This is a genomic window from Rhodoferax sp. OV413, from assembly GCF_900104385.1.
In the GTDB taxonomy this organism is placed as follows: domain Bacteria; phylum Pseudomonadota; class Gammaproteobacteria; order Burkholderiales; family Burkholderiaceae_C; genus Rhodoferax_B.
In genome coordinates, this window is the sequence record NZ_FNJA01000001.1 from 731091 (window position 1) to 788761 (window position 57671).

The 57671-nt window shown below is 65.1% G+C and carries 51 protein-coding genes (2 of these 51 cut by a window edge); 17 read left to right on the forward strand and 34 right to left on the reverse strand.

The window, feature by feature from the left end:
* Positions 1–180 carry the end of an LLM class flavin-dependent oxidoreductase gene (locus BLT66_RS03385; protein ID WP_092755720.1) on the forward strand. Its footprint begins 819 nt before the window's first position, so 180 of the gene's 999 nt are visible here — the last part of the coding sequence; the start codon falls outside the window, past its left edge; the stop codon is at positions 178–180.
* Here BLT66_RS03385 and BLT66_RS27370 read toward each other — a convergent pair whose 3' ends face one another.
* The 3 genes from BLT66_RS27370 to BLT66_RS03400 all read right to left on the reverse strand — a co-directional run bounded on the left by BLT66_RS27370 (position 181) and on the right by BLT66_RS03400 (position 3674).
* Entirely contained in the window at positions 181–1971 is a 1791-nt protein-coding gene (locus BLT66_RS27370) for a diguanylate cyclase (RefSeq protein ID WP_092755722.1), read from the reverse strand. It lies immediately after the preceding gene.
* 5 nt (positions 1972–1976) lie between these two features.
* Complete coding sequence (locus tag BLT66_RS03395) at positions 1977–3383, reverse strand: oxygenase MpaB family protein (protein ID WP_255406746.1); 1407 nt, start codon at positions 3381–3383, stop codon at positions 1977–1979.
* A gap of 81 nt (positions 3384–3464) precedes the next feature.
* Positions 3465–3674, reverse strand: coding sequence for a DUF3820 family protein (locus BLT66_RS03400; protein WP_092755726.1), 210 nt, complete (start codon positions 3672–3674; stop codon positions 3465–3467).
* Between the two features lie 24 nt (positions 3675–3698).
* Between BLT66_RS03400 and BLT66_RS03405 the strand changes: the two genes are divergently transcribed.
* Positions 3699–4679, forward strand: a complete 981-nt coding sequence (locus tag BLT66_RS03405) for a Gfo/Idh/MocA family protein (RefSeq protein ID WP_092755728.1) — start codon at positions 3699–3701, stop codon at positions 4677–4679.
* Here BLT66_RS03405 and BLT66_RS03410 read toward each other — a convergent pair.
* The 3 genes from BLT66_RS03410 to BLT66_RS03420 form a co-directional block, all read right to left on the reverse strand.
* Positions 4676–5035 carry a translation initiation factor Sui1 gene (locus BLT66_RS03410; protein ID WP_092755730.1) on the reverse strand — a complete coding sequence of 120 codons (360 nt, stop codon included), beginning with the start codon at positions 5033–5035 and terminating at the stop codon, positions 4676–4678. The genes BLT66_RS03405 and BLT66_RS03410 overlap by 4 nt on opposite strands.
* A gap of 71 nt (positions 5036–5106) precedes the next feature.
* Positions 5107–5643 carry an inorganic diphosphatase gene (gene ppa, locus BLT66_RS03415; protein WP_092755732.1) on the reverse strand — a complete coding sequence of 179 codons (537 nt, stop codon included), beginning with the start codon at positions 5641–5643 and terminating at the stop codon, positions 5107–5109.
* Positions 5644–5802: 159 nt separating this feature from the next.
* A complete protein-coding gene (locus BLT66_RS03420; RefSeq protein ID WP_143029137.1) occupies positions 5803–7386 on the reverse strand; it encodes a hypothetical protein in 1584 nt (527 codons plus the stop codon).
* A 323-nt stretch (positions 7387–7709) separates the two neighbouring features.
* Here BLT66_RS03420 and BLT66_RS03425 point away from each other — a divergent pair, with 323 nt between their 5' ends.
* Positions 7710–10166, forward strand: coding sequence for a sodium-translocating pyrophosphatase (locus BLT66_RS03425; RefSeq protein WP_092755735.1), 2457 nt, complete (start codon positions 7710–7712; stop codon positions 10164–10166).
* 68 nt (positions 10167–10234) lie between these two features.
* Positions 10235–11212, forward strand: a complete 978-nt coding sequence (locus tag BLT66_RS03430; protein ID WP_092756991.1) for an isoaspartyl peptidase/L-asparaginase family protein — start codon at positions 10235–10237, stop codon at positions 11210–11212.
* A gap of 13 nt (positions 11213–11225) precedes the next feature.
* Here BLT66_RS03430 and BLT66_RS03435 read toward each other — a convergent pair whose 3' ends face one another.
* The gene (locus BLT66_RS03435; RefSeq protein WP_092756992.1) at positions 11226–11720 is read right to left on the reverse strand and encodes an OmpA family protein; all 495 of its coding nucleotides are present in this window, start codon (positions 11718–11720) and stop codon (positions 11226–11228) included.
* Between the two features lie 116 nt (positions 11721–11836).
* On the reverse strand, positions 11837–12889 hold the full coding sequence (gene mnmH, locus BLT66_RS03440; protein WP_092755737.1) for a tRNA 2-selenouridine(34) synthase MnmH: 1053 nt from the start codon (positions 12887–12889) through the stop codon (positions 11837–11839).
* 33 nt (positions 12890–12922) lie between these two features.
* Here mnmH and selD point away from each other — a divergent pair, with 33 nt between their 5' ends.
* The 4 genes from selD to glp are packed head-to-tail and all read left to right on the forward strand — an operon-like array spanning position 12923 to position 17021.
* Positions 12923–13972 carry a selenide, water dikinase SelD gene (gene selD, locus BLT66_RS03445; protein ID WP_092755739.1) on the forward strand — a complete coding sequence of 350 codons (1050 nt, stop codon included), beginning with the start codon at positions 12923–12925 and terminating at the stop codon, positions 13970–13972.
* Position 13973: 1 nt separating this feature from the next.
* Entirely contained in the window at positions 13974–15092 is a 1119-nt protein-coding gene (gene moaA / locus BLT66_RS03450; RefSeq protein ID WP_092755741.1) for a GTP 3',8-cyclase MoaA, read from the forward strand.
* 1 nt (position 15093) lies between these two features.
* Positions 15094–15687 (forward strand): molybdenum cofactor guanylyltransferase MobA, encoded by a 594-nt coding sequence (gene mobA / locus BLT66_RS03455; protein ID WP_092755742.1) that lies wholly within the window; start codon positions 15094–15096, stop codon positions 15685–15687.
* Positions 15684–17021, forward strand: coding sequence for a molybdopterin molybdotransferase MoeA (glp, locus tag BLT66_RS03460; protein ID WP_092755744.1), 1338 nt, complete (start codon positions 15684–15686; stop codon positions 17019–17021). Before mobA ends, glp begins: the two co-directional genes overlap by 4 nt.
* Here the strand turns inward: glp and BLT66_RS03465 are convergent.
* Complete coding sequence (locus tag BLT66_RS03465; protein WP_176954950.1) at positions 17018–19324, reverse strand: putative bifunctional diguanylate cyclase/phosphodiesterase; 2307 nt, start codon at positions 19322–19324, stop codon at positions 17018–17020. The two genes, glp and BLT66_RS03465, sit on opposite strands and share 4 nt — an antisense overlap.
* Before the next feature lie 132 nt (positions 19325–19456).
* Between BLT66_RS03465 and BLT66_RS03470 the strand changes: the two genes are divergently transcribed.
* The 3 genes from BLT66_RS03470 to BLT66_RS03480 are packed head-to-tail and all read left to right on the forward strand — an operon-like array spanning position 19457 to position 23753.
* Positions 19457–21892, forward strand: coding sequence for a VanZ family protein (locus tag BLT66_RS03470; protein ID WP_176954951.1), 2436 nt, complete (start codon positions 19457–19459; stop codon positions 21890–21892).
* A 56-nt stretch (positions 21893–21948) separates the two neighbouring features.
* Entirely contained in the window at positions 21949–22641 is a 693-nt protein-coding gene (locus BLT66_RS03475) for a DUF1345 domain-containing protein (protein ID WP_092755750.1), read from the forward strand.
* The gene (locus BLT66_RS03480) at positions 22638–23753 is read left to right on the forward strand and encodes an enoyl-CoA hydratase/isomerase family protein (RefSeq protein WP_092755752.1); all 1116 of its coding nucleotides are present in this window, start codon (positions 22638–22640) and stop codon (positions 23751–23753) included. Before BLT66_RS03475 ends, BLT66_RS03480 begins: the two co-directional genes overlap by 4 nt.
* Here BLT66_RS03480 and ygiD read toward each other — a convergent pair.
* Positions 23750–24661 (reverse strand): 4,5-DOPA-extradiol-dioxygenase, encoded by a 912-nt coding sequence (ygiD, locus tag BLT66_RS03485; protein ID WP_092755754.1) that lies wholly within the window; start codon positions 24659–24661, stop codon positions 23750–23752. The two genes, BLT66_RS03480 and ygiD, sit on opposite strands and share 4 nt — an antisense overlap.
* A gap of 191 nt (positions 24662–24852) precedes the next feature.
* On the opposite strand from ygiD, the gene BLT66_RS03490 reads away from it, so the two are divergent.
* Positions 24853–26367, forward strand: coding sequence for a polyhydroxyalkanoate depolymerase (locus BLT66_RS03490; RefSeq protein WP_092755756.1), 1515 nt, complete (start codon positions 24853–24855; stop codon positions 26365–26367).
* 19 nt (positions 26368–26386) lie between these two features.
* Positions 26387–27037 carry an RnfABCDGE type electron transport complex subunit B gene (locus tag BLT66_RS03495; RefSeq protein ID WP_092755758.1) on the forward strand — a complete coding sequence of 217 codons (651 nt, stop codon included), beginning with the start codon at positions 26387–26389 and terminating at the stop codon, positions 27035–27037.
* A gap of 1 nt (position 27038) precedes the next feature.
* On the opposite strand, the gene BLT66_RS03500 is transcribed toward BLT66_RS03495, so the two are convergent.
* From BLT66_RS03500 to scpA, 8 genes are read right to left on the reverse strand one after another with little or no spacing between them, the layout of a single operon-like run.
* Positions 27039–27515, reverse strand: a complete 477-nt coding sequence (locus BLT66_RS03500) for a VOC family protein (protein ID WP_092755760.1) — start codon at positions 27513–27515, stop codon at positions 27039–27041.
* 5 nt (positions 27516–27520) lie between these two features.
* A complete protein-coding gene (bioB, locus tag BLT66_RS03505) occupies positions 27521–28543 on the reverse strand; it encodes a biotin synthase BioB (protein WP_092755762.1) in 1023 nt (340 codons plus the stop codon).
* Positions 28544–28552: 9 nt separating this feature from the next.
* Complete coding sequence (locus BLT66_RS03510; protein WP_092755764.1) at positions 28553–30601, reverse strand: acetyl-CoA carboxylase biotin carboxylase subunit; 2049 nt, start codon at positions 30599–30601, stop codon at positions 28553–28555.
* A gap of 8 nt (positions 30602–30609) precedes the next feature.
* Entirely contained in the window at positions 30610–30900 is a 291-nt protein-coding gene (locus BLT66_RS03515; protein WP_092755766.1) for a helix-hairpin-helix domain-containing protein, read from the reverse strand.
* Between the two features lie 2 nt (positions 30901–30902).
* Positions 30903–32435: an acyl-CoA carboxylase subunit beta gene (locus BLT66_RS03520; RefSeq protein WP_092755768.1), complete on the reverse strand. Its 1533-nt coding sequence runs from the start codon at positions 32433–32435 to the stop codon at positions 30903–30905.
* Positions 32436–32471: 36 nt separating this feature from the next.
* On the reverse strand, positions 32472–33455 hold the full coding sequence (gene meaB, locus BLT66_RS03525) for a methylmalonyl Co-A mutase-associated GTPase MeaB (protein WP_092755770.1): 984 nt from the start codon (positions 33453–33455) through the stop codon (positions 32472–32474).
* Positions 33452–33958 (reverse strand): GNAT family N-acetyltransferase, encoded by a 507-nt coding sequence (locus BLT66_RS03530; protein ID WP_369821570.1) that lies wholly within the window; start codon positions 33956–33958, stop codon positions 33452–33454. The genes meaB and BLT66_RS03530 overlap by 4 nt, the downstream gene beginning before the upstream one ends.
* On the reverse strand, positions 33955–36144 hold the full coding sequence (scpA, locus tag BLT66_RS03535; RefSeq protein ID WP_092755772.1) for a methylmalonyl-CoA mutase: 2190 nt from the start codon (positions 36142–36144) through the stop codon (positions 33955–33957). The genes BLT66_RS03530 and scpA overlap by 4 nt, the downstream gene beginning before the upstream one ends.
* Positions 36145–36244: 100 nt before the next feature.
* Here scpA and BLT66_RS03540 point away from each other — a divergent pair, with 100 nt between their 5' ends.
* Positions 36245–36880, forward strand: coding sequence for a GntR family transcriptional regulator (locus tag BLT66_RS03540; RefSeq protein WP_092755774.1), 636 nt, complete (start codon positions 36245–36247; stop codon positions 36878–36880).
* Positions 36881–36943: 63 nt separating this feature from the next.
* Here the strand turns inward: BLT66_RS03540 and BLT66_RS03545 are convergent, their stop codons facing one another.
* From BLT66_RS03545 to BLT66_RS03555, 3 genes are all read right to left on the reverse strand, one after another.
* Complete coding sequence (locus BLT66_RS03545; protein ID WP_092755776.1) at positions 36944–37633, reverse strand: VIT1/CCC1 transporter family protein; 690 nt, start codon at positions 37631–37633, stop codon at positions 36944–36946.
* A gap of 32 nt (positions 37634–37665) precedes the next feature.
* A complete protein-coding gene (locus tag BLT66_RS03550) occupies positions 37666–38211 on the reverse strand; it encodes a cytochrome b (protein ID WP_092755778.1) in 546 nt (181 codons plus the stop codon).
* A 253-nt stretch (positions 38212–38464) separates the two neighbouring features.
* Positions 38465–39214, reverse strand: coding sequence for an SDR family oxidoreductase (locus tag BLT66_RS03555; protein WP_092755780.1), 750 nt, complete (start codon positions 39212–39214; stop codon positions 38465–38467).
* 114 nt (positions 39215–39328) lie between these two features.
* On the opposite strand from BLT66_RS03555, the gene BLT66_RS03560 reads away from it, so the two are divergent.
* Positions 39329–40222: a LysR family transcriptional regulator gene (locus BLT66_RS03560; protein ID WP_092755782.1), complete on the forward strand. Its 894-nt coding sequence runs from the start codon at positions 39329–39331 to the stop codon at positions 40220–40222.
* On the opposite strand, the gene dusA is transcribed toward BLT66_RS03560, so the two are convergent.
* A complete protein-coding gene (dusA, locus tag BLT66_RS03565) occupies positions 40192–41196 on the reverse strand; it encodes a tRNA dihydrouridine(20/20a) synthase DusA (RefSeq protein WP_092755783.1) in 1005 nt (334 codons plus the stop codon). The two genes, BLT66_RS03560 and dusA, sit on opposite strands and share 31 nt — an antisense overlap.
* 141 nt (positions 41197–41337) lie before the next feature.
* Here dusA and BLT66_RS03570 point away from each other — a divergent pair, with 141 nt between their 5' ends.
* The gene (locus tag BLT66_RS03570; RefSeq protein ID WP_255406747.1) at positions 41338–43101 is read left to right on the forward strand and encodes a M14 family metallopeptidase; all 1764 of its coding nucleotides are present in this window, start codon (positions 41338–41340) and stop codon (positions 43099–43101) included.
* A gap of 37 nt (positions 43102–43138) precedes the next feature.
* Here the strand turns inward: BLT66_RS03570 and BLT66_RS03575 are convergent, their stop codons facing one another.
* The 12 genes from BLT66_RS03575 to BLT66_RS03630 all read right to left on the reverse strand — a co-directional run bounded on the left by BLT66_RS03575 (position 43139) and on the right by BLT66_RS03630 (position 56869).
* Positions 43139–43789, reverse strand: coding sequence for a hypothetical protein (locus tag BLT66_RS03575; protein ID WP_092755785.1), 651 nt, complete (start codon positions 43787–43789; stop codon positions 43139–43141).
* Complete coding sequence (zapE, locus tag BLT66_RS03580; RefSeq protein ID WP_092755787.1) at positions 43786–44883, reverse strand: cell division protein ZapE; 1098 nt, start codon at positions 44881–44883, stop codon at positions 43786–43788. Before zapE ends, BLT66_RS03575 begins: the two co-directional genes overlap by 4 nt.
* Before the next feature lie 85 nt (positions 44884–44968).
* A complete protein-coding gene (lpdA, locus tag BLT66_RS03585) occupies positions 44969–46387 on the reverse strand; it encodes a dihydrolipoyl dehydrogenase (protein ID WP_092755789.1) in 1419 nt (472 codons plus the stop codon).
* Between the two features lie 69 nt (positions 46388–46456).
* Positions 46457–47719, reverse strand: a complete 1263-nt coding sequence (odhB, locus tag BLT66_RS03590) for a 2-oxoglutarate dehydrogenase complex dihydrolipoyllysine-residue succinyltransferase (protein ID WP_092755791.1) — start codon at positions 47717–47719, stop codon at positions 46457–46459.
* Between the two features lie 72 nt (positions 47720–47791).
* Positions 47792–50662, reverse strand: a complete 2871-nt coding sequence (locus BLT66_RS03595) for a 2-oxoglutarate dehydrogenase E1 component (RefSeq protein WP_092755793.1) — start codon at positions 50660–50662, stop codon at positions 47792–47794.
* Between the two features lie 271 nt (positions 50663–50933).
* Positions 50934–51536, reverse strand: coding sequence for an isochorismatase family protein (locus BLT66_RS03600; protein ID WP_092755795.1), 603 nt, complete (start codon positions 51534–51536; stop codon positions 50934–50936).
* Between the two features lie 29 nt (positions 51537–51565).
* Positions 51566–52132 carry an RBBP9/YdeN family alpha/beta hydrolase gene (locus BLT66_RS03605; protein ID WP_092755797.1) on the reverse strand — a complete coding sequence of 189 codons (567 nt, stop codon included), beginning with the start codon at positions 52130–52132 and terminating at the stop codon, positions 51566–51568.
* A 166-nt stretch (positions 52133–52298) separates the two neighbouring features.
* The gene (locus BLT66_RS03610; RefSeq protein WP_176954952.1) at positions 52299–54188 is read right to left on the reverse strand and encodes a family 2A encapsulin nanocompartment cargo protein cysteine desulfurase; all 1890 of its coding nucleotides are present in this window, start codon (positions 54186–54188) and stop codon (positions 52299–52301) included.
* Between the two features lie 15 nt (positions 54189–54203).
* Positions 54204–55124 (reverse strand): family 2A encapsulin nanocompartment shell protein, encoded by a 921-nt coding sequence (locus BLT66_RS03615; RefSeq protein ID WP_092755799.1) that lies wholly within the window; start codon positions 55122–55124, stop codon positions 54204–54206.
* A gap of 79 nt (positions 55125–55203) precedes the next feature.
* Entirely contained in the window at positions 55204–55473 is a 270-nt protein-coding gene (locus BLT66_RS03620) for a helix-turn-helix domain-containing protein (protein ID WP_092755801.1), read from the reverse strand.
* Positions 55470–56396 carry a serine O-acetyltransferase EpsC gene (gene epsC, locus BLT66_RS03625; RefSeq protein WP_092755803.1) on the reverse strand — a complete coding sequence of 309 codons (927 nt, stop codon included), beginning with the start codon at positions 56394–56396 and terminating at the stop codon, positions 55470–55472. The genes BLT66_RS03620 and epsC overlap by 4 nt, the downstream gene beginning before the upstream one ends.
* Complete coding sequence (locus BLT66_RS03630; RefSeq protein ID WP_092755805.1) at positions 56396–56869, reverse strand: rhodanese-like domain-containing protein; 474 nt, start codon at positions 56867–56869, stop codon at positions 56396–56398. The genes epsC and BLT66_RS03630 overlap by 1 nt, the downstream gene beginning before the upstream one ends.
* Positions 56870–57064: 195 nt before the next feature.
* Between BLT66_RS03630 and BLT66_RS03635 the strand changes: the two genes are divergently transcribed.
* Positions 57065–57671 carry the 5' portion of a GlxA family transcriptional regulator gene (locus tag BLT66_RS03635; protein ID WP_092755807.1) on the forward strand. Its footprint extends 392 nt past the window's final position, so the window shows 607 of its 999 coding nt (coding positions 1–607); its start codon is at positions 57065–57067; its stop codon lies beyond the right edge, outside the window.

Sequence of the window (57671 nt, forward strand, 5' to 3'; positions counted from 1 at the left end):
CAGGCCTTGTCCTGCGCGGCCGTCGGCTCGCCCGACACCGTGCGCCGAGCGATGCAGACATTTCTGGACCAGACCGGGGCCGACGAGCTGATGCTGACCTCGCAAATCTACGACCACGCGGCCCGGCTGCGCTCCTACCAGATCACCGCGGAATTGCGCGCCGACCTGCAGCGCCGCTGATCAGGCCAGGGCTTCCAGCAGGCCGGGCGCGGTAGGCTCGGCATCGGTTCGGCGCAGGCAGTGCTTGCCCTCCTGCTTGCCCAGGTACATGGCGGCGTCGGCGCGTTTGATCAGGGTCAGCGCGTCGCTGCCGTCGTGTGGAGCCAGCGCGTAGCCTATGGTCATGCCGACCTGGCAGCGCTGCTCGCGCAGCTGGAACGGCTCGCGGAACGCATCCAGCAGCTCCTGCCCCAGCTCCTGCGCCTGCTCGTCACGGTGCAAGCCACCGGCCATGACCACAAACTCATCTCCGCCCAACCGCGCCACCACGTCGTTGTGCCGCATCAGCTGCTGCAGCCTATCGGCCACAGCAATCAACAGCTCGTCACCCACATCATGGCCATACCGGTCGTTGACGGGCTTGAAGCCGTCCAAGTCCAACACAAAGATGGCCACAAGATTGTCGATGGTGCAGTGTGGCAGGGCCGCGGTCAGCGCGGCGCTGAGGCCGCGGCGGTTCGGCAGGCCGGTCAGCGGGTCGGTGTGGGCCAGGGAGTGCATGGCGTCGCGCTCCTGGTTGGCCCGCTTGGCCGCGTGCTGTACCGCAGTGGAACGCAGGCTGAGCAAGCGCATCAGCAGCATGGTGTCAAGCAGCGTGGCCAGCTGCACCGAATGCTGGGTCCAGCCGTTCATCGGGATGTGGCCGAAGATCACGCCCGTCATGGTGGCGGCCGCCGAGAAGTACAGCAAGGCCCCAAGCAAGATGTAGATGCCCATCGAATCCCCCTGCCGCACCCGGCGGATCGCCCCCGGCAAGGCCAGCAAGGTGGGCGTCAAGCCCAGCACGCCGATGATGGCGCTGACGGCGCGGGTGGTCAGGCCGTCGGCCGCAAACACCAGCGCCACCACCACGGTCAGCAGGGCGCCGCTCTTCATCACGCGGCTGAAGAAGCGGTGGCTGTCCGGCCCCAGCAGCACATGCTCGAAGAACAGGAAGAAGCCGCAGCTGGACATCAACGCGGCCAGCGGCGCCATGTGCAGCTCCATCCAGCGGTTGCCAGGCCACAGATACTGCGCGCCAATGCCGAACTGCAGTAGCGAGAACAGCAGGCCTCCGCCCACGATCAAGGCGTACTTCATGAACACCAGGTCGCGCAGGCCTAGCCAGTGCGTCAGGCTGTAGGCCAGCAGGCACAGCGACAAGCCGATCATCAGTCCCTGCAGCATTTGTTCGCGCAGCGCCTGGACCAGAAACGCCGCCGGCGTGCTCAAGGTAATGGGCACCACCATGGCGCCGGTGGTCTCAATGCGCAACAGCAGGGTATAGCTCTGGCCGGGCTGCAGCTGCACGATCATGCTGTGCGAGCGCGAGGCGCGTGGATGGTCTGGGTCCATCTGCAGATTGCCCATCAGTGCCTGCTGTTCGATCTGGCCGCCGCGCACCAGGTAGGCGTCGATGCGGTTCAGCACCGGGTAGTCGATGTCCAGCACCCGCTGCAGGCCGGCGCTGGCGTCCACGCTGAACGGCACCCTCAGCCACACCGGCTCAGGCCGCAGGCCCAGGGTGGAATGGGCGCCGCGGGGCGGCTCAAACAGCGGGGTCTGCTGGAGTATTTGCGCAATGTCCAGCTGGCGACCCGGGTCGGGCAGGATGCTGACAGACTGCCACAGATCGATCTGCGGCGTGTCCTCGTGCACCACCAGGGGCGCGGCCAGGCCCAGCAGGGGCAAAGCCGCCAGCCAGCCCAGCGCCCACCGGCCGAAAAGACGGGTCAGCTGGCGGAACAGGAACATCGGGGCCAATCGCTGCATGGGAGTCAAGTGGCGCGCGACGATTGGCGCCAGCTGCCGCGGGTCGTCATGCGGTCTTCCAGGCGGTTCATCCAGCGTGGCGCCTTGGGGTCATCGCTCCACTGGTCCATCATGCCGCCCACCTGGTCGAGCAGGCGCTGCGGCAGCTTCAGCGGCCGGGTCTGGTCCATCAATAGCTGGGCCATGAACTGGTAGCCGAGGATGCGGGTGATGAAGCGCGATATCGAGAATTCGGGGAACACCCAGCGCACCACCGTGTCGATGCCGCGCACCAAGGCCATGCACAGCGTAAACGCCATGCGCGACAACCAGGCCACCGGCCCGGTCAGGCCCAGGGCCTGCATGGTGGCACCGCCGCACAGATAACCGGTGATCAGCACTGGGAACGGCCGCACCAGCCGCCAGGGAATCACCTGCTCCATCACGTTCATCAGCGCCAGGGCCAGCGGCGGCCGCGGGTCGGGCGTGACCGGGTGGGCCTGGCCGTCGGCCTGGAAGCGGGCGAACAGGGTTTCGGCCTGGGCCATGGTGTCGGCCATGAGGCTGCGCTCGATGCCGAGCACATGGCCGACCACGTTCCAGGCGTGCAGATAGGCTTCCTCGTCCGCCGCGGGCAAGGCCAGGCCCAGGCGGCGCAAGCTGCGTAGAAAAACATAGCCGAAGGTGAGCAAGGTATAGGCCAGTTCCTGCTGGTTGCAGGGCAGTCCGTCGTCGCGGGTGTTCCAGCCGCGCGCAAACAAGGCCTGGTACATGTCCTGGGAGCTATCGGCCAACGCGGGCACGGGGGCGGCATCGGCCTGCAAGGCTTCGGTCGGGCTGCCGCGCAGGATCAGATGCCGCACCATCGCATGGATCAGGCGCACCTTGAGCACCTGGGCCACGCCGGCGCCGCTGGCGTCGGTCAAGCCGCCGTGCAACATCACCGGGAACACCATGGCCGCGGTGGCACGGATGCGGTAGTCGGTGCGCTGCACCAGTTGGCCGGTGTCTTGCAGCACGGCCGCCAGGTCGGGCACCACATAACACTCGGGCAGGCTGGAGCAAAACAACAGCACGCAGGACAAGGCGCCAAAGTCCATGAACAGGACTTCGGCGCGCTGGATTTTTGCAGGGTCGGCCCAGTCGGGCAGCACCTGCGCGGCCTGCAGATAGGCTTGCAGGGCCGCAGCCATTTCGGGTGGTGTGTCGGGCGGCGCTTGCCAGCCGGGCAGCTGGGCATTGCTCTGCCACTGGCCAATAAGCCGGTTCACCTGGGCGATGCGCAGCCACTGGTCAGCCTGCGCCAGGGTGCGCGCGCTGGCGCTGGCGCTGGCGGTGTCGGGTACCGAAGGCCAGGGTCCTACGATGCCGGCAATCGTGCTGTCGGCCAAAGGATCGGCTTGGAAGGAAGGCGTGGCGGTATCAGGGTGCAAGTGCAGAGTCCTGTAAGGCGGTCGGGGTAACCCCGCATTCTAGGGGCTCCATACGACACTCCATACAAAGCCAGTACACAGCTACTTGCGCAAGGGCCTCAGCAGATCCGACAAGCCGTTGTGGTCGATCTCGTGCATCAAGGCCAGCAGCCGGCCGATGTCGCCGGGCGGAAAGCCTTCGCGCGCAAACCAGTTGAGGTAGTTGCCTGGCAGGTCGGCAATCAGGGTGCCCTGGTGCTTGCCAAAAGGCATTTGCACGGTGACCAGGCGTTGGAGTTGTTCGGAGTCCATGGGCGGCGACTTTACACTGGCCCCATGCACCAAACCACCACCCCACTGGCCTGGGGCATCATCGGCTGCGGCGCCGTCACCGAACGCAAAAGCGGCCCGGCTTTCAACAAGGTTGCGGGCTCGCGCCTGGTCGCGGTGATGCGCCGCAATGCCGCGTTGGCCCAGTCGTATGCCGAACGCCATGGCGTGCCGCGCTGGACGTCCGACGCCGACGCGCTGATCCACGACCCCGAGGTTAACGCCATCTACATCGCCACCCCGCCCGACAGCCACCATTTCTACGCACTGAAGGTCGCCGTCGCCGGCAAGATCTGCTGCGTGGAAAAGCCCATGGCACCCAGCCACCGCGAATGCCTGGAGATGGTGGCCGCCTTCGAGGCCGCCGGACTGCCCTTGTTCGTGTCCTACTACCGGCGCTCGCTGCCGCGCTTTGCGCAGGTCAAGCAGTGGCTGGACCAGGGCGCGATTGGCGCGGTGCGGCATGTCCATTGGTCATTCAGCCGCAAGCCGAATACGGCTGACTTGGCCCACACCGCCAATTGGCGCACCGACCCGAAAGTGGCCGGCGGTGGCTATTTTGAAGACCTGGCCAGCCACGGCCTGGACCTGATGGGGCATCTGCTAGGCGACATCTGCCAGGCCAAAGGCATCGCCAGCAACCAGCAAGGCCTGTACGCGGCGGCAGATGCGGTCAGCGGCGTCTGGCAGTTTGCCAGCGGGGCTACAGGTTCGGGCTATTGGAATTTTGGTGCGGCTGGTGCGCTGGACGAGATGCTGATCCACGGCAGCCAGGGGCAAATCAAGTTTTCAGTCTTCGGCGAACAGCCGGTGCAGCTGCAGACCGCGGATGGCACGCAAAGTCTGGAGATCGCCCACCCGGAAAACATCCAGTTCTTCCACATAGAGAACATGCAAAAGCACATCAATGGACAAGTTCTCCACCCATCGACAGGCCAGACCGCGCAGCGCGCGACCTGGGTGATGGAGCAGATACTGGCCGGCTAACCCCCTGCGCGCTTGACCGTATAGCCCTGCTTCTGCAGCAGCGCGATCACCGTGTCACAGTGGTCGCCCTGCACTTCGATCACGCCGTCTTTCACCGTGCCGCCGCTGCCGCAGGCGGCTTTCAACTGCTTGCCCAGCGTAGTCAGGCCCGCCAGGTCCAGCGGCACGCCTTTCACCAGGGTCACGCCCTTACCGGCCCGGCCCTTGGTTTCGCGCGACACGCGCACGATGCCGTCGGTCTTGGGCAGCGGCTTCTGGCCGCAGATGCAGTCGGCCACCGGTTTGCGGCAGACCGGGCACATGCGGCCGGTTTCGGTGGAATACACCAGGCCACCGCTGCTGGCTTTGCTTTTCATACAGTTACTATCAAAAAAATAGCACCTAGCGCTGGTATTACCTGCGCTAGGTGCCGATTTGGCTTATAAATTTAAGCTTTGGACTTGATGTAGTTGGCCATGCCGTCGGTAATTTCCTTCTTGGCCGCGTCAATGCCTTCCCAGCCAATGACCTTGACCCATTTGCCCTTTTCCAGGTCTTTATAGTGTTCGAAGAAATGGCTGATGGCCTTCAGGCGCATCTGGTTCACGTCTTCGATTTTTTGCCAGTGGGTGTAGATCGGCAGGATCTTGTCGGTGGGCACGGCCAGCACCTTGCCGTCCACGCCGGCTTCGTCTTCCATCATCAAGATGCCGATGGGGCGGCAGGTCACTACCACGCCGGGGAACAGCGGGTATGGGGTGATCACCAGCACATCCACAGGGTCGCCGTCGCCGCTCAGGGTCTGGGGCACGTAGCCGTAGTTGGTCGGGTAGTGCATGGCCGTGGTCATGAAGCGGTCCACAAAGATCGCGCCGGATTCTTTGTCCACTTCGTACTTGATCGGGTCGGCGTTCATCGGGATTTCGATCACGACGTTGAAGGCATCGGGGGCGTTCTTGCCTGGGGGTACGTTGTTCAGGGACATGGTTGTCTATGGAAGTTGAAGTTAAAAAAGCTTGCTTGCTGGGCCGTGATTTTGCCTCAGCCGGGTGACGCCGGCCTGACGGCCCAGGCTGAAACGGAAAAGGCGACACGGCACCTGCATGCCGTGTCGCCTGTTTACAGGGCCTGAGCCCCGTCCCGTTTAAGGTGCCGTGCAGTACTGCGGCGTGTTGCTTGCCGGGATCGTCGGCAAGTTGGCCGTGTAGGTACCCACAGAGCGCACCGTGATCACGCAGCTGGCGCTGACATCAAACTCGAACAGGTTCCAGTAATCGGTGCTGGCCGACTCGCCGCTGGTTGGCGGCGTGATCAGCTGCAGGCTGCGGCCGGGAATGTTGAGCTCAACCCGGGCGCCAGACTGGGCAATCGGGCCGGCTCCATAGCCGGAGTAGTTGTGCACCGAGTACTTGTAGGTACCGACCATCAGCTTGGTCAGGGTAACGACTTCAGGGCCGTAGCTGGTCGTGTCATCCACATCCAGATTGGCGAAAGGCTGTGCCAGCAAAAGGCCGTCATTGCTGAAATACACATGCTCTCCGCTAGGGGTGATGAGGTGCGAGTCCAGATCGCTCGGCAAAGCGCCCCAGGTCAGCTTCATGGTGACACCAGCTCCGGTCGAGCCCAGCGTCAGGCAGTCGGTCACATTGATGTCCACCGCGCTCGACGCGTTACGCACAGTGTTGGTCAAACGCCCGGCAGACAGGCCCACGATGGTGGCGATGCTGCTGCGGCGGATCGGCAAGCTAAAGTTGCCGTTGGCGTCGGTGTAGACCGAGCTGGTGCCGGTGTAGTCGATACCGTCGCTGGTGACCAGCGCATTCGCCACCACCGCGCCTGCCGCATTCTTCATGCAGCCGTGGTAGATGATGGTGTTGTAGACCTGGTCGGCATTCCAGACCGTGAAATGGCTGACCGTGCCCTCGTAGTAGGCGCTGGCGCCGGTGCCCACCAGTGTGGCCGTGCCCTCCTGCTGCCACAGGCCCGTCGTGGTGTTGAAGTAGAACAGCGGAATGCTGGCCGGCACGCTGCTGCTGCGCGATGACACCGGAATGCGGATGGTGGCGGTCTGGCCGCTCTTCAGATTCAGTGCCACGCCGGCGGAATCGGTCAGGGTCACACTGATGGCGCCAAAGCTTTCAATCGGATTGGTCCCGCCACCTGCCGCCGCAGCGGTGAAGTCGCCAGGCATCAGGGTCGTATCGACGGCCGGATTGATGTCGGTCAGCCGCACGGTGATGTTGCCGGTCGGGATGCTGCCATCGGCGCGCTGCACGCCATTGGCGGGCAGCGTGACGCTGGCCGTGCTGCCCGGTATCGTGACCGAGCCACCAGTAGCGACGGCTACATTGGTGCTGATGCCTACCGGGATCAAGCGGGCCTGGACATCGGTGGTGGCATCGGCCACTACGTTGGCCACGCGCGCGCCTTCGGCGTATGCGGTGGACTCGAACACCACGGTCACGCGACTACCCGCCGTGACACCAGACAAAGTGAAGCTGCCGTCGGCCGCGGTGGTAGTGCTCAGCGAGCCCACGCGTACCGTCACACCGGCGATCCCCAGGCCGGTGCTTTGGTCCAGCGCCTTGCCCGACACTGCTGTCATCGAAGTCGTCGGCGTAGGCGTACTGGCACTACCGCCGCTACCGCCACCACAGGCCAGCAAGCTGACCGCCGTGAGCAAACCCAGTCCCCACATGCGACAGGATCGCAGTGCATTTTTAGCCATAAGAAAAGTCCCTTGAAAGAAGCCATACGGCCCCCGGATGGACTCCATCCAGGGGATCAATCTGCACCTACGCCGTGCTCCAGGGCGAGCCCTCGAAAAGCAATCTGGGGTGCGCTGCGGAATGTAGGGTGATCCCCTAGGGTTTACGTACGCTACACAAAGTGTTACCGCAGTTTCTGCCCGGTTTATCCTTTATATTGAGGACGTTGGCCAATCGTCTCCGCCCTTTCAAATGTCGGATCCGCGAGGAAGCAACGCAGCGGGAGCCTCGCTAGCGTTGCGCTCCCATCTCGCGAAACAACGACTAAAAAGGAGACATCCCTATGGCAAGCAACTCAGCGCTGATTCTGGCGCTCGTGTGTGGATTCATCGCGGTGGCTTACGGGTTCTGGGCCCGCAGCTGGATACTGTCCCAAGACGCAGGCAATGCGCGGATGCAGGAAATTGCCGGCGCCATCCAGACGGGCGCTGCCGCCTATCTGGCCCGCCAATACCGCACCATCGCCATCGTCGGCCTGGTACTGGCCATTCTGATTCTGTTTTTTCTGGACGCTCTGTCGGCCATCGGCTTCGTAATCGGCGCAGCCTTATCGGGCGCCTGTGGTTTCATCGGCATGAATGTGTCGGTACGCGCAAATGTGCGCACCGCACAGGCAGCCACCAAGGGCATAGGCCCGGCGCTGACCGTGGCGTTCCGCGGCGGTGCCATCACCGGCATGCTGGTGGTCGGCCTGGGCCTGCTGGGCGTGACCGGCTTCTACTGGTTTCTGGTGCCGGACGGCGCCCCCACCGCAGCCCGGTTGAACCCGCTGATCGGCTTTGCGTTTGGCTCGTCGCTGATCTCCATCTTTGCGCGGCTCGGCGGCGGCATCTTCACCAAGGGCGCCGACGTGGGCGCCGACCTGGTGGGCAAGGTCGAGGCTGGCATCCCCGAGGACGACCCCCGCAACCCGGCGGTGATTGCCGACAACGTGGGCGACAACGTAGGCGACTGCGCAGGCATGGCCGCCGACCTGTTCGAGACCTATGCGGTCACGCTGATCGCCACCATGGTGCTGGGCGCTTTGCTGGCCACCGGCGGCGGCAGCAGCACCGTGGTCTACCCGCTGGCGCTGGGCGCGGTGTCCATCGTCGCATCCATCATCGGCTGCTTCTTCGTGGTCGCCTCGCCGGGCATGAAGAACGTGATGCCCGCGCTGTACAAGGGCCTGGCGGTGGCCGGCGTGCTGTCGCTGATCGCCTTCTATTTCGTCACCACCGCCCTGGTGCCCGACAACGCGCTCGGCGGTACCGGCGCGGCCATGAAGCTGTACGGCGCCTGCGCCGTCGGCCTGGTGCTGACCGCCGCACTGGTGTGGATCACCGAGTACTACACCGGCACGCAGTACGCACCGGTGCAGCACATCGCCCAGGCATCGACCACCGGCCACGGCACCAACATCATCGCCGGCCTGGGTGTGTCCATGCGCTCCACAGCCTGGCCGGTGATTTTTGTCTGCGTCGCCATCTGGACCGCCTTCCATCTGGCCGGCCTGTACGGCATTGCGATCGCCGCCACGTCGATGCTGAGCATGGCCGGCATCGTGGTGGCTTTGGACGCCTACGGCCCGATCACCGACAACGCCGGCGGCATTGCCGAAATGGCCGAGATGCCGAAAAGCGTGCGCGACGTGACCGACCCGCTAGACGCGGTGGGCAACACCACCAAGGCCGTCACCAAGGGCTATGCCATCGGCTCCGCCGGCCTGGCGGCGCTGGTGCTGTTCGCCGACTACACCCACAAGCTCGATGCCTATGGCAGCAAGATCACCTTCGACCTGAGCAATCCGATGGTCATCATCGGCCTGTTCATCGGCGGGCTGATCCCCTACCTGTTCGGCGCGATGGCGATGGAGGCCGTGGGCCGTGCCGCCGGCAGCGTGGTGGTGGAGGTACGGCGCCAGTTCCGCGAGATCAAGGGCATCATGGAAGGCACGGCCAAGCCCGAATACGGCAAGGCGGTCGACATGCTGACCACCGCGGCCATCAAGGAAATGATGATCCCCTCGCTGCTGCCGGTGGTGGTACCGATTCTGGTCGGCCTGCTACTCGGTCCCGCGGCGCTGGGTGGCCTGCTGATGGGCACCATCGTTACTGGCCTGTTCGTGGCGATCTCCATGTGCACCGGCGGCGGCGCCTGGGACAACGCCAAGAAATACATCGAAGACGGCCACCACGGCGGCAAGGGCAGCGAGACACACAAAGCCGCCGTCACCGGCGACACCGTGGGCGACCCGTACAAGGACACGGCCGGCCCGGCGGTGAACCCGCTGATCAAGATCATCAACATCGTGGCTTTGCTGATCGTACCGCTGGTGATGCAAATCCATGGCGGCAGCATGCCGATGGCCGGAGCCCACGCCAGCGCCGGCGCGCCAGCGTCGGCCAAAATACAAGGCATGGCGCCGGAGGATGGCGCGTCCATCAGGGTAGACAACGGCGTCGTCAAGCTCTACTTTGCCAGCGGCCAGGCCGATCTGGCCGCCGGTGCTGCTGCGGCACTGACCGATGTAGCCAAGGCCATGGCTGACGGTAAGAAGGCCGTGGTCAGCGGCTTCCACGACGCCACCGGCGACCCGGCGAAAAACCAGGAGCTGGCCAAGCAGCGCGCACTGGCCGTGCGCGATGCGCTGAAGGCCGCCGGCGTAGCCGAAGACAAGATCGAGCTGAAGAAGCCCGAACAAACCCAGGCCGATGGCCCGCCTGCCGAGGCGCGGCGGGTCGAGGTGGCGGTGCAGTAAGCATCTACCCACGCCCCAAGCCCGCCGGGGCTGGTAGCATGCCCAGCGCACGCTACCAGCCCTTTTTCATGACGCAACACACCACACCTTCCCCCATCGGTTTCACCCTCGCCGTCCATGGCGGCGCGGGCACGATTCTGCGCAGCAGCATGAGCCCCGAGCGCGCAGCCGCCTACCACGCCGGCCTGCGCCGGGCCCTGGAAGCCGGCAGGCTGGTACTGGCGGCTGGCGGCGCGGCGCTCGACGCCGTCACTGCCGCGGTGATGGAACTGGAAGACGAGCCGCTGTTCAACGCCGGCCGCGGTGCGGTCTACACCAGCGCTGGTAAGCAGGAGATGGACGCCGCCATCATGGACGGCCGCAACCACGCTGCCGGCGCGGTGGCCGGCATCTGCGGCCCGCGCAACCCCATCCTGGCTGCACGGGCGGTAATGGAGCAGTCCGAACATGTATTGCTGATCGGCGACAGCGCCCTCGCCTTCTGCCAGGCCCAGGGCATCGCCATGGAGGATGCCGCCTATTTCTTCACCGAAGCGCGCTGGCAGGCCTTGCAAGAGACGCTAGCCATGCGCCGCAGCGGCACGCAAGACCAGGACGAATCCCGCAAGCACGGCACGGTGGGCGCGGTAGCGCGCGACATGCACGGCCACCTGGCGGCCGCCACCTCCACCGGCGGCATGACGGCCAAGGCGCCGGGGCGTGTGGGCGACAGCCCGGTCATCGGCGCCGGCACCTGGGCCAGCGACGCCAGCTGCGCCGTATCGGCCACCGGCCATGGAGAAATCTTCATCCGCTATGCGGCGGCCCACGAAATCGATGCGCGCCTGCGTTTTGCTGGCCTGGGGCTGGAAGCAGCCGCGCGGGTGGTGGTGGTGGACCTGCTGGGCCCGGCCGGCGGCTCGGGCGGGGTGATTGCGGTGGACAAGGACGGCAGCTTTGCACTGCCGTTCAACTGCGCGGGCATGTACCGCGGCGTGGTGACTGCAGACGGGGTGCTGCGCACCGCGATTTACGACGAGCCGCTGGTGGACTTCTCGGCTGCCTGATGCAGCCGGAGTGTTACTGAATCACGACAACTTCAACGCGACGGGCTTCGGCATTGCTGCCGCTGCCGGTCAGCATCTCGGGCTTGACCAGCTCGATCTTGTCGGCCACCACGCCCAGGCCGACCAGGGTGTCGCGCACTACCAGGGCGCGCTGCTTGGCCAGTTCTTCATTTTTTGCCTGGTCGCCGGTGGCGTCATGGAAGCCGCTGATGCGCAGCGACTTGCCTTCAGAACCCAGCTTCACCACATCGGCCAAAGCTTCTTTGGCGCCGGCGGCGATGTCGGCCTTGGCGGTGGCAAAGTAGAACTTGACCACGCCGTTTTCCACCTTCACGCTGGCGCCATCGATCTCGACCACTTCTACCGCCGCGGGTGCGGCTTGCTTGGGCATATGGGTTTTGTAGATGCCCAGGCCGATCACCAGGCCGATGACGGCCGCAACCACGCCAAACAAAATCGCCAGTACTACGCCAGGGCCGGTATCGTCGTCAGAAGAAAACATGTTCAGGTCTCCAAGAAAAGAATCGGCCGATTGTAGAGGGCCACGGTGACAGGCCAAAGCCCGCCAGAATTTAGAAGAATAATGGCTCTGGCGCAGGTAGTACCTGCGCCAGCAGCTAGCAATTATGTAGCATTTTGTAATGCCGCCACCGCCAGCGCCAGGGCGTCCATGCCGGCCGGCGTCAGATCCTGCGTCTCCAGGCTCTGGCGCGCTGGCCAGGCGCTGAAGTTATTGCTCTGCGAGCGGCCATAGTGCGGGTCGTAGTGCAGCGCCATTAGCTCGGCAAACAACGCACGCAGATTCCCCTCCTGCGCCCAGGCCTGCCAGCGGCCAATCACCTGCTTGCCGTGCAAGTCCTTCAAATAGCCCAGTTTGTCGGCCAGCAGTTGCGGGTCGTCGCCCAGGTAGGCGTAGTCGCGCAGCAGGTAATCGAGCCGGGCGGCCGGCGTGGCGCGGATTTCCATGCAGGGGCTGGCGCGCATGCGTAGCAGCAGCGGCGTGGGCAGGGTCAGGCGGCCGATCTTGCGGCTTTCGCCCTCCACGTACAGCGGGCGTGCCGGGTCCAGGTTTTCCAGCACATGGGCGATGCCGGTCTCGAAAGCGGTTTGCGAGGGCTGGGCCTGGCCGGGCACCGCTCCCAGGATCGAACCCTTGTGCACCGCCAGGCCTTCCAGGTCCAGCACCTGGTGGCCTTGCGCGGCCAGCGCCTGCAGCACCCGGGTCTTGGCGCTGCCGGTGGCACCCACCAGCACCCGCAGCGGCAGGATCGGGCATTGCGCTTCCAGTGTGTCGATGACAAAGCGGCGCCAGGACTTGTAGCCGCCGGCCAGCTGCTGCGCATCCCAGCCAACCAGGCGCAGCCAGGTCACCATCGAGCCGCTGCGCATACCGCCACGCCAGCAGTAGACCAGCGGCTTCCAGTTGGCCGGTTGCTCGGCAAACTGCCCGCGCAAATGCTTGGCCAGGTTCTCCGCCACCATGGCGCCGCCGACCCGCCGGGCCTCGAAAGCGCCCTGCTGCTTGTACAGCGAGCCGACGATCACGCGCTGGGCGTCGTCCAGCACCGGGCAGTTGATCGCGCCGGGGATGTGGTCGATGGCGAACTCGGCCGGCGAACGCGCGTCTATCAGCGTGTGAAAGCCGTGCCGGTCCACGACCCGGGTAGGGCCTCTCACGCTATCCCCCCCGCTGGCACAATCGGAGTCTCGATGAACCCAACTTCAGAACCCATTGCATTGACCCAGTTTTCGCACGGCGGCGGCTGCGGATGCAAGATTGCGCCCGGCTTGCTGGCGGAGATTTTGGCACGCGCCCCCCAGGGCCTGGTGCCGCCCGAGCTGCTGGTCGGCATGGAAACCAGCGATGACGCGGCCGTCTACCGCCTCAACGACACCCAGGCCCTGGTGGCCACCACCGACTTCTTCACCCCCATCGTCGACGACGCCTATGACTTCGGCCGCATTGCCGCGACCAACGCACTGAGCGACATCTACGCCATGGGCGGCACGCCCATCATGGCCCTGGCCCTGGTCGGCATGCCGATCGCCAAGCTGCCGCCCGAGGTGATCGGCCGGGTGCTGGCCGGCGGCGCGGCGGTCTGCCGCGAAGCCGGTATTCCGATTGCTGGCGGCCATTCGATCGACGTGCTGGAGCCCATCTACGGCCTGGTCGGCCTGGGCCTGGTCCACCCCGACAAGGTACGCCGCAACGCCGACGCCCAGGCCGGCGACGTGCTGGTGCTGGGCAAGCCGCTGGGTGTGGGCATTCTGTCGGCAGCGCTGAAAAAAGGCCTGCTGGATGCCGATGGCTATGCGCAGATGCTCCACCACACCACCCAGCTGAACAAGGTCGGCATCGCCTTGGCACAAATCGATGGCGTGCATGCCATGACCGATGTAACCGGCTTCGGCCTGGCCGGCCATCTGCTGGAAATCTGCCGCGGCTCGGGCCTGTCGGCCCAGGTGGATGCGCAGGCGCTGCCGCTGATCGCCAGCGCGGTCGCGTTCGCCCAGCAAGGCATCGCCACCGGAGCCTCGGCGCGCAACTGGGACGGCTACGGCGGCCAGGTGCAATGGACCGGCAGCGACTGGCTGAAAGCCCTGGTTACCGACCCCCAAACCAGCGGCGGCCTGCTGGTCAGCTGCCGCCCCGACGCGGCACCGGCCGTACTGGCCGCCTTCCACCAGGCCGGCTTCGCCCAGGCCGCGCAGATTGGCCGGATGCAAACCACCACCCAGGGGCAGCTGCTGTCGTTTTAACGTGAACCACCGCGTCATCCCCCTGTTCGACCAGCGCCTGCAAGCGCTGCACACCGCCATGCCTGCGACTATGGGCGATGGCCCGCTGGCCGACCAGCTGGGCCGGCCGCTGCACGACCTGCGCATCAGCGTCACCGACCGCTGCAACTTCCGCTGCAGCTACTGCATGCCGAAAGCGGTGTTCGACAAGGACTATCCGTATCTGCCACACAGCGCGCTGCTGAGCTTCGAGGAAATCACCCGTGTCGCCAGCGTTTTTGCCGCCCAGGGCGTGCGCAAGATCCGCCTGACCGGCGGCGAGCCGCTGCTGCGCAAGAACATCGAGGTGTTGATCGCCCAGCTGGCCGCGCTGCGCACCCCTGACGGCCAGCCGCTGGACCTGACCCTGACCACCAACGGCGCACTGCTGGCGCGCAAGGCCCAGGCACTGAAAGACGCCGGCCTGCAGCGCCTGACCGTCAGCCTGGACGGGCTCGACGACACGGTGTTCCGCCGCATGAACGACGTGGACTTCCCGGTGCGCGACGTGCTCGACGGCCTGGAAGCCGCCCACAAGGTCGGCTTGGGGCAGAACGGCGGACTGAAGGTGAACATGGTGGTGCAGCGCGGCACCAACGAGCATGAAATCCTGCCCATGGCCGAACGCTTCAAGGGCACGGGCATGGTGCTGCGCTTCATCGAATACATGGACGTGGGCGCCACCAATGGCTGGCGCATGGACCAGGTCGTGCCCTCGGCCGAAGTCATCCAGACACTGCAAGACCGCTGGCCGCTGCGCGCGCTGGAAGCCAACGCTCCTGGCGAAACCGCCCAGCGCTGGGCCTATGCCGACGGCAGCGGCGAGGTCGGCGTGATCAGCAGCGTGACCCAGGCGTTTTGCGCCGACTGCAGCCGCGCCCGCCTGTCCACCGACGGCAAGCTCTTTCTGTGCCTGTTCGCCAGCCAGGGCCACGACCTGCGCGGCCTGCTGCGCGGTGGCGCCGACAACGCGGCGCTGGCCAACGCCATCCGTGCCATCTGGCAGGGCCGCAGCGACCGCTACTCGGCCCTGCGCGCCGCCATGGCGCCCGACACCGGCGGCGGCGCCCGGCGGGTGGAGATGAGCTACATCGGTGGTTGAAATGGACCTGCACAGCATCACCGGCCTGGTGCTCGCAGGGGGCCAGGGCACCCGCATGGGCGGGCTGGACAAGGGTTTGCAAAGCTACCGCGGCCAGCCGCTGGCACAGCACGCGCTGCAGCGGCTGCAGCCGCAGGTCGGCAGCCTGCTGCTCAGCGCCAACCGCCATCTGGACGCCTACGCGGCCTTTGGCGTGCCGGTCTGGCCCGATGCGGATAGCGACTTTGCCGGCCCCCTGGCCGGCCTGCTGGCCGGGCTCAACCACTGCACCACACCCTACCTGGCCAGCGTGCCCTGCGATGCGCCGCTGTTCCCCACCGACCTGGTGGCGCGGCTGGCCGCAGCCCGCAGCGCAGCCGATGCCGATATCGCCATGGCCAGCGCGCCCGACACCCATGGCGTGCAGCGCACCCAACCGGTGTTCTGCCTGCTGCGTACCAGTCTGCAGACCAACCTGGCACAGTTTCTGGCAGCTGGCGGCCGCAAGGTCGGGCTCTGGACGGCGCTGCACCACACCGTACTGGTGCCGTTTGCTGACAGTGCTGCTTTTTTCAATGCGAATACGCTGGCCGAACTGCACAGCCTTGATCAATGAACACCCTAGACCAGATCGCCGCCAGCCTGCCCGGCTACCAGCCGCAGAACCTGTCCGTCGGCACCGCCAGCGCCTTTCTGGCGGCACTGGCCACACCGGTCAGCGACGTAGAAACGGTGGGCATTTTTGACGCCCTGGACCGGGTGCTGGCGCAGGACATCATCTCGCCCATCAGCGTGCCGCCGCACGACAACTCGGCCATGGACGGCTATGCGTTCAACAGCAGCGGCCTGCCCGACAGCGCCCCCGTGGTGCTGCAGGTGGTCGGCAGCGTGCTGGCCGGCCAGGCCTGGCAAGGGGCGCTGCAGGCCGGGCAGTGCCTGAAGATCATGACCGGCGCCGCCCTACCCGCCGGGCTGGACACGGTGGTGCCGTTCGAAGCCGTCACGCTGCAGGGCGAGCACATCAGCTTCACCCCGCTGCGCCCCGGTGCCAACCGGCGCCGCGCGGGCGAAGACTTGCTGCAAGGCCAGGCTGCGCTGCGCCAGGGCGACCGATTGACTCCTGCCGCGCTCGGCCTGCTGGCCAGCCTGGGCCTGGCTACGGTGCCGGTGCTGCGCCGGCTGCGCGTCGCCTACTTCTCCACCGGCGACGAAATCTTGAGCCTGGGCGATGCGCCGCGCGCCGGCGCGGTATTCGACAGCAACCGCTATACGGTGACCGGGTTGCTACGGCAGCTGGGCGTGGAGGTGCTGGACCTGGGCGTGGTGCGTGACGACCCGGCCGAGCTGCAGGCCGCGCTGCGCAGCGCCGCCCAGCAGGCCGACGCCATCCTGACCAGCGGCGGCATGAGCGCCGGCGACGCCGACCACACCCGCAGCATGCTGGGCGCGCTGGGCGAGGTGGTGTTCTGGCAGCTGGCGATCAAGCCCGGACGGCCGATGGCGGTAGCCCGCATGGCTGCCGATTTACAAGCCAAAACCGGCTCTGGCGCAGATTCCACCATCGCAAGCAGCTACACAAACAATAGCAAACCGCCAGCCGTGCTGTTCGGCATGCCGGGCAACCCGGTGGCGGTAATGGTGGTGTTTCTGGCCCTGGTGCGCCCGGCCCTGCTGCAGATGATGGGCTGCAACGCTGCCAGCAGCGCCGCTGCGCCGCTGCTGCAGGCGCGCAGCGTACAGGCGATACGCAAGCGGCCGGGCCGCACCGAATACCTGCGCGGCATCGTCGAGCCTGCGGCCGATGGCAGCCTGTGGGTGCGGCTGACCGGGCACCAGGGCTCAGGCATGCTGAGTTCCATGGTGCAGGCGAATGGCCTGCTGGTACTGGCCGAGGCCCAGGGCGATGTGGCCGAGGGCGACACAGTCAATGTGATGGGCTTAGGCGCCTAAGCACGCAGTGCTTGCTCGGCCCGCTGCTCCAGCCAGGCCAGCACCTGGGCCAGCGGCATCGGCCGGGCCAGCCAGTAGCCCTGCATCAGATAGCAGCCCAGCGCCCGCAGCTGCTCGAACTCCTGCTCGGTTTCTATACCTTCGGCAATCACCTCAAGACCGAGTTCGGCACCCAGCGCGATGATGACCTTGGCAATGCGGGCGTCGCCGTGGCCGAGCTGGATGACGAAGGAACGGTCGAGCTTGAGGGTGGAAAACGGCAGGCTTTGCAGCCGGTGCAGCGACGAATAGCCGGTGCCGAAGTCGTCCAGATGCAAGTGGAAACCGGCCCGCGCCAGCGCCTGCAGCTGCAGCTGGGCCAGCTCCGAGTCTTTGGCCACCGCGGTTTCGGTCAGCTCAAAATGCACGCAGGACCGCGGCAGGTCGGCCTGGTCGACCAGGGCGCACATTTCCTCGACCAGAGTGGTGCTCATCAGCTGCTTGGCCGACAGGTTGATGTTGACCACCTGGCGCGGCTCTATCTCCAGCAGCGCGGGCAAGGCTGCCACCACCTTGCGGGCGATGGCCATGCCCAGCGCCATGATCAGGCCCGACTCTTCGGCAATCGGGATGAACTTGTCGGGTGGGCAAAAGCCGCCGTCCAGCGGCCAGCGCGCCAGGGCCTCGAGCATCGGCGTGGCGCCGTTGCGCACGTCGACGATGGGCTGGAACCACACCTCCAGCTGGTCGTTCAGCAGGCATTCGCGCAGGCGCTGCTCGAGCAGCATGCGCTCTTGCACATTGCCCAGCATGGCGTCCGTGTAGTAGCTGCAGCGGCCTTTGCCGGCGCGCTTGGCGTCGTACATGGCCAGGTCGGCATTGCGCATCAGGCTGTCCTTGTCGGCCTGGCCGCCGGCAAAACTGACGCCGATGGAGCAGCTGACGGTGAGGTTCGAGCCCTGGTACTGGCGCGTCCGGGCAATCGTCTCCTGCACCCGCTCGGCAAAATGCCGCACCCCCAGCGCGTCCGAATGGCCGACGTACAGCAGCGCGAATTCGTCGCCGCCCAGTCGCACCACCAGGTCGCTGCCACGGATCAGCTGCTCCAGCGAACGGGCAATCGCCACCAGCAGATAGTCACCGGCCTCGTGTCCCAGCGAGTCGTTGATGAGCTTGAAGTCGTCCAGGTCGACCAGCAGCACGGCCAGGGTCAGCTCGGGCTGGCGGGTCTGCTGGGCCAGCAGGCGGTCGATTTGCTCGTACAGCAGGCGGCGGTTGCCCAGCTCGGTGAGCGCATCGGTGCGCACGTCGCGCTCCAGCCCTTTGCGCGCGACCCCCAAGGCCGAGACCATGGTGTTCAGCGAGACCGCCAGCGCATCCAGCTCGTCTTCGCCGCGCACCGGCCACTGCCGGGTGGCCGCCAGGTCGCTGCTGCGCTGGCTGCGGGCCAGCCGGGCAAACAGGCCCAGGCGCTTGAGGATCAGCCGGTCCAGCAGCACCACCACCGCTACCGCGCCCAGCAGCGCCATCACCAGGGCGTTGGCCAGCAGCAGCAGTTTGCTGGTGGTCTTGTGCTCGCTCAGCACATGCGCCGCCTCAACCAGCAGGCGCACCGCGCTGGGGCCGCGGACATCCGTCAATGTGACGGGCGCGGGCTGGGGCAGCGCGCCTGCAATCGCCGGGCCCACCGCCCCCGGGCCGAGCAGGTGGAAGCGGCTGCCGGTGAGCTGCATCATCCGCGACAGCCGGGCCGACTGCCATTCGCGGCCCATCAGCATCCAGCCCACGATGGGCGCACCCGGCTGGCGCATGCGCACCGGGCTGAACACCACCAGCACCGGCTGGCCGTCCAGCCAAAGCTTGAAGTCGCCGCCGCTCTCGCGCTGCGCCACCGGTATGGCCATCAGCGCGGGGATGGCCTCGACCAGCATGGGATCGCTGGCCCGCAGCGGCTCGACCAGGCCGCGCCGCACGTCCACGCTGGAATGCAGCCGCCCCTCGGGGGTTAGGAAGGCGATGTAGTCGACGTCGAGGTTGTGCAGCGCGTCGACGGTGAAGGTTTGCCACAGATACTGGGCCAGAAAGCTCTGCAGATGGGCTGCGGTGTCGTCCCAGATGCCGTAGTCGAGCACCGTGCGTTGCAGCGACGCGACTTCTTCGCGCAGGCCCAGATCCACCCGCAGGAACTGGTCGTGGGCCGCGCGCTCCTCGTAGGCTGCCAGGCTGCGGTCCATCAGTGCCGCGCTCACCATGAAGCTGGCCGCCCCTACTACAAACAGCAGCAGAGCCAGTAGCCCCAGGATCCGGGCACGCAGGCTGTTCATGGGTTCATGCGGTGATCGCCGTAGAGGAAAACGAGTTGCGCCTATCGTAAGGGCAAACCCCGAAGCATGCCGCACAATTGTCGACATTGGCAGAGCCCCCGATGCGGGCCATTTTTAAAGAGGATTCAGCGCATGGCAGCACGGCATAGCACCCAGGGTCAGTCGGCCATCACCCTGCAGCGGTGGTTGTTCCTGGGGTACCTGGTGTTTGTTATCTACGGCAGCCTGGTGCCACTGGACTTCGTGACCCACCCTGTGGATGCCGCCCTGGCCGACCTGCTGGCGCTGCGCGACCTGCCGCTGGAATTTTCTTCGCGCTCCGACTGGGCGACCAACCTGGTGCTGTTCATCCCGCTGACTTTTCTGGCCATGCAAAGCCTGGGGCTGCGCGGCCTGGGCCGCCTGCCGGCCGGGGTGCTGGTGGCGCTGGCAGCCAGCGCGCTGGCGGTGGCGATCGAGTTCACCCAGATGTTCTTTCCGCCGCGCACGCCGTCGCAGAACGACATCGTGGCCCTGAGCATCAGCGGCGCCATCGGCGTGCTGGCGCAGTGGGTGGCGGGCGGGCGGGTCCAAGCCTGGCTGACCGGCTACTGGCACTATGAGAAGCAAAGCGACAAGGTATCGCGCCTGCTCAAAGCCTATTTGTTCGTGCTGTTTGCCTTCAATGTGATGCCGCTGGACCTGGCGATCAGCCCGGTGGAGATTTTCCACAAGTGGCGCGACGGCCACCTGATTATGGTGCCGTTTGGCGGGCTCAAGGGCTCACCGGCCGAGATGCTGTACCAGGTGCTGAGCGACATCCTGATCTGGGTGCCGGCCGGCGCGCTATGGGCCTTGCGGCCCGGCCACAGCATCTGGCGGGTGGCGCGCAAGGGCTTGCTGGCAGCAGCCACGGTAGAGTTTCTGCAGCTGTTCGTGATGTCGCGCACCACCGACATCACCTCGGTCGGCCTGGCCGCGCTGGGCTGCGCACTGGGCGCCGTCGGCGTACTTCGCATGGCACACAAGACCACGGGGCTGTCGCATGTGGCGTCGAATACCTGGCTGGCCTGGTGGGGCGGCTGGCTGCTGGTTACGCTGGCGGTGTTCTGGCTGCCCTTTGACTTCGACACTGCGCGCCTGAGCTGGGCCGCGGTGGTCGAGGCGTTTACCCGCACGCCGCTGAACAACTACTACTTCGAGTCCGAGTTCATGGCGCTCAACGAGGTGCTGCGCAAGATCGGCTTCTTCATCCCCGGCGGGCTGCTGCTGGCGCTGTCGGGCCTGGCGTCGCATACCGGCGGGCGCAAGCCCTCAGCGCGGCCGGTATGGGTGTTGTTTCTGTGCGCCTTGCTGGTCGAATCCGGCCAGTTGCTGCTGCCAGAACGGGTGGCCGACCTGACGGACTTCTTATTGGAGTCGCTCGGCGGCCTGCTAGGGTACAAAATAGCCTACTGGATCGGTCAACCTCGCATACACCCAACGCCCATGACCTCTACACCACCCTCCCATACCGCGCCCGCCGCGCTGGCGCCGCACAGTGCATCCACCCCGCTGGACAGCGGGCACATGGCGCTGTACGCCGTGCCCAAGCCGCCCATAGGCTACAAGACGCATCTGCTGTGGTGGGCCTTGACCGCGGTGCTGCTGGGCGTGCTGCTGAACCTGCCGTTCATCCCCTACAACCTGCGCGAACTGGTGGAGCCCGGCGCCTGGGGCCTGGTGTCGGTGGCCGGTCTGGCGCTGATCCTGCACTGGATCGCCAATGCCCCGTTCCTGCTGCTGCCAGCCCAGCGCCGCCCCTACCTGCTGGCGCTGCCGCTGACCCTGCTGGGCCACGGCCTGGTCACCTGGGTGCTGCTGCGCATTTCTGTGCCGCTGGAGAGTATTTATGACATCGCCGGCTCGCCGGTACTTGGCTGGCCCTGGGAATGGGAGCTGATGGGCCGCTACCTGGGCCTGCACATGGCGGTGATGCTGCAGGTGCTGGGCGCGGTGCTGCTGGTGCGCACGCTGCAGCGCACCAACACCTTGTCCGACGTGGTGTACTGGCTGATGGTCAGCCTGATACTGGCCTGGCCGCTGTACACGCTGAACGTCACCTGGGCCGATACCGACAACCTGGTCGAACTGATGGGCGACCACGCCAGCTTCAGCGCGGCCTCGGCCATGGCCGCCGGCCTGCTGATGGCCTGCCTGGCGGGCACGGCGCTGTCGGCCGCGGCAGTGCGCGGCTGCCCCAAGCGCTGGCGCCTGCTGGGCGTATCAGTGTTTGCGGCCGGTACGGCCACCCTGCTGTTCTGGGCCGGTGCTGAGCACCTGATCGTCAAGTACGGGCAGGCGTTCTCGGCCTTCCAGTTCTTGCTGAGCAGCGACCGCGGCAACTACGCCCATGGCCTGAACCTGGCGCTGCGCTATGCGCTGGCCTTCGCCGGCGTGACCGGCGGGCTGGCCCTGCTGCAGTGGATGGGCTGGCGCGACTGGCTGCGCCAGGAGCTGGCCCGCGCCATGGCCCGGCGGGCCAAGCACAGCAGTGCCACCCGGCCGATGCCGCTGCAAGCCAGGGATTCAAGCCAAATCGGCCTCTAGCGCATATAAAACTTGCGCGAGCAGCTATTTAAAACATAGCGCTCGCGGCCTATTGCATGCCCCACACACCGACCACGCACACCGTGCAGCCATCCTTTTTAGTCCGCCATATCCGCACCCGGCCCCGGCTGTTTGCGTCGGCGCTGTTCGGGGCCGTGGTGGCGCTGCTGCTCTGCGGCTGGTCCGAAGTACAGACCGTGACCCGCCTGGTCATAGGCTGGAACAGCTTTGCCTGCCTGTACCTGGTGCTGGCCGTCCACATGGTGCTGCAGTCCGACCACGACCGCATGCGCAGCCGGGCCCCGCAGCAAGACGAAGGCCGCCGCACCGTGCTGGCCCTGGTGGTGCTGGCGGCGCTGGCCACGCTGGGCGCCATCCTGGCCGAGCTGTCGGTGGTCAAAGACCTGCAGGGCGCCGAGCGCTATGCCCACATCGGCCTGGCCGGGCTGACCATCGTCACCTCCTGGGCGTTCACCCAGGTGATGTTCGCCCTGCACTACGCCCATGACTACTATTCGGCCGAAGCCCGCGGCCAGAACGCCGGCCTGCAGTTCCCCGGCACCGACAAGCCCGACTACGGTGACTTCCTGTACTTTGCCTGCATCATCGGCACCTCAGCGCAGACGGCGGATGTGAGCTTCAGCTCGTCGGCCATGCGGCGCACCGGCTTGCTGCACTGCGTGCTGGCTTTCTTCTTCAACACCACCCTGGTGGCGCTGACCATCAATATCGCGTCGGGGCTGCTGTGAACCCGCCCGTGCTGCTGGACAGCCTGGCTACCCGCAGCGGCCTGCGCTGGGGTGTGGCCACCCTGCATGCGCCCGCCCGGCTGAACGCGCTGTCCCTGCCCATGCTGCAGGCGCTGGCGCCGCAGCTGGCCGCCTGGGCTGCCGACCCGGCCATCGCCGGGGTGCTGCTGCAGGCCAGCGGCGACAAGGCCTTTTGCGCCGGTGGCGATATCCGCGGCATGTACCACAGCATGCAGGCCAGCGGCACTGGGCCGAACCTGGAGGCACAGGCCTTCTTCGCCACCCAGTACCGGCTGGACCACGCTATCCACAGCTACCCCAAGCCCGTGCTCTGCTGGGGCCACGGCATCGCCATGGGCGGCGGCCTGGGGCTGATGGCTGGCGCATCGCATCGGGTCGTCACCCCGGCCAGCCGCCTGGCCATGCCGGAGATCAGTATCGGCCTGTACCCGGACGTAGGCGGCAGCTGGTTTCTGCGCCGCATGCCGGGCCGGGTCGGCCTGTTCCTGGCGCTGACGGGCGCCACACTGAACCCGGCCGACGCGCTGTTCTGCGGCCTGGCGGACTACGGCATAGAGCACGCGCACAAACCCACCGTGCTGGCACAGCTGGTGGATACCGATTGGACCAGCGATGCCCAGCAGAACCGCGCCACGCTGTCGCACCTGCTGGCCACGCACAGCTGCAGCCTGCCGGCGTCGCCAGTACGCGCGCATTTCGACCAGATCCAGCAGCTGATGGCCGGCGACGAACTCATGGACATGGATGCCAGGCTGCGTGCACTGCTCACACTGAATAGCGGCGATGCCTGGCTGTACAGCGCCGCCGCCAGCTACGCCCAGGGCTCGCCCACCAGCGCCGCGCTGGCGTTTGCGCTCTGGCAGCGCGTGCCGCGCATGTCGCTGGCCGAGGTGCTGCGGCTGGAATACCAGGTTTCGCTGGGCTGCTGCGCACACCCCGACTTTGCCGAAGGCGTGCGCGCACTGCTGATCGACAAGGACCGCCAGCCGCGCTGGTCGCCGGGCCGGCTCGCCGATGTCAGCCCGGAGTGGATAGCAGAGCACTTCCAGCCCCGCCACACCGGCCCACACCCGCTGGCCGACCTGGCCTAGCCCCAGACCACCGAACGCATCGAGATGGATGCCGACTGGAAGTTGGTGTTGAAGAAGCGCGGCGCCTCGCTGGCGTCCACCGCACCCGCCGCATACAGCAGCGGCAGGTAATGGTCGTGGGTGGGATGGGCCATCTGGGCGACACGGCCCAGCGACTGGAAGCCGGCCAAGGCGGCCAGATCGCCCTTTTGCAGGTAGCCCCCAATGGTTTGGTCGAACTCCAGCGCCCAGTCGTAGGCCTGGTCGGCCGCCGCCTGGCGCTGGGTGGCACGCAGGTTGTGCACGATATTGCCGCTGCCGACGATCAGCACGCCGCGTTGGCGCAAGGCTTTGAGCTGCTGGCCCAGCTGGTAGTGCTCTAGCGGCGGCCGGCCGTAGTCCATGCTGAGCTGCAGCACCGGGATCTCGGCCTGCGGGAACATCGGCTTGAGCACCGACCAGGTACCGTGGTCAAAACCCCATTCCTCCTTGTCCAAGCCAACCGCCATGGGCGCAGGCGGGCGCAAGCCGGCGGCGATCTGCTGGGCCAATTGGGGCGCGCCGGGCGCTGGGTACTGCTGGTCAAACAGTGCCTGGGGGAAGCCGCCAAAGTCGTGGATGGTCTTGGGCTGGGCCATGCCGGTGAGCCACCAGCCGCGCGTCAGCCAGTGGGCAGAGATGCACAGGATGAGCTGAGGCCGCGGCAAAGTCTTGCCGAATTCCTGGCCCAGCGCCTGCCAGCTGCGGCGGTAGGTGTTGTCGTCGATGGCGTTCATCGGGCTGCCGTGGCCCAGAAACAGTACCGGCATGCGCGGCGACGGCTGCAGTGCCGCCAGCAGGCTGCGGGCGTCGGCTTCGGGCGACAAATTCACCAGGGTTCCCACTGCGGCGGCTGTTCCGCCCAGGGTTAAAAGGGTTCTACGTTGCATGCCGTGGCAGATTCCATAAAAACGCCAAAAGTTTCTACATTGGTGCGGATTTCGAACAATATGCCAAAATTCTGTGCGAAGGGGCACAGACTGAGCGCCCTATTACGGCGCATATTGGTGTTTCCTCTCCATTTAATTGCCGTCTACAACTGCTATATTGCACTGCAACATTTCCCCACGTTTAGGTCGCCATGCTTTACCAAATCTACGAAACCCAACGCTCGCTGATGGAGCCTTTTGCGGATTTTGCGCAAGCTGCCGCCAAGCTCTACGGCAGTTCCCAGTCTCCGTTCGGCAAGAACACCTTGTCGCAGCGCCTATCGGCTGGCTACGACCTGCTGTACCGCCTGGGCAAAGACTACGAAAAGCCGACCTTTGGCCTGCAAACCATCAACGCCGACGGCGTCGATATTGCGATCCAGGAACGTGTGGAGATTGACAAGCCCTTCTGCGAGCTGCGCCGCTTCAAGCGCTTCACCGACGACGTGAACACGCTGACCAAGCTCAAAGGCCAGCCCGCGGTGTTGATCGTTGCGCCCTTGTCTGGCCACTACGCCACGCTGCTGCGCGACACGGTGAAAACCATGCTGAAAGACCACAAGGTTTACATCACCGACTGGAAGAATGCCCGCCTGGTCCCATTGAGCGAAGGCGAATTCCACCTCGACGACTATGTGAACTACGTGCAGGAATTCATCCGCCACCTGCAAGGCATCTATGGCAACTGCCATGTGATGAGCGTTTGCCAGCCTACGGTGCCGGTGCTGGCCGCCGTCTCGCTGATGGCCTCGCGCGGCGACCTCACGCCCCTGAGCATGACCATGATGGGCGGCCCTATCGATGCGCGCAAATCGCCCACCGCGGTGAACAACCTGGCGATGAACAAGAGCTACGAGTGGTTCGAGAACAATGTGATCTACAAGGTGCCAGCCAGCTTCCCCGGCGCCGGCCGCAAGGTGTACCCCGGCTTTCTGCAGCACACCGGCTTCGTGGCCATGAACCCGAACCACCACGCCAAGAGCCACTTTGACTACTTCAAGGATCTGGTCAAGGGCGACGACGTGAGCGCCGAAGTGCACCGCAAGTTCTACGACGAGTACAACGCCGTGCTCGACATGGACGCGCACTACTACCTGGAAACCATCGCCACCGTGTTCCAGGACTTCAAGCTGGTCAACGGCACCTGGAATGTGCGCGGCACCAACGGCAAGATCGAGCTGGTCAAGCCTCAGGACATCACCACCACCGCACTGCTGACGGTGGAAGGCGAGCTGGACGACATCTCCGGTTCGGGCCAGACCCGCGCGGCGCACGACCTGTGCAGCGGCATCGTGGCCAAGGAACAGCACCACATGGAAGTGCCGGGCGCAGGCCATTACGGCATCTTCAGCGGCCGGCGCTGGCGCGATCTGGTGTACCCGCACGTCAAGGCCTTCATCCACGCGCACAACACCGTGGCGGCAGCACCCAAGGCCGAGGCGACCACTCCCGCCCCCGTGGCAACCGCCCCGGTAGCGGCCAAACCCAAAGAAGCGCCTGTAGCGGCCGCCAAACCCAAAGCCGTGCGCGCCAAGCCCAAGGCTGTGGCGGTTAAACCGGCTGTGGTGGCGGTTGCTGCGCCCACCGCCCCGGCAGTCAAGCTGACGGCAGTTGCCAGCCCCGCGCCCAAAGCCGTGGCCGCAAAGCCCGTCGTACGCAAGGCCTGATACCGGGCTAGAGCGCAACTTGCTGTCCGTTCAAAGCCTGGCCGAGCGCATCAACGCGGCACTGCCGCAAACCCAGTGCACGCGCTGCGGCTACCCGGATTGCGCGGCCTATGCCGAAGCCATCGCCAGCGCTGCGGCACCGATCAACCAGTGCCCGCCCGGCGGCGCCGAGGGCATACAGCGGCTGGCGCAGATCACCGGCCGGCCCGCGCTGCCGCTGAGCGCCGAGCACGGTGTTGAAGCCCCGCGCATGCTGGCGATGATCGACGAAGCCTGGTGCATAGGCTGCACGCTGTGCATCGCCGCCTGCCCGACCGATGCCATCCTGGGCAGCAACAAGCGCATGCACACCGTCATCAGCGCGCACTGCACCGGCTGCGAGTTGTGCATTCCGGTGTGTCCGGTGGATTGCATCCAGCTGGAAAACGCCAGCGGTCCATTGACCGGCTGGAGCGCCTGGTCAGATGCGCAAGCCGACAAAGCCCGCGAACGCTATGAATTTCATAGCTTGCGGCGCAATGCGGACGAGCGCCAGGGGCTTAAAAAGCTGGAAGAATTGGATGACGCCGAAAACGGCGTCGCGGACAACCCGGCACCCGACGCCAAGAAAGCCTTGATCGCCGCCGCCCTGGCCCGCTCGCGCGCGCAGCGTGCCGCCAAGCCGTCCTGAGCTAGCCTGCAGCCAGACGGCTGAACGCATCCACCACCGCGGGCGGCGCCTGCACCAACTCCACCAGCACGCCCTCGCCGGCAATCGGAAACTCTTCGTTGGCCTTGGGGTGCAGGAAACAGATGTCAAAACCCGCCGCGCCCGGGCGGATACCGCCAGGCGCAAAGCGCACGCCCTGGGCCGTCAGCCATGCCACGGCGGCCGGTAGATCGTCGATCCAGAGTCCCACATGGTTCAGCGGCGTGGCGTGCACAGCCGGCTTCTTTTCGGCATCCAGCGGCTGCATCAGATCGACCTCGACCTTGAACGGGCCGCTGCCGATGGCGCAGATGTCTTCGTCGACGTTTTCGCGCTCACTCACATAGTTGCCGGTGACCTCCAGACCCAGCATGTCGACCCACAGCCTGCGCAGACGCTGCTTGTCCAGCCCACCGATGGCAATCTGCTGGACACCCAGCACCTTGAACGGGCGTGCCATGCGGCTCAGGCCTTGGCCAGCATGCCGCTGGTCGGCAGGCCCAGCTTGTCCAGCAGCTGGCGGTCGGCGTCCACATCCGGGTTGCCGGTGACCAGCAGCTTATCGCCGTAGAAGATCGAATTCGCGCCAGCCAGGAAGCACATGGCCTGCACGGCTTCGCCCATCTGCTGGCGGCCGGCGGACAGGCGCACGCGGGCGGTGGGCATGGTGATGCGGGCCACGGCGATCACGCGCACGAACTCCAGCGGGTCCAGCGGCGGCGCATCGGCCAGCGGCGTGCCGGCCACGCGCACCAGGTTGTTCACCGGCACGGATTCAGGGTAGCTGGGCTCCAGATTCGCCAGTTGGGCCACCAGGCCGGCGCGCTGGGCCCGGGTCTCGCCCATGCCGACGATGCCGCCGCTGCAGACCTTGACGCCGGCGCCGCGCACGCGGTCCAGCGTGTCCAGGCGGTCCTGGTAGACGCGGGTGTCGATGATGTCGCCGTAGAAGTCGGGCGCGGTGTCCAGATTGTGGTTGTAGTAGTCCAAGCCGGCGTCGCGCAGCTGGGCGGCGTGGCCGTCTTCCAGCATGCCCAGGGTGGCGCAGGTTTCCATGCCCAGCGCCTTCACGGCTTTCACCAGCTCGGCCACGTTGTCCACGTCGCGGTCCTTCGGGCTGCGCCAGGCGGCGCCCATGCAGAAACGGGTGGCACCGGCTTCCTGGGCCGCCTTGGCCGCGGCTACCACCACGTCGACGCCGAGCATCTTGGTGGCGGTGACGCCGGTGTCGTAGTGCACCGACTGCGGACAGTAGCCGCAGTCTTCCGGGCAGCCGCCGGTCTTGATCGACAGCAGGGTCGACAGCTGCACGTCGCCCGCGGGGAAGTTCTCGCGGTGCACGGTTTGCGCGCGGTGCATCAGCTCCAGGAAGGGCAGCTCGAACAAGGCCTCGACTTCGGCCAGCGGCCAGCGTTCATCGGGGTTCGCAACCGGTTTGGGGGTTGCGCGGTGCAGGGTGATCGGCTGTTCAAGGGTCGCAGTATTCATGGATATTTCTTATGCAAAACGGACAATGGGCTGGTCAACGGAGAGGGATTCACCCTGCTTGGCCAGCACCTCGGCAACGACGCCATCGTTGGTGGCGAACAGCGCATTTTCCATCTTCATGGCCTCGATCACGGCAACCCGCTCGCCAGCCTGCACTTTTTGCCCGGCGACCACCCCCACATGGACCAGCAAACCCGGCATCGGCGACAGCACAAAACGGCTCATATCGGGCGCCGCCTTGTGCGGCATCAGCGCGTGCAATTCGGCCGCGCGCGGCGACAGCACCAGCGCATCCAGCTGTCGGCCGTTGTGGGCGATGCGCAGCGCCAGCGGGTTCTTGTGCGCGGCCCGCTCCACCTGGGCGGTGAACGGCAGGCCGTTGCAGGTGCCGTGGATGCGGACCGACCCCAAGCGCGAACCGCTACACAATTGATAGCTCTTGGCGCCCACTGATACTGCACTGGAGCCGGTTTTTTCTTGAAAATCGACCACGCTGACCGCCGTCTGCGCATGCTCGCCGTCCGCGCCCAGCGCCACCACGGTAAAGGCCTCGCCGACCTCCATCTCATGGCCGGCGACCTGGCCGCTGATGCCACTGGCCCGGCTCAGGTAGCGGCGGTGCACAAAGGCCGCCAGCGCGACCAGTAAGTCGGGGTCATCGTGCGGCACGTCCTCGGCGTGGAAGCCCTGGCCGTAGTTTTCGGCGATGAAACCGGTATTGAAGTCGCCCGCCACAAATTTCGGGTGCGCGAGCAGCGCCGCCTGGAACGGGATATTGCTGCTGACGCCGCGGATCACAAAGCCATTCAACGCCTCGCGCATCTTGGCAATCGCGTCCAGCCGGTCCGTGCCATGCACAACCAGCTTGGCGATCATCGAGTCGTAGTACATCGGGATCTCGCCGCCGTCCTGCACGCCGGTATCGACCCGCACGCCGTATAAATCCTGCGTGTTCGCCTGGAACATGGTTTCCTTCGGCGGCTGGAAGCGCACCAGGCGGCCAGTGCTGGGCAGAAAGTTGCGGAACGGGTCTTCGGCGTTGATGCGGCACTCTATCGCCCAGCCATTGCGTTTGACCTCGGCCTGCGTCAGTGGCAGCTTCTCGCCAGCCGCCACGCGGATCATCAGCTCCACCAGGTCCAGGCCGGTGATGGCCTCGGTCACCGGGTGCTCCACCTGCAGGCGCGTGTTCATTTCCAAGAAGTAAAAGCTCTGGTCCTTGCCGACCACAAACTCCACCGTGCCCGCGCTCTGGTAATTCACCGCCTTGGCCAGCGCCACCGCCTGCTCGCCCATGGCGCGGCGTGTGGCATCGCTGATGAAGGGACTGGGCGCTTCTTCGATCACCTTCTGGTGCCGGCGCTGGATCGAACATTCGCGCTCGTTCAGATAGATCACATTGCCGTGGCTGTCGCCCAGTAACTGGATTTCGATATGCCGCGGCTCTTCGACAAACTTCTCGATGAAGACCCGGTCGTCGCCAAAGCTGTTGCGCGCCTCGTTGCGGCAGCTGGTGAAGCCCTCGAACGCCTCCTTGTCGTTGAAGGCTACGCGCAAGCCCTTGCCGCCACCGCCAGCGCTGGCTTTGATCATTACCGGGTAGCCGATGCTGTTGGCGATGTCAACCGCGCGCTCTGCGGTTTCGATCGCGTCGTTCACGCCGGGGATGCAGTTGACACCGGCCGCACCGGCCAGCTTCTTGGATTCGATCTTGTCGCCCATGGCCGCAATCGAATAGTGCTTGGGGCCGATGAAGACGATGCCCTCCTCTTCCACCCGCTTGGCAAAGCCGGCGTTCTCGCTGAGGAAGCCGTAGCCCGGATGCACGGCCTGCGCGCCCGTGGCCTTGCAAGCAGCAATGATCTTGTCGGCCATTAGGTAGCTGTCGCGGCTGGGTGCTGCGCCGATGTGCACGACCTCGTCGGCCAGACCGACATGGCGGGCTTCCTTGTCGGCGTCGGAGTAGACGGCGACGGTGAGGATGCCCATTTTCTTGGCGCTGGCGATGACGCGGCAAGCGATTTCACCGCGGTTGGCGATGAGGATTTTGGTAAACATAGTGCGTCCTAATTTTTTGTATTCAGCAAGGCTTTGCGCTGGGCGGTGAAGTCCCACCAGGGCTGGCGTGGGCCGCCTTGCATGAAGGCGTGGGCCGCCAGAAAAGTGTCCAGCACGCAGGGGTCATGGCGTTGGCCCATCGGACCGCGCAGCGCCTCGTACACCTGCAGCGGGTCCATCTTCGCCACGTCGGCAGGGGTCTGGATGCCCAACCCACGCAGGTCTTTGGCGATGGAGATGCCGATATTCGGAATGTCGGTCAGCACGCGGGCCTGGGCGGCGGTGTCGGCTTTGGGCATGGCTAGAGCGGAATGTTGCCGTGCTTGCGCCACGGGTTCTCGACCTTCTTGCTGGCCAGCATCACCAGGCTGCGGCAGATGCGCTTGCGGGTTTCGTGCGGCAGGATCACGTCATCGATGTAGCCGCGCGCGCCGGCCACGAAGGGGTTGGCGAAGCGCGCCTTGTACTCGGCCTCCTTGGCGGCCAGCTTGGCCGGGTCGCCTTTGTCCTCTCGGAAGATGATTTCCACCGCGCCCTTGGCGCCCATCACGGCGATCTCGGCGTTCGGCCAGGCGAAGTTGACGTCGCCGCGCAAATGCTTGGAGGCCATCACGTCATACGCGCCGCCGTAGGCCTTGCGGGTGATGATGGTGACCTTGGGGACGGTGCATTCCGCGTAGGCAAACAGCAGCTTGGCGCCGTGCTTGATGATGCCGCCGTACTCCTGGCTGGTGCCGGGCATGAAGCCGGGCACGTCGACAAAGGTGATCACCGGAATATTGAAGGCATCGCAGAAGCGGATGAAGCGCGCGGCCTTGATGCTGGACTTGATGTCCAGGCAGCCGGCCAGCACCAGCGGCTGGTTGGCCACGATGCCCACCGTCTGGCCTTCCATGCGGGCGAAGCAGATGACGATGTTTTTCGCATATTCGGGCTGTATCTCGAAGAAGTCGCCATCGTCCACGGTCTTGGCGATCAGCTCCTTCATGTCGTAGGGCTTGTTCGGGTTGTCGGGCACCAGGGTATCCAGGCTGTAGTCCATGCGGTCGGCGCGGTCGCCGCTGGGACGCACCGGGGCTTTTTCGCGGTTGTTCAACGGCAGGTAGTTGAATAGCCGGCGCAGCATCAGCAGCGCCTCCACATCGTTGTCAAACGCCAGGTCCGCGACGCCGCTCTGGGTGGTGTGGGTGATGGCGCCGCCGAGTTGCTCGGCCGTCACCTCTTCGTGCGTCACGGTCTTCACCACCTCGGGGCCGGTGACAAACATATAGCTGCTGTCCTTGACCATGAAGATGAAGTCGGTCATTGCCGGGCTGTACACCGCGCCGCCGGCGCACGGCCCCATCACCATGCTGATCTGCGGCACCACGCCGCTGGCCATGGCATTCTTCAGGAACACGTCGGCATAGCCGCCCAGGCTGGCCACCCCCTCCTGGATGCGCGCGCCGCCCGAGTCGTTCAGGCCGATGATGGGCGCGCCGACCTTCATCGCCTGGTCCATGATCTTGCAGATCTTCTCGGCATGGGCTTCGCTCAAAGCACCGCCGAACACGGTGAAGTCCTGGCTGAATACGAACACCAACCGGCCGTTGACCATGCCGTAGCCGGTGACCACACCGTCGCCGGGAATCTTGTTGTCGGCCATGCCAAAGTCGGTACAGCGGTGTTCGACGAACATGTCCCATTCTTCGAACGTGCCCTCGTCCAGCAGCAGTTCGATGCGCTCGCGGGCGGTCAGCTTGCCCTTGCTGTGCTGCGCATCGATGCGCTTTTGCCCGCCGCCCATACGGGCCTGTTCGCGCTTGGCTTCCAGCTGTTCCAGAATATCTTGCATAGGTGATAACGCTCCGTTATTGATAGCTGCTTGTGCTTATAAATACTGTGCTGACAGCAGATTGCGTGCTGCAGTCGAAGCCGGGATGCGGCCGGCCGCCACGTCCTGTAACAGCTGCGGCAGCAAGGCCTGCACCTGCGGATGCTGGCGAAACGCCTGCTTGAGTCCGGCATCGACCCGCTCCCACATCCAGGCCAGCGACTGCTGCTGGCGCCGTGCCTGCCAGTGGCCGTTGGCCGTCTGTAATTTTTGAAACTGCAGGGCCGCAGCCCAGAAGCCGTCTATGCCCTGCCCGCCCAGTGCGCTGAGCAGCAGTGCCTGTGGCCGCCAATGCGCGTCGTCATGCACATTGAACAAGCCCAGCAGCTGCATCGCCGAGGTGATCTGCAGCTGGGCGCGCTGCGCCGCCAGCGCATCGATATCGGCCTTGTTGATCGCCACCAGATCGGCCAGCTCCATCACGCCCTTCTTGATCGCCTGCAGGTCGTCGCCAGCATTCGGCAGCTGCATCAGCACGAACATATCGGTCATGCCGGCCACTGCGGTCTCGCTCTGGCCGACCCCCACAGTTTCCACGATCACCACGTCATAGCCCGCGGCCTCGCAGACCAGCATGGCCTCGCGCGTCTTCTCTGCCACGCCGCCCAAGGTGCCGCTGCTGGGGCTGGGGCGGATATAGGCCTGCGAATGCACGGACAGCTGCTCCATGCGCGTCTTGTCGCCAAGTATCGAGCCGCCGGATACCGTGCTCGACGGATCGATGGTCAGCACCGCCACGCGGTGCCCCAGGGCTATCAGATGCAAGCCCAGCACCTCGATGAAAGTGGACTTGCCCACGCCGGGTACGCCGCTGATGCCGAGGCGGAACGACTGGCCGGTATGCGGCAGCAGCGCGGTCAGCAGTTCGTCCGCCTGCGCTCGGTGCTCGGCGCGGGTGGATTCGAGCAAGGTGATGGCTTTGGCGATGGCGCGGCGCTGGCTGGCGCCTGGTGGCCCGGTCACATCTGGGTAGAGGTTCATGCCGCAGCCTCCACCGGAGCGCGGTCGAAAGACGGGCTCCAGCGGTATTCCAGATCGAACTCCTGCTCTTCCACCAATTGGAAGCCGTGGCGCAGGTAAAACCGGTTGGCGGCACTGCCACGCAAGGCTCCCAGCGTGATGTCGCAAGCCTGCGCACTGGCCTGGGCTTTCGCCCATTGCAACGCCCAGGCCCCTGCGCCGCGCCCTTGCCGGCCGGGCCGGATGTAGAGGTGGTGCAAGCGCATGGCTTGTGCCTCGGTCTGGGGAGCCAGGGTCATGTAGCCAATGCGTTGGCCAATCCACACGATGTGGCGCATGCACGCGGGTACAAAAGCGCTGCGCAGGCGCTCGCGGACGCGCACCGGGTCGAAGCGGCCCAGCTGCTCCAGGCTTTCCCGCAGGGCCTCGGCACGCAAGTCGGCCATGGCCTCGAAGTCCGTTTCCTTCACGGCTTCCAGCCGCAGCACAGGGCACGAGCTGCGCGGAAATCCCGCCAACTTCATGCAGCAACCACCTTCTTGATCTGCTCCAGCACGTCCCTGGCACTCACCGGAATCGGCGTGCCGGGGCCGTAGATGCCCTTCACGCCCGCGTCGTACAGCATGTCGTAGTCCTGCCGCGGAATCACGCCGCCGACGAAGACGATGATGTCGTCCGCGCCCTGCTTCTTGAGCTCTTCGATGATCGCCGGCACCAGGGTTTTGTGGCCGGCCGCCAGGGTCGACACGCCGACGGCATGCACATCATTTTCAATCGCCTGGCGCGCGCATTCCTCGGGGGTCTGGAACAGCGGACCCATGTCCACGTCGAAGCCCAGGTCGGCGAAGGCGGTAGCCACCACCTTGGCGCCGCGGTCGTGGCCGTCCTGGCCCAGCTTGCTGACCATCACGCGCGGGCGCCGACCGTATGCGTCGGCGAAGGCGGCGATATCGGCCTTCAAGGCGTTCCAATATTCCATGGTGTCTCCCTCGTTGGCCGCTCCGTTCGCAGAGCCATAAGCCGCGGCGTAGATGCCGGTGACCTTCTGCGTGTCGGCACGGTGCCGGCCGAAGACTTTTTCCAGCGCGTCGCTGACTTCGCCCACGGTGGCACGCGCGCGGATGGCTTCCACGCTCAGCGCCAGCAGGTTGCCAGAATCATGGCCTGCTGCAAAAGTGATAGCTGCCAGCGCACGCTCTACCTGCGCAGAGTCACGGTTTTTCTTGATAACTTGCAGCCGGGCAATCTGGCCATCGCGTACCGCCACGTTGTCGATGTCGCGGCTCTCGATCGCGTCCTCGGTCTGCAGCTTGTATTTGTTGACGCCGACGATCACGTCCTGACCGCTGTCGATGCGCGCCTGCTTCTCCGCCGCGGCGGCCTCGATCTTCAGCTTGGCCCAACCCGAATCCACGGCCTTGACCATACCGCCCATGGCGTCGACTTCCTCGATGATCTTCCAGGCGGCGTCGGCCATGTCCTGGGTCAGCTTTTCCATCATGTAGCTGCCGGCCCAGGGGTCGATCACGCTGGTGATGTGGGTTTCTTCCTGGATGATGAGCTGGGTATTGCGGGCAATGCGCGCGCTGAACTCGGTGGGCAGCGCAATGGCTTCGTCGAAGCTGTTGGTGTGCAGGCTTTGCGTGCCGCCAAACACTGCCGCCATGGCCTCGATGGTGGTGCGCACCACGTTGTTGTACGGGTCTTGCTCGGTCAGGCTCCAGCCGCTGGTCTGGCAGTGGGTGCGCAGCATCAGGCTCTTCGGGCTCTTGGCATCGAAGCCCTGCATGATGCGGCACCACAGCAGGCGCGCAGCGCGCATCTTGGCGACTTCCAGGTAGAAGTTCATGCCCACGGCCCAGAAGAAGCTGAGGCGCCCGGCAAACGCGTCCACGTCCAGGCCCTTGGCCAGCGCGGTCTTCACGTATTCCTTGCCATCGGCCAAGGTGAAGGCGAGCTCGAGTGCCTGGTTGGCGCCGGCCTCCTGCATGTGGTAGCCGCTGATGCTGATCGAGTTGAACTTCGGCATGTGCTCTGCCGTGTACGCAATGATGTCGCCGATGATGCGCATGCTGGGCGCTGGCGGGTAGATGTAGGTGTTGCGCACCATGAATTCTTTGAGCACATCGTTCTGTATCGTGCCGCTGAGCTGGGCCTGGGCCACGCCCTGCTCTTCGGCGGCCACGATGTAGCCCGCCAGCACCGGCAGCACCGCGCCATTCATGGTCATGGACACACTGACCTTGTCCAGCGGAATCTGGTCGAACAGGATCTTCATGTCCTCCACCGAGTCAATCGCCACGCCGGCCTTGCCAACGTCACCGGTGACGCGCGGATGGTCGCTGTCGTAGCCGCGGTGCGTCGCCAGGTCAAACGCCACGCTGACGCCCTGGCCGCCAGCCGCCAGGGCCTTGCGGTAGAAGGCATTCGATTCTTCGGCGGTGGAGAAGCCCGCGTACTGGCGGATGGTCCAGGGCCGCACCGCGTACATAGTGGCCTGCGGGCCGCGGATGTAGGGCGCGAAGCCGGGCAAGGTATTGGTGTGCGGCAGGCCGGCCGTGTCTTCGGCGGTGTACAGCGGCTTGACGGTGATGCCGTCGGGCGTGTGCCAGTCGAGTGCCGACACATCGCCGCCCGGCGCCGACTTGGCGGCGGCTTTGGCCCATTGCGCGAGGCTGGCGGGGCTGGATTCAGGGGCTTTGGGGCTCATGGATAAAGGCGCATGGACTGCGGCTTGGCTATGTTGCTGGGCAGTTTACTGCATTCATAATTATAAATTCAGAATTATTTTCTGGCGTAGAATCCGCCCCATGGCTGTCACCACCCTCACCCCGCGCGCGCTCTACGAAGAAGTGGCCGAGCTGCTGCGCCAGCGTATTTTTGCGCGCACGCTGGAGCCCGGCAGCTGGATCGACGAGCTGAAGCTGGCCGAGGAATACGGCATCAGCCGCACCCCCCTGCGCGAGGCGCTGAAGGTGTTGGCCACCGAAGGCCTGGTGACCATGAAGGTGCGGCGTGGCGCCTATGTGACCGAGGTGTCAGAAACCGACCTGGCCGACGTCTACCACCTGCTGGCCTTGCTCGAATCCGATGCCGCCGGCGTGGTGGCCGCCCGCGCCACGCCCGAGCAGCGCGCCGAGCTGCAGGCCTTGCACGATGCGCTGGAAGCCGCGGCCGGCAACCGCGAGCAGTTCTTTGCCATCAACGAGCAGTTCCACATGCGCCTGCTGGCGATTGCCAACAACCGCTGGCGCGACCAGATGGTGGCCGATCTGCGCAAGGTGATGAAGCTGAACCGGCACAACTCGCTGCTGAAAGCCGGCCGCATCCAGGAGTCGCTGCAGGAGCACCGGGCGCTGATGGCCGCACTGGCCGCGCAAGACGCGCCTGCCGCCGTGCAGCGCATGCGCGAACACTTCAGCAACGGGCTGGAAGCCGCGGCCTGATCCCTGTTTACAGATGATTTAGGCCGCTAGCGCAGATACAGACTGCGCAAGCTGCTACTAATTTTATAAAACAGCGCCGAAGATGCTGCCCACGCCGGCCGTCACCGCCATGGCCAGCGCACCCCAGAAAGTCACCCGCCAGGCGCCCAGCAACGGGCTGGCGCCGCCGACCCGCGCGGCCACACCGCCCAGGCAGGCCAGGAACAGCAGCGATGTCAGGGCGATCCACAGAATCAAATCCTTTTCGGGCGCCAGCGCAGCTACCGCCAGCGGCAGCACCGCGCCCAGCGCAAAGCTGCCCGCCGATGCCAGGGCCGCCTGGATAGGCCGCGCGCTGACCACTTCGGAGATGCCCAGCTCGTCGCGCGCATGGGCGCCGATGGCGTCGTGCGCCGCCAACTGCTCGGCCACCTGCGACGCCAATTGGTACGACAGGCCGCGGCCCACGTAGATGGCGGTCAGCTCGCGGTGCTCGGCGGCCGGGTCGGCAACCAGCTCGGCACGTTCGCGCGCCAGGTCGGCCTCTTCGGTATCGGCCTGGGAATGCACCGACACATATTCCCCCGCCGCCATCGACATGGCACCAGCCACCAGCCCGGCCACGCCGGTCACCAGAATGCTGCCATGGCTGGCCTGGGCCGCGGCAATGCCGACGATCAGGCTGGCGGTGGAGACGATGCCGTCGTTGGCGCCAAGTACCGAGGCGCGCATCCAGCCTATGTGTTGTGTTCTGTGTCGCTCGATATGCCGCATCGAAAACTTTTCTCTGAAAAATAAGGGGAAGGTTAACGTTGGGGGAGTATCCGCTGCAACGTGTTGTCGCGCACCAGGTAGTGGTGGTACAGCGCCGCCAGCGCGTGGGCGCCGATGAGGAAGTAGCCGGCGGTTGCCACGGTCTCGTGGATCTCCTTGATCCAGTCGGCGGCGTCTGCATTCTCGGCCATCAGCGCCGGAAGCTGCAGGCCAAAGAACGGAATGGCGCTGCCCTTGGCACTCAGAACCAGCCAGCCCGCCAGCGGGGTGAGCAGCATGAAGGCATACAGCGCAATTTTCATCAGCATGGCAACCCACGTCTGCAACCGGGGTGGCTCGGGCACGATGCGCGGCACCGGGCTTGATATGAACAGCGCCAGGCGCAGCAGCACCAGCGCCAGCACCGACAGGCCGAGCATGAAATGCCAGGTCTTCATCGCCTCCCGGGCATCGCTGCCCCGGGGGAAGATGCCCTTCAGCTCCATGCAGGCGTAGACAGCGGCCAATAGCAGCAGCATGCCCCAGTGCAGTGCGATGGACAGTGCGCCGTAGCGCTGGGTGTTATTGCGCCACTGCATCACAAGGCTCCCAACGGGGCTGATATGAAGGTTTTGAACGACATGGAGCATGTACCTGTGGAGTGGATGGATGGTAGGCGTATGCCTACACACACCCGCTGTAAATTGTGCAAGCCGTAGATTACGTCCCGCTTAAGACGCAGCCTCCGTTCCATCCAGACTTATAGACAAAACGACCTCCAGCGCTTTTTCTACCTGCGGCAATAGCTATACAAAAAGTAGCACCCGCTGTTTGGCAATTGCACACGGGACATCAGGCCAGGCCGCCGTTGGCGCGCAGCACCTGGCCGTTGACCCAGGCGGCCTGTGGCCCGGCCAGGAAGGACACCACCTGGGCGATATCGTCGGGCTGGCCCAGGCGTTCCAGCGGCGGCATCTTGGAGAAAGCCTGGATCTGCTCAGGGGTCTTGCCGTTCAGGAACAGCTCGGTCGCCACCGGGCCGGGCGCCACCGTATTCACTGTGATGTTGCGGCCACGCAGCTCTTTGGCAAACACAGGGGTCATGGCCTCCACTGCCGCCTTGCTGGCGTTGTAGACGGCGTAGCCTGGCAGGTTCAGCGCCAGGGTGGTGCTGGAAAAATTGACGATGCGGCCGCCGTCGTTCATGCGCCGGGCGGCTTCGCGCAAGGTGTTGAAGGTGCCGCGGGTGTTGATGGCCAGGGTCTGGTCGAACAGCTCGTCGCTGGTATCGGCCAGCGGCATGGCCTTCAGGATGCCGGCGTTGTTCACCAGCACGTCGACCTTGCCCAGGGCCTGCTCGGTGGCGTCGAACAGGGCGCGCACTTCGGCCGAGTGGGCCACGTTGGCCTGGATCGCCACCGCCCGGTGGCCCTGGGCTTGTAGCGACGCGACCAGCGCATCGGCCTCGGCGGCGCTGCTCGCGTAGTTGACGGTAATGGCAAAGCCGTCTTCGGCCAGGCGCTGGGCGATGGCGGCGCCGATGCCGCGCGATGCGCCGGTGACGATGGCGACTTTTTGGGTGGTGTTTGCGGTGGTGTTCATGGAATGTCCTTGGGTTAATAGATGGGATGGCTGGATCATGAACCCCTGCATTACAAAGATAATTACCCTAAAATTGCGATCACTATTCGATAAACACCAACAATCAAAGAATCCATGGACAGACTGGAAGAAATGCGGGTGTTTGTGCGCATCGTCGAGCGGCGCAGCTTCACCCAGGCGGCCGACGACCTGCAGCTGCCGCGCGCCACGGTGACCAACGCGATCCAGCGGCTGGAAACCCGGCTGGGCACCCGCCTGCTGGAGCGCACCACGCGCCAGGTCAGCCCGACGCTGGATGGCGATGCCTACTACCAGCGCTGCCTGCGCCTGCTGGCCGACATGGAGGAAGCCGAGGAATCCTTCCGCAACACGACACCCAAGGGTTTGCTGCGGGTGAATCTGCAGGGCACGCTGGCGCGCAACTTCGTCATCCCCGCCTTGCCGGCTTTTCTGCAGCGCTACCCGGGCATAGAGCTGCACATCGGCGAAGGCGACCGGCTGGTGGACCTGGTGCGCGAAGGTGTGGACTGCGTGCTGCGCGCTGGCACACTGCAAGATTCATCCATGGTCGGCCGGCGCGTGGCCAATCTGGAGCAGATCACCTGCGCCAGCCCGGCCTACCTGGCGCAGTTCGGCGTGCCGACCGGTCTGAAATCGCTGGCCCGGCACCGGGCGGTGAACTACCTGTCCACCGCCACCGGCCGCGCGCTGCCGCTGGAGTTCATGGTCGACGGCAAGCTGCAGACCTTGAACCTGCCGGGCAGCGTATCGGTAACCGGCGCGGACGTGTACACGGCGTCAGCGATGGCCGGACTCGGCCTGGTGCAGGTGCCGCGCTACCGCGTGCAGAGCCAGCTGGACGACGGCAGCCTGCACATCGTATTGCCCGGGCTGCCGCCGCCGGCCATGCCGGTATCGGTGCTGTATCCGCAAAGCCGCCAGCTGTCAGCGCGGGTGCGGCTGTTTGCCGACTGGCTTCAGGCGCTCTTCGCTTCGTCAAACCCGTAGCGGGTGTGTGCCAGCGCCATCACCTCGCGCGGTGGCGTGGTCTTGAGGCGGTGGTCGCTCCACACCTGGCGCCAGCGGCGCGCGCCGGGCAGGCCGTGGCGCAGGCCCAGCATGTGGCGCGCAATGCCGTACCAGCCCGTGCCCTGCTCGGCCGCCATGCGCTCCATGTAAACAACCATCTGCTCTTCTATGCTTTCGCGCGTGGCCTCACTGGGCGCGGCGCCGAAGAAGGCCTGGTCCCAGCCCGCCATGGTCCAGGGGTTGTGGTAGGCCTCGCGCCCGACCATCACACCGTCCACATGCACCAACTGCTGCGCCACCTGCTCGTGGGTGGTGATGCCGCCGTTGATGGCGATGGTCAGCGCCGGGAAGTCCTGTTTCAGCTGGTGCACCAGCTCGTAGCGCAGCGGCGGGATCTCGCGATTTTCTTTCGGGCTCAGGCCTTTCAACCAGGCATTGCGCGCATGCACGATGAAGGTACTGCAGCCGGCTTCGGCCACCGTGCCCACAAAGTCGCGCACAAACGCATAGCTCTCGGTCTTGTCCACACCGATACGGTGCTTGACGGTGACCGGCACGTCCACCGCGTCGACCATGGCCTTCACGCAGTCGGCCACCAGCGTCGCTTCGTTCATCAGGCAGGCGCCAAATGCGCCGCGCTGCACGCGTTCGCTCGGGCAGCCGCAGTTGATATTGATCTCGTCGTAGCCCCATTCCTCGCCCAGTTTGGCGCAGCGCGCCAGATCGGCCGGCTCGCTGCCGCCCAGCTGCAGGGCCACCGGGTGCTCCTCGGTGTTGAAGCGCAAATGCCGCGGCACGTCGCCATGCAGCAAAGCGCCGGTAGTCACCATCTCGGTGTAAAGCAAGGCATAACGGGACAGCAGGCGGTGGAAATAGCGGCAATGCGCATCGGTCCAGTCCATCATCGGCGCCACAGACAGCGTCCAGGGGTTGGTGGTTAATGTCGGGGTCATCCCAGGATTATCCCAGCCCGGCTGCAGCCACCGTGTTCACCTACAAGCCGGTGGGCGCGGGTAACATGCCGACTCCTACCCCAACGGATGAGCACGACCGCTATGCCGCACACCACGCACTCCCAGACCCGTCCTGCACGCATGCGCTCCGCCCCATCGCTACCCAGCTGGACCAGCGTGGCCGCGGCCATCCTGCTGCTGACGGCTTGCAGCTCTACCCCGCTGCCGCCCTGGCGAGCCCCGGTCACCAACGCGCCGGCGCCCAAACCCGCAGTCGTTGCGCCCGCGCCCAAGGTGGAAGCACCGGCGGCCGTGGCGCAAGCCGTGCCGCAGGCCAGCATCACCCCGCAGGATGCGGACAGCGCCGCCCCCTACAGCGCGGCGGTGGCGGCACGCTTCCCCGACCCGGCCATCGCCTACAGCACGCCCGGCCTGCAAGCCGGGCGCACCAGTTACAGCTCGAACGCCGAAATCTCTACCTGGCTGCGCAACCTGGCAGCCAACCCCAGCGCCGGTGCCAAGGTCAGCGTGCTGTCCATCGGCCACTCGCAGCAAGGTACGCCGCTGGAGGCGCTGCTGCTGACCCGCGCCACCAGCCCGGATGCGCCCAGCGTGCTGGCCACGGGCCGACCCACGGTGTTGCTGGTCGGCCAGCAGCACGGCAACGAGCCGGCGGGCAGCGAGGCCCTGCTGGTAGTGGCCCGCGAACTGGCCCAGGGCCTGCTGGAGCCGCTGCTGGACAAGGTCAACGTGCTGGTGGTGCCGCGCGCCAACCCTGACGGTGCGGCCGCCGACCAGCGCGCCACCGCCAACGGCATCGACATGAACCGCGACCACCTGCTGTTGCAAACCCCCGAGGCCCGCGCCCTGGCCCAACTGGCACGCGACTACCAGCCCACGGTGGTGCTGGACGCCCACGAGTACACCGTGGTGGGCCGCTATCTGCAAAAGTATGGCGCGGTACAGAAGTACGACGCCCTGCTGCAATACGCGATGACAGCCAATATGCCGGAGTTCCTGACCCGCGCCTCCGAAGAGTGGTTCCGGCGCCCGCTGATTGCTGCGCTCAAGACCCAGAAGCTGAGCAGCGAGTGGTACTACACCACCTCCACTGCGCTGGACGATCTGCAAATCTCCATGGGCGGCACCCAGCCCGACACCGGGCGCAATGTGAATGGCCTGAAGAACGCGGTCAGCATGCTGATAGAAACCCGGGGCGTAGGCATAGGCCGCATGCACCTGCAGCGCCGGGTCCACACCCAGGTCACCGCCATGGTCAGCATGCTGCAAAGCACCGCCACCCGCGCCGAACAGCTGGGCCAGTTGCGCTCGTTTATCGACCGCGAAACCAGCAGCCTGGCCTGCCGCGGCAAGGCCACCATAGCCGCTGGTCCAACCAAGGTGCAGTACGAACTAACCATGCTCGACCCGGCCACTGGCAACGACAAGCAGCTCACCGTGGACTGGAATTCGGCGCTGGAGCTGCAAACCCAGACCAGCCGCCCGCGGCCCTGCGGCTACTGGCTGTCAGCCACCTCCACCAGCGCGGTCGAGCGGCTGCAGCTGCTGGGCGTACAGGTGTTGCGGATAGCCGAGCCCGGTTCGCTGCTGGGCGACCTGTACAAGGAAACGGCGCGTTCCTCGGGCACCCGGCAAGACGTGCGCGGCGGCATCAGCGATGCGGCTCCGATCATCAAGACCGAAGTGGCGCTGACGCGCAGCCTGGTGGATATTTCGGCCGGCAGCTTCTACGTGCCGCTGGGCCAGCCACTGGGCAACCTGGTACTGGCCGCGCTGGAGCCGGACACGCAGAACAGCTACTTTGCCAACCACTTGCTCGGCACGCTGGACGACACTGTGCGGGTGATGACCGAACCCACGGTGCGGATGGAAAGACTGCCCTGATCGCTCTGGGCTTTGAGGCTTCCTAGAAGGCTTGGGCCTAGGGCTTGGGCTCTGGCAGCGGTGCCGCCTTGGCCTTACCGGTGGCATTGCGTTGGCGGGTCTGCTCCTTGTGGGCAGCCGCCTCCTCCAGCTTTTTATCGTAGCGGGCGCGCTCATCCGGGGCGGTAGCCTCACGGGTGGCGCGCGCAGCCTGTTCTTGTTGGTTGGCGCGGCTCTTTTTCTCCAGCGTGGCCTTGCGCTCGGCCTGGGCGCGGGCAGCCTGGGCCGGGTCGTGCGGCTGGCGTGGCGCCGCCGGGGTGCGTACGCGCACGGCGGGCTTTGGCTCGGAGCTGGCGGCACTGGCCGCAGGTGCGGGGCTGTCGTGGGCCTGGCTTTGCTCCATGCGCTGCAGCTGCAGAGCGCCCTTGCGCTTGCGCTCCGCGTCGTTGAGCAGGATTTCCTGGCGCCGCAGATCGGCCAACTCGGCCCGGCGCCGCGCGCGGCTTTCGTTGCGGCAGTCGTTCACAGCAAACTTTTGGAAGCAGGCCGATTCTTCCTGGTTGAAGCGTTGCTCGATCTGCTGGCGCTCGGTGGCAATGCGCTGCTGCTCGGCCTGCACGGCCAGGCCGCCGTCTTCGGTTTGCGCCTGCACGGCGGCGCTGCCGAACACGGCCAGCAGGCAACACAGGGCGATCAAATGCTTGTTCATGTCAGGTGGGTATCCACAACGCGCCGCTCCAGCGCTAAAAACTCGGCCGATTGCATTTCGTTCAGGCGCGAAACCGTGCGCGGGAACTCATGCGCCATCGGGCCCTCGGTATATAACTCTTCAGGCTGCACAGCGGCCGACATGATGAGCTTGACGCGGCGGTCGTACAGCACATCCACCAGCCAAGTAAAACGCCGCGCCTCGGAGGCCAGCCGTATCGACATCGCCGGCACATCGCTGAGCAGCACGGTGTGGAACTGGGTGGCGATCTCCAGGTAGTCGTTTTGCGAGCGCGGCCCACCACACAGCGCCTTGAAGTCGAACCACACCACTCCACCCGCCTTGCGCCGGGAACGGATCTCGCGGGCCTCGATGTGCAGCACCGGGTCTTCGTCCTGGGTTTCGGCCAGGCGATTGAAGGCCTCGGTCATCTCCTGGTCGGCCTGCGGGCCCAGTGGAGTGTGGTAAATCTTGACCTGCTCCAGCGTGCGGCGCCGGTAGTCAGTGCCGTTGTCCACGCTCAGCACTTCCAGCTTCTGGTTCAGCAGCGCAATCGCCGGCAGGATGCGGTCGCGGTGCAGGCCGTTCGGGTACAGGTCGTCGGGCTTGAAGTTGGAGGTGGTGACAAAGCCCACACCGTTGGCAAACAGCGCATCCAGCAGCCGGTGCAGGATCATGGCGTCGGTAATGTCGGCCACGTGGAATTCATCGAAGCAGATCAGGCGGTAGCGCTTGGAGATACGCAGGCCCAGCTCGTCCAGCGGGTTCACCGTGCCCTGCAGATCGGCCAGCTCGCGGTGCACTTCGCGCATGAACTCATGGAAGTGCAGCCGCACCTTGCGCTTCAAAGGCACGGCGTTGAAGAAGCAGTCCATCAGAAAACTCTTGCCGCGCCCCACCCCGCCGTACATGTAGACGCCGCGGGGAATCTCCGGCCGGTTGATGAGTTTCTTGAAGGCGTTGGAACGCTTTTCTTTGAACACCGCCCATTCAGACGCACAGCGCTCCAGCGCATCGACGGCACGCAGCTGCGCCGGGTCGGCGGTAAAGCCGCGCTGGGCCAGCTCGGCCTCGTAGGCTTGTTTGACGCTCAAAGGAAAAAACTCCAGATGCTACAAATTAAATAGCGGCTAGCGCAGGTAGTGCCTGCGCTAGCAGCCTATTTTTTATAAATTTCTTTTAGAAATTCAGAGTGCGCTTGTCCACGGCCAGAGCGGCTTCCTTGGTGGACTCGCTCAGCGATGGGTGGGCGTGGCAGATGCGGGCGATGTCTTCCGCGCTGGCGCGGAATTCCATGGCCATCACGCACTCAGCGATCAGCTCGCTGGCCTGCGGGCCGACGATGTGCACGCCCAGGATCTCGTCCGTGGTCGCATCGGCCAGCATCTTCACCATGCCGGTGGTGTCGCCCAGCGCGCGTGCGCGGCCGTTCGCCAGGAACGGGAAGGTACCGGCCTTGTAAGCACGGCCGGCGCCCTTGAGCTGCTGCTCGGTCTGGCCAACCCAGGCGATTTCGGGATTCGTGTAGATCACCCAGGGCACGGTGTTGAAGTTCACATGGCCGTGCTGGCCGGCGATGCGCTCGGCAACCGCCACGCCTTCTTCCTCGGCCTTGTGCGCCAGCATCGGGCCGCGCACCACGTCACCAATCGCCCAGACATTGGGCAGGTTGGTTTTGCAGTCGCCGTCGACCACGATCGCACCGCGCTCGTCCAAGGCCAGGCCGACCGCGTCTGCGCCCAGGCCAATGGTGTTGGGCACGCGGCCAATCGAAACGATCAGCTTGTCCACATCCAGCGACTGGGCTTCGCCCTTGGCGTCGGTGTAGGCAATGCTCACGCCCTTCTTGCCAGTCTTGATCTCGCCAACCTTCACACCCAGGTTGATCTTCAGGCCTTGCTTGTCGAAAGCCTTCTTGGCTTCCTTGGCGATCTGCTCGTCCACCGCGCCCAGGAAGGTCGGCAGACCTTCCAGGATGGTGACCTCAGAACCCAGGCGGCGCCAGACCGAACCCATTTCCAGGCCAATCACACCAGAGCCGATCAGGCCCAACTTCTTGGGCACCGCGCCAACGCGCAGTGCGCCGTCGTTAGACAGCACCAGCTCTTCGTCAAACGGCGTGCCGGGCAGCGCACGGGCGTTGGAACCCGTGGCCACGATCACGTGCTTACCGACCAGCGACTCTTCGCCCACGGTCAGTTCATAGCCACCGTCCTTGGCTGCGACAAACGTGCCGCGGCCGTGGAAGAAGGTGACCTTGTTCTTCTTGAACAGGTACTGGATGCCGTCGTTGTTCTGTTTGACCACGATGTCCTTGCGGGCGATCATCTTGGCCACGTCCATCTGCAGGCCGGACAGCGAAATACCGTGGTCGGCGAAATGGTGGCCGGCCTGGTCGAAGTGCTCGCTGGACTGCAGCAGCGCCTTGGAGGGGATGCAGCCTACGTTGGTGCAGGTGCCGCCCAGGGCCGGGCCGCCCTTGGCGTTCTTCCACTCGTCGATACAGGCCACGTTGAAGCCCAGCTGGGCTGCGCGGATGGCGGCAATATAGCCACCGGGGCCGCCGCCGATGACGATCACGTCAAAATTCTTGCTCATGAAAACTTCCAATCTGATTACGTAAAGACCCATGGAACAAGGGCAGCCTGGGCTGCCCTTGAAACCGTCTTAGATGTCGAACAGGAGGCGGGCTGGGTCTTCCAGCGCTTCCTTCATGGCGACCAGGCCCAGCACGGCTTCGCGGCCGTCGATGATGCGGTGGTCGTAGCTCATGGCGAAGTAGTTCATCGGGCGCACCACGACTTGGCCGTTCTCGACCACAGCACGGTCCTTGGTGGCATGGATGCCCAGAATCGCCGATTGTGGTGGGTTGATGATCGGGGTCGACAGCATGGAGCCGAAGGTACCGCCATTCGAGATGGAGAAGGTACCGCCGGTCATGTCGTCCATGCCCAGCTTGCCGTCACGGGCCTTCACGCCGTATTCGGCAATCTTCTTCTCGATATCGGCAAAGCTCATCTGGTCGGCGTTGCGCAGAATCGGCACCACCAGGCCACGTGGCGAACCCACAGCAATACCGATGTCGAAGTAGCCGTGGTAGACGATGTCGTTGCCGTCCACGCTAGCGTTCAACACCGGGAACTTCTTCAGCGCGTGCACAGCGGCCTTGACGAAGAAGCTCATGAAGCCGATCTTCACGCCGTGTTCTTTTTCGAACTTTTCCTGGAAGCGCTTGCGCATTTCCATGACCGGGGCCATGTTGATTTCGTTGAACGTGGTCAGGATGGCGTTGGTCGACTGCGATTGCAGCAGACGCTCGGCCACGCGGGCACGCAGGCGGCTCATGGGCACGCGCTGCTCGGGGCGGTCGCCCAGGTCAGGTGCGATGGTGGCGACTTGGGCCAGGGACTTGGTGGGCACACCGGTGGGAATGACGGCAGCCGTCACCTTGGGCGCAGCAACCGCGGCCAGCACATCACCCTTGGTGACACGGCCGTCTTTGCCGGTACCGGCCACGGAGCCAGCCGCCAGGGCGTTGTCGGCCATCAGCTTGGCAGCGGCAGGCATAGGCACGCCGGACATCGAGCTGCTGGCAGCAGCCGGCGCAGGAGCCGGTGCAGCGGCAGCGGCGGTGGTTGCGGCAGCAGCAGCCACCGAACCAGCCACAGGCGCAGCGGCCCCGGCCTTGGCTTCGGTGTCGATACGGGCAATCAGTTGCTCGGCTTTGACGGTACCGCCATCGGCGACCAGCAGTTCGGTGATCACGCCGCCGGAGGGTGCGGGCACTTCCAGCACCACTTTATCGGTTTCGATCTCGATCAGGATTTCGTCCACCGCAACTACGTCACCCACCTTTTTCTTCCACTGCAACATGGTCGCTTCTTCGACGGACTCGGACAGTTGCGGGACCTTTACTTCTACGATAGCCATTTAGTTTTCTCCAATTCTTCCAACGAGGGGTGCGGCCGCCGCGCTCCCGCGCAGCGGCTCGGCACTGCTTATTTATTTCGACAGAACAAAGCCCTTGAGCTTGCCAAACGCGCCGTCCACCAGCGACTTTTGCTGGTCTTGGTGCAGGTGCGAATAGCCGGCTGCCGGCGAGGCAGAAGCCGCGCGGCCCGAATAGCCAAGCTTCTGGCCTTCGATCATGTTTTCGTGCAGGTAGTGCTGCACGAAGAACCAGGCGCCCTGGTTCTGCGGCTCGTCCTGGCACCACACGACCTCGGTGGCATTGGGGTACTTCTTGAGCTCGGTGGCAAACGCCTTGTGCGGGAACGGATAGAGCTGTTCCACACGCAGGATCGCCACGTCGTCGGCGCCCTTTTCTTCGCGCTTCTTGGCCAGGTCGTAGTAGACCTTGCCCGAGCAGGCGATGACGCGCTTGACCTTGTCGGCCTTGAGCTCCTTGCTCTCTGGAATCACGGTCTGGAAACCGCCCTTGGTGAATTCGCTCAGCGGAGATGCCGCATCCTTGGCGCGCAAGAGGGACTTGGGCGTCATGATGATCAGCGGCTTGCGCAGGTTGCGCACCATCTGGCGGCGCAACAAGTGGAAGATCTGGCTGGCGGTGGTGGGCTGCACGACCTGCATGTTCGTGTCAGCGCTCAGTTGCATGAAGCGCTCCAGGCGGGCCGAGCTGTGCTCGGGGCCTTGGCCTTCGTAGCCGTGCGGCAGCATCAAGGTGATGCCGTTGACGCGGCCCCACTTGACTTCGCCGGAGGCGATGAACTGGTCGATCACCACCTGGGCGCCGTTGGCGAAGTCGCCAAACTGGGCTTCCCAGATCACGAAGGTGTTGGGGTCGTTCGAGGCATAGCCGTATTCAAACGCCAGCACCGCTTCTTCCGACAGGATGGAGTCGATGACGGTGAAGGGCGCCTGGTTTTCCGCCACGTTTTGCAACGGGGTGTAGGTGCCTTCGTCGAACTTTTCACGGTTCTGGTCATGGATCACCGCATGGCGGTGGGTAAAGGTACCGCGGCCGCAGTCTTCACCGCTCAGGCGCACGGGGTAGCCGCTGGCCACCAGCGAGGCAAACGCCATGTGCTCGCCCATGCCCCAGTCCACCGGGATGTCGCCACGGCCCATCGCTGCGCGGTCGTCATACACCTTCTTCACCAGTTGGTGAGGGGTAACGCTGGCGGGGATGGTGGTGATCTTCTCGGCCAGGCGCTTCCATTCCACCAGGGGAATGGCGGTGTCGCCGGCGTCGGTCCACTTGCGGTTCAGGTACGGCGACCAATCCACCGCGTACTTGCCCTTGAAGTTGGTCAGCACGGGGTTGAAGGTGTTCTTGCCGGCGTCGAGCGCGGCGCGCATGGCCTTGACCATGTCGTCACCCAGCGTCTCGCCGAAGCCTTGGGCCGACAGCTTGTCGGCGTACAGCTTGCGCGTGCCGGGGTGCTTGGCGATCTTCTTGTACATCAGCGGCTGGGTCAGCGCCGGTGTGTCTTGTTCGTTGTGGCCGAGCTTGCGGAAGCAGATGATGTCGACCACGACGTCGCGTTGGAACTCCATTCGGTAGTCCAGCGCGATTTGCGTTGCCAGCACCACGGCTTCGGGATCGTCACCGTTGACGTGCAGCACCGGCGCTTCGATCATCTTGACGACGTCCGAGCAGTACAGCGTCGAGCGGCTGTCGCGCGGGTCGCTGGTGGTGAAGCCGATCTGGTTGTTGATCACGATGTGCACCGTGCCGCCCGTGAAATAGCCACGGGTTTCGGCAAGCGCCAGGGTTTCCATCACCACGCCTTGGCCGGCAAAGGCCGCGTCGCCGTGCACCAGCACGGGCAGCACTTGCTTGCCCAGCGGATCGCCGCGGCGGTCCATGCGCGAGCGCACCGAACCTTCGACCACGGGGTTCACGATTTCCAGGTGCGAGGGATTGAAGGCCAGCGTCAGATGCACCGGGCCGCCAGGGGTGGACACATCCGAGCTGAAGCCCTGGTGGTATTTCACGTCGCCCGATGGCAGGTCTTCAGGCGCCGTGTGGTCGAACTCGGCGAACAGGTCGGCAGGCACCTTGCCCAGCGAGTTCACCAGCACGTTCAAGCGGCCGCGGTGGGCCATGCCGATGACGATTTCTTGCAGACCCTTGGCGCCACCGGCCTGGATCAGCTCGTCCATCGAGGCGATGAAGGATTCGCCGCCTTCCAGCGAGAAGCGCTTTTGGCCGACGAACTTGGTGTGCAGGAAGCGCTCCAGGCCTTCGGCTGCGGTCACGCGGTCCAGGATGTGCAGCTTCTTCTCTTTGGAGAAGTTCGGCTTGCTGCGGATGCTTTCCAGCTTTTGCTGCCACCAGCGCTTCTTGGTCTGGTCGCTGGTGTACATGTACTCGGCGCCGATGGTGCCGCAGTAGGTTTCACGCAGCGCATTCATCAGGTCGCGCAAAGACATGGTGTCTTTGCCGAAGAAGGTATTGCTGGTGTTGAACACGGTTTCCTGGTCGGCATCGGTGAAGCCGTAGAAGGAAGGGTCGAGTTCAGGGATGTTTTCGCGCTCGGTGCGCTTCAGCGGGTCCAGATCGGCCCAGCGTACGCCGACGTTGCGGTAGGCGGCAATCAGCTGCTGCACCGCGGTGCGCTTGCGGCCCATTTCGGAGTCGGCGCTGGCGACGACCACCTTGGTCTGGCCTTGCTTGGCGCGTTCGGCAAATGCATTGACCACCGGCAGATGCGGCACGTCTTTGGCATTGCTGCCGTCCACGGCGGGCACGTTCTGGAGCGCGTCAAAGTAGTCGCGCCAGTTGTCGGGCACGCTGCCAGGATTGCTCAGGTAATTTTCGTAGAGCTCTTCAACATAGGGGGCATTGCCGCCGAAGAGGTAGGTGTTGCCTTGGTAGGCTTGGTACACCGAAGACACTGGATCACTCATATTCCGCTGACCTCCGTTTCCCTGCAGGAAACATTAGCTGGTTAAAGCTGGGTTTAATTAACCTTCCGCGACACGGCTGGACCGATTGGCGGATGCGACTGTGGCAGGAAGGGCCTAGTACGGGCAGGATTATCTACCCAATATGGGGCGGGCGAAGGCAAGTTACCAGCGAGTAACAGGCATACGCTCCCATTTTTATAGCTACTGACGCAATATAGATATGCGCCAGCAGCTGTTTTCATTTAAATTTTTATGTGGTGCAGGAGAAACATTACTTTACCAAGGCCTGCACCGTTTTGAAGTCGGCGTGCTCGGCTGTGCGCAGCCATTCGAACAAAACCATCTCGGTAGTCACCAGTTCGGCGCCTGCGCCGGCCAGGCGGTCGAAGGCGGCATCGCGGTTGCGCTCGGTGCGCGAGCTGCAGGCATCGGTCACCACCCAGACGTCGAACTCGTCTTCCAGCAGGTCCAGCGCGGTCTGCAGCAGGCAGATATGGGCTTCCAGCCCGGCGATGACGATGGTGCCGCGCTCGGGTTCGGCATTTTGCGGCTTTTGCAGATGCTTGGGCAGGCTGCGCGCATTGCCCTGCACCGGCTTGGCCGGCGGCCGCAGCCATTCGCCCAGGCCTTCTTCGACAGCGCTGAAATGCATTTTGCTCAGGGTGTTGCGGCACAGGGCCCGCAGTTCGGCAGGGTTCTGGCCGAGTTTGGAGGGGTTTTGTTCGGTGCCCCAGACCGGCACGTCCAGCAGGTCGGCGGCCTGCGCCAGGCGCAAGGCATTGGCAACAACGGCTGCGTGGTCGTGGATGGCGGGGAGTAGGCGGGCTTGGTAATCGACCAGCACCAGCTGGGATTCGGAGGCGTCGAGCAACATGGGTTTCCTAAGGGCAAAGCAGCCCCAGATTAAACCGCAGTTGCCGCCTCCTCCAGCTTGGTTTGCAAAGGCGCACCCGTCAGGGATTGCAGCAAGGCCAGACCCAGCGGCCAGTCACCATGGCCCGAGGCGATATTGATGTGCCCTGCATCCTGCATGCGCACCAGCTCGCTGCCCCAGGCGCGCGCATAGGCGCCGGCCAGGCGTACCGGGCAATACGGGTCGTTGCTGCTGGCCACCAGCACGCTGCGGTAGGGCAGCTTGGCATAGGGCACGGGGGCGAAATCGCTGAGGATGGCCCGGCGCTCGGGGTCCGCCGGCGCCACCAGCAAGGCTCCCTGGATGCGCTGCACGGCTTCGTCGGGCAGATGGGTGGTAGCGATACAGCCTAAGCTGTGCGCCACCACCACCACCGGCTCGGGACGGGCCAGGATGGCCTGGGTGATGGAGGCAACCCAGGCACTGCGCGAGGGCGTGATCCAGTCGTCCTGGTCGACCCGTTCCACACCGGCGAAACGTTCCGCCCACAGGCTTTGCCAATGGCCTGGGCCTGAGTTGCGCCAGCCGGGAACAATGAGTATGCGTGCTTGCGTCATGCCCGGATTGTCAGCAGACGCAGGGCAAATTCAAACGACTGAATGGCAGTTTGTTTATGCGCATTTGCTAACAAGAAAATTATCTAAGCCGCACTACCCAACACGCACAAAAAAAGAGCTGCTGGCGCAGGTAGTACCTGCGCCAGCAGCTCTTAATTTAATAGCATCAACCGTTGCGGCGTGCAGATGCCAGGCGTTTCACCACCGTGACCAACAGGTCGATCTCGGCAAAGGTGTTGTAGAAAGCCAGCGACGGCCGTACCGTGGTCTCCACGCCCATCCGGCGCAGGATGGGCTGCGCGCAGTGGTGGCCGGTGCGCACGGCAATGCCCTCCTCGTTCAAGGCCTTACCGACTTCCTCGGTGCTGTAGCCGGCCAGGGTGAAGGACATCACACTGGCCTTGTCGGCCGCGGTACCGATCAAGCGCACGCCAGGAATCGCACCCAGCTGCTGCATGCCGTAGACCAGCAACTCGTGTTCGTAGCGGGCGATGTTTTCAATGCCCACCTTGTTCACGTAGTCGATGGCCGCGCCCAGGCCCACCGCGTCGGCGATGTTGCCGGTGCCGGCCTCGAACTTGTTCGGGATCGGCTGGAACACGGTTTTCTCGAAGGTCACGTCGGCAATCATGTTGCCGCCACCCTGCCAGGGCGGCATGTCTTCCAGCACCTCGCGCTTGCCCCAGACCACGCCGATGCCGGTGGGGCCGAACACCTTGTGGCCGGAGAACACGAAGAAGTCGGCGCCGATGTCCTGCACGTCGACCCGCATGTGCGAGATCGACTGCGCGCCATCGACCAGCGCCTTGGCGCCGGCGCGGTGCGCCAGTTCGACGATTTCCTTCACCGGCACCACGGTGCCCAGTGCATTCGACACCTGGGTCACCGCAACGATCTTGGTGCGGTCATTCAGCAGCTTGCGGTATTCATCGAGCAACACCTGGCCTTTGTCGTCCACCGGGATCACGCGCAGCTTGGCACCCTTGGCGGCAGCTAGCTGCTGCCAGGGCACGATGTTGGCGTGGTGCTCCAGATTCGACACGATGATCTCGTCGCCCTCGCCCACATGCTGGCCGCCCCAGCTCTTGGCCACCAGGTTGATGGCCTCGGTGGTGCCCCGCACGAAGATCACCTCGTTCACATCCGGCGCGTTGATGAACTTCTTCACCCGCTCCCGCGCGCCCTCGTAGGCGTCGGTGGCGCGGGCCGCCAATTCATGGGCAGCGCGATGGATGTTGGAGTTCTCGTGCTCGTAGAAATAGGCGATGCGGTCGATCACCGACTGCGGCTTGTGCGTGGTGGCGGCGTTGTCGAACCAGACCAGCTGCTTGCCGTTGACCCGCTCCTGCAGGATAGGGAAGTCGCGGCGCACGGCGTGCACGTCGAACGCTGGGTGCGCCGAACCGGCATAGGCCGGCACGTCGTCACGGCCCGGCTTGGCCGGTGTGACATAGCCATTCGGCAAAGTCACGGCGTCGACGAAATAGAACGCGGGCGTGGTTTGCGGCACCGGAGGTGTCGGCAAGGCGGCTGGCCGCGCTGCATCCGTAGGCGCAGCAAACGGCAAGCGGCTCAAGTCGTCCAGACTCGATCCTCCGGTCTGCGGCGCCGCGGGCGCAGGATGGCCGGCACCCGGGTTCAGGAAGTAGAACGGCGACGCGCTTTCCGGCACGCCCTGCACGACACCGCCGCTGCGCGGCTCGTAGGCCGGCAACTCGCTGACCACGCGGTCCGGCAGGCCATTGCCAGCCTGGGCGTGGGGTTGCAGGGCCGGAGCCCGATTCGCCAGGCTCAACACAGAGGTGGGCGATGCGGGGATCAGATTACTGCCCGGCACCTGGCCGATGGGAATCGGGGTGCCCGGCACGCTGGGGCCGAAGCCAGCCGGGCTGGCCAGCGGTGAGCCCGGCGGCGCAATATTGGCCGGCGCTTGCACGCCAGGCACAGCATGCGACTCTCCCGGCAAGGCCGAGAACAGCGCAGTCGCCATGCGGGCCAGCGTGGCCGGATCGGGCAGGCCCGCCGGCAGCGTGGGTTGAGGAACAACGGTAGTCATGTGGACAGCGCCGCTTTACTTGTAGGTGTCCGGATAGTCGTGGTACTTGCCGATTTCCACATCGTCCAGCACAGCCAGCGCGTCGGTGGTCAACACCGCCAGCGAGCAGTACAGCGAGATCAGGTAGGAAGCGATCGCCTGGTCGTTGATGCCCATGAAGCGCACCGACAGGCCGGGGGCCTGCTCGCCTGGCAGACCGGGCTGGAACAGGCCGACCACGCCCTGGCGCTTGTCGCCCACGCGCAGCAACAATATCTTGCTCTTGCCGTCGGCAACCGGCACCTTGTTCGACGGGATCAGCGGAATGCCGCGCCAGGTAATGAATTGCGAACCGAACAAGCTGACGGTGGGCGGCGGCGTGCCGCGGCGGGTGGCTTCGCGGCCGAAGGCGGCGATGGCCAAGGGGTGGGCCAGGAAGAAGGCTGGCTCTTTCCAGACCTTGGTCAGCAGCTCGTCCAGATCGTCGGGCGTGGGAGCGCCGGTCAGCGGGAAGATGCGCTGCTCGTCGGTCACCTGCGACAACAGGCCGTAGTCGGGGTTGTTGATGAGTTCGCTTTCCTGGTTTTCCTTGATGGTCTCGATGGTCAGGCGCAGCTGTTCCTTGATCTGGTCATGCGGGCTGCTGTACAGGTCGGAGATGCGGGTGTGCACGTCGAGGATGGTGCTGACGGCGTTCAGAAAGTATTCGCGTGGCTGGTCTTCGTAATCAACGAAGGTGCGCGGCAGCTGGTTTTCCGACTGGCGGGCGGTGCAGGTGACCTTGATCGACTCGGGGTTCTTCACCTTGTTCAGGCGGTAGATGCCGGCTTCCACCGGCGTCCATTGCAGCAAATGGGTCAGCCAGCGTGGCGAGATGGTTTCCAGCTGGGGGACGGTCTTGGTCGCATTGGCAAGCTGGCGTGCGGCGCTGTCGCCGAGGGTGGTGATTTGGGTCAAGAAGAACTCCGTTGATTAGAAAAAAGAAAACGAAAAGGAATCACAACGGCCCGCAGTGTCAGATGCCTAAAGGCATCTTTCAACATGCTATAGCCGCCAATCGGATGTGCTGCGCCTGGCGGCGCTGGGCAATGTGCTCGCAATCGGCCAGCAGCACCGGCAGCGATATGCCGAGCGCGCGGGCCAGCTTCTCCACCGTGACGATGGAAGCAATGGTGCGGCCGCGCTCGATCTCGCCCACATACGAACGGTTCAGGTCCGAGTGCTCGGCCAGTTGCTCCTGCGACCAGCCCCGGGCTTCGCGCAGCTGGCGCACCACCAGACCCAAGCTCTCCACCAGCGCCGTCATGCCAAGGCACGCTCGGGCACCGCCTGGCTGGCCGCCCGCGGCTCCTGGCGCGAGCTGGCCTGGGTCACATGGGCACCGGGTGCCACGTCCTGGGTAAGCCAGACATTGCCGCCGATAGTGGCGCCCTGCCCCAGCCGCACCCGGCCCAGCACCGTGGCGCCCGCGTAGATCACCACATCGTCTTCAACGATGGGATGGCGCGGCTGGCCTTTTTCCAGGTGGCCCTGGGCATCGGTGGTAAAGCGCTTGGCACCCAGGGTGACGTTCTGGTACAGCCGCACCCGCTCGCCGATCAAGGTGGTTTCGCCGATCACCACGCCCGTACCGTGGTCGATGAAGAAGCCCGCACCTATGGTGGCGCCGGGGTGGATGTCGATGCCGGTCGCGCTGTGCGCCAGCTCGGCCACGATGCGCGCCAACAGTGGCAGGCCTTGCCGGTACAGCTGGTGCGCCAAACGGTGGTGCACCATGGCCAGGATGCCGGGGTAGCAGAGCAGCACCTCGTCGACGCTGCGCGCCGCCGGGTCGCCGTGGAAGGCGGCCAGCACATCGCTGTCGAGCAGGCGGCGGATGCCGGGCAAGGCCTGGGCAAACTGCTGCACCACCTGGGTCGGCTGGGTGCCGGCGGGCACGTCATCGACCAGGCGCAGCTCCAGCCGCACCTGGGCCAGCAGGCCGTGCAGGGCCGCGTCCAGCGTGTAGCCTACGTAAAAGTCTTCGCTCTCCTGGCGCAGGTCCACCGGACCCAGGCGCATCGGAAACAGCACACCTTTCAGCGACTCGACTATTCCGGCCAGCGCGTTGCGCGACGGGAACTCGCGCCCGCCCGGCTCGGTAGAACGCCCTTGCGCAGCGCGCCATTCGCTGCGCACGCCGTGCAAGGCCTGGACCACGTGGCCCACGTCAAATACCGGCGCGGCCATCAGTCCTGCACCCAGGGCAGGCTGTGGAAACGCCAGCCATCCGCGCCACCGCGGTGCTGCTGCGCGTCGATCTCGCCCTCAAAGCCTTCCAGCACATTAAAGACGCGGGTAAAACCGGCCTTGGCTGCGGCCTCGGCCGCCTGGGCCGAGCGCTTGCCGCTGCGGCACAGCAGCAATACGGTAGCGTCCTTGCTGCCCACTTTGGCTTCGAGTTCGCGCACAAAGCGCGGGTTGCGCGTCAGGCTGGTACCGGTAGCCCAGGCCACATGGGCGCTGCCGGGCACATGGCCGACAAACTTGCGCTCTTCAAAGGTCCGCACATCGACCAATTGCACCTCACCGGCCTCCAGCAAACGCCAGGCCACGGGTGGGGTCACACCGCCCGCATAGGGCAATTGGGTAGACAGGGCCACCGCGCGGGCGGATTCAAGTTCGGGGGGCAGGCTGGTCAGCTCAGCGGTAGCGGATGGCATGGAAACTCCTATCGTGTGTTGCGCCATGACCCTGCACATGGGTGTGCAGATGTCTGTAGGAATCCACTCTAGAGCGATCACCTTCCTTCTCAAACTACTTAAAAATCAGTTCTAAACAACGGAAACATCTGTAGACCGCCAGATGCGGCATGTGCCCGCACGACAATGCAGCTGCCCTGTTCCACCCCAATCCCTATGCATACCCTCAGCAATCGAGACACCCGCCGCGTCGACGTGGTGGTCTACCCCGGCTTCAAAGCCATCGAGGCCATAGGCGCGATGAGCGTGTTCGAGTACGCCAACCTGCATCTGACCCAGCAAGGCCGGCCGCCCGGCTACCAGCTGCACATCGTCTCCGTGGCGGCCGGCCCGGTGGCGTCGGACACCCACATGCAGCTGCAAGCCGCCGCAGCCCTGCGCACCGACGACCTGCCGCACACGGCCATCATCGTCGGCGCCCGGCAGATCGAAACCGCCCTCGCCGCGAACACCGCCATCGTCGACTGGGCTGCCGCGGTGGCGCCACGCATCGAGCGGCTGGTGGCCTTGTGCTCGGGCAGCTTCTTCCTGGCCGCAGCCGGCGTGCTGGACGGCCTGACCGCCACCACCCACTGGAGCGTGGCCGCCTTGCTGAAAGAGAAGTTCCCGGCAGTGCAGGTGCAGGCCGATGCGATCTACCTGCGCTCGGGCCGGCTCTGGACCTCGGCCGGGGTCACGGCGGGCATCGACCTGGCGCTGGCACTGGTGGAAGACGACCATGGCCGTGGCCTGGCGCTGCAGGTGGCGCGCGACCTGGTGGTGT

Bases quoted from the DNA above. Each gene is read 5' to 3' on its own strand.
- BLT66_RS03470 (WP_176954951.1), top strand. From the start codon at position 19,457: ATGGCAGCACGGCATAGCACCCAGGGTCAGTCGGCCATCACCCTGCAG.
- BLT66_RS03540 (WP_092755774.1), top strand. From the start codon at position 36,245: ATGGCTGTCACCACCCTCACCCCGCGCGCGCTCTACGAAGAAGTGGCC.
- epsC (WP_092755803.1), bottom strand. From the start codon at position 56,396: ATGGCCGCGCCGGTATTTGACGTGGGCCACGTGGTCCAGGCCTTGCAC.
- BLT66_RS03490 (WP_092755756.1), top strand. From the start codon at position 24,853: ATGCTTTACCAAATCTACGAAACCCAACGCTCGCTGATGGAGCCTTTT.
- BLT66_RS03405 (WP_092755728.1), top strand. From the start codon at position 3,699: ATGCACCAAACCACCACCCCACTGGCCTGGGGCATCATCGGCTGCGGC.
- selD (WP_092755739.1), top strand. From the start codon at position 12,923: ATGAACCCAACTTCAGAACCCATTGCATTGACCCAGTTTTCGCACGGC.
- BLT66_RS03600 (WP_092755795.1), bottom strand. From the start codon at position 51,536: ATGTTGCTCGACGCCTCCGAATCCCAGCTGGTGCTGGTCGATTACCAA.
- dusA (WP_092755783.1), bottom strand. From the start codon at position 41,196: ATGACCCCGACATTAACCACCAACCCCTGGACGCTGTCTGTGGCGCCG.
- BLT66_RS03475 (WP_092755750.1), top strand. From the start codon at position 21,949: ATGCCCCACACACCGACCACGCACACCGTGCAGCCATCCTTTTTAGTC.
- BLT66_RS03630 (WP_092755805.1), bottom strand. From the start codon at position 56,869: ATGCCATCCGCTACCGCTGAGCTGACCAGCCTGCCCCCCGAACTTGAA.
- BLT66_RS03510 (WP_092755764.1), bottom strand. From the start codon at position 30,601: ATGTTTACCAAAATCCTCATCGCCAACCGCGGTGAAATCGCTTGCCGC.
- BLT66_RS03575 (WP_092755785.1), bottom strand. From the start codon at position 43,789: ATGAACAAGCATTTGATCGCCCTGTGTTGCCTGCTGGCCGTGTTCGGC.
- BLT66_RS03605 (WP_092755797.1), bottom strand. From the start codon at position 52,132: ATGACGCAAGCACGCATACTCATTGTTCCCGGCTGGCGCAACTCAGGC.
- bioB (WP_092755762.1), bottom strand. From the start codon at position 28,543: ATGAATACTGCGACCCTTGAACAGCCGATCACCCTGCACCGCGCAACC.
- scpA (WP_092755772.1), bottom strand. From the start codon at position 36,144: ATGAGCCCCAAAGCCCCTGAATCCAGCCCCGCCAGCCTCGCGCAATGG.
- BLT66_RS03560 (WP_092755782.1), top strand. From the start codon at position 39,329: ATGGACAGACTGGAAGAAATGCGGGTGTTTGTGCGCATCGTCGAGCGG.
- ppa (WP_092755732.1), bottom strand. From the start codon at position 5,643: ATGTCCCTGAACAACGTACCCCCAGGCAAGAACGCCCCCGATGCCTTC.
- BLT66_RS03620 (WP_092755801.1), bottom strand. From the start codon at position 55,473: ATGACGGCGCTGGTGGAGAGCTTGGGTCTGGTGGTGCGCCAGCTGCGC.
- BLT66_RS03595 (WP_092755793.1), bottom strand. From the start codon at position 50,662: ATGAGTGATCCAGTGTCTTCGGTGTACCAAGCCTACCAAGGCAACACC.
- BLT66_RS03515 (WP_092755766.1), bottom strand. From the start codon at position 30,900: ATGCCCAAAGCCGACACCGCCGCCCAGGCCCGCGTGCTGACCGACATT.
- BLT66_RS03400 (WP_092755726.1), bottom strand. From the start codon at position 3,674: ATGGACTCCGAACAACTCCAACGCCTGGTCACCGTGCAAATGCCTTTT.
- ygiD (WP_092755754.1), bottom strand. From the start codon at position 24,661: ATGCAACGTAGAACCCTTTTAACCCTGGGCGGAACAGCCGCCGCAGTG.
- BLT66_RS03610 (WP_176954952.1), bottom strand. From the start codon at position 54,188: ATGACTACCGTTGTTCCTCAACCCACGCTGCCGGCGGGCCTGCCCGAT.
- BLT66_RS03430 (WP_092756991.1), top strand. From the start codon at position 10,235: ATGACGCAACACACCACACCTTCCCCCATCGGTTTCACCCTCGCCGTC.
- mobA (WP_092755742.1), top strand. From the start codon at position 15,094: ATGGACCTGCACAGCATCACCGGCCTGGTGCTCGCAGGGGGCCAGGGC.
- lpdA (WP_092755789.1), bottom strand. From the start codon at position 46,387: ATGAGCAAGAATTTTGACGTGATCGTCATCGGCGGCGGCCCCGGTGGC.
- BLT66_RS03550 (WP_092755778.1), bottom strand. From the start codon at position 38,211: ATGCAGTGGCGCAATAACACCCAGCGCTACGGCGCACTGTCCATCGCA.
- BLT66_RS03410 (WP_092755730.1), bottom strand. From the start codon at position 5,035: ATGAAAAGCAAAGCCAGCAGCGGTGGCCTGGTGTATTCCACCGAAACC.
- meaB (WP_092755770.1), bottom strand. From the start codon at position 33,455: ATGAACCTCTACCCAGATGTGACCGGGCCACCAGGCGCCAGCCAGCGC.
- odhB (WP_092755791.1), bottom strand. From the start codon at position 47,719: ATGGCTATCGTAGAAGTAAAGGTCCCGCAACTGTCCGAGTCCGTCGAA.
- BLT66_RS03420 (WP_143029137.1), bottom strand. From the start codon at position 7,386: ATGGCTAAAAATGCACTGCGATCCTGTCGCATGTGGGGACTGGGTTTG.
- BLT66_RS03520 (WP_092755768.1), bottom strand. From the start codon at position 32,435: ATGCAAGATATTCTGGAACAGCTGGAAGCCAAGCGCGAACAGGCCCGT.
- BLT66_RS03425 (WP_092755735.1), top strand. From the start codon at position 7,710: ATGGCAAGCAACTCAGCGCTGATTCTGGCGCTCGTGTGTGGATTCATC.
- BLT66_RS03530 (WP_369821570.1), bottom strand. From the start codon at position 33,958: ATGAAGTTGGCGGGATTTCCGCGCAGCTCGTGCCCTGTGCTGCGGCTG.
- BLT66_RS03545 (WP_092755776.1), bottom strand. From the start codon at position 37,633: ATGCGGCATATCGAGCGACACAGAACACAACACATAGGCTGGATGCGC.
- glp (WP_092755744.1), top strand. From the start codon at position 15,684: ATGAACACCCTAGACCAGATCGCCGCCAGCCTGCCCGGCTACCAGCCG.
- BLT66_RS03465 (WP_176954950.1), bottom strand. From the start codon at position 19,324: ATGAACAGCCTGCGTGCCCGGATCCTGGGGCTACTGGCTCTGCTGCTG.
- BLT66_RS27370 (WP_092755722.1), bottom strand. From the start codon at position 1,971: ATGCAGCGATTGGCCCCGATGTTCCTGTTCCGCCAGCTGACCCGTCTT.
- BLT66_RS03500 (WP_092755760.1), bottom strand. From the start codon at position 27,515: ATGGCACGCCCGTTCAAGGTGCTGGGTGTCCAGCAGATTGCCATCGGT.
- BLT66_RS03555 (WP_092755780.1), bottom strand. From the start codon at position 39,214: ATGAACACCACCGCAAACACCACCCAAAAAGTCGCCATCGTCACCGGC.
- BLT66_RS03570 (WP_255406747.1), top strand. From the start codon at position 41,338: ATGCGCTCCGCCCCATCGCTACCCAGCTGGACCAGCGTGGCCGCGGCC.